Here is a 57,215-nt window from a genome sequence, read left to right as displayed (position 1 = left end):
GGTGCGGTTGGCGTTCTTGTTCCACCAGCGGGATTTGAGGGTCACCCGGCAGTAGCGAAAGTCATCGCTCAGGGTCTCTATCTTGATACCGGCACCCCAGAAAGGGGGCCAGGCGTTGAGTGCGCGGCGCACCCAGGCCGCATTGTCAAAAAGCCAATCCATGGATCTCATCCGACCAGAAATATGAAAGTTACATCTTATCAACATCTGCCATGCCAGCAAGTCGGACGACACGATTGATTATTTCAATCCAACCGGCCCTTTATGGCTAAACCCCTTGAATTGCTGGGTTTATTTTTAGGGAGGCTACGACCTATAATGACAGGCCAAGCGAGTTCAAGGTTGCCATTCCTGCGGCAGTCCATCAGAATAACCCCACCTTCGAGAATGCGAATAAGTAGAATATGGCAGACAACAACCAAGCGTTAAAAAAGGCCGGGCTCAAGATCACCTTGCCCCGGGTCAAAATCCTGGAAATCCTGCAACAGCCGGACTGCCAGCACACCAGCGCCGAAGATCTCTATAAACGACTGATCGACCTGGGTGAAGAGATTGGTCTCGCTACCGTCTATCGCGTTCTCAACCAGTTTGATGATGCCGGTATCGTTACCCGTCACCACTTCGAAGGTGGCAAGTCGGTATTCGAGCTGGCCACTCAGGAGCACCACGACCACCTGGTTTGCCTCGACTGCGGCAAGGTGATCGAGTTCTCCGACGAAGTGATCGAACAGCGTCAGCGCGAGATCGCCAAGAAATTCAATATCCGTCTCACCAACCACAGCCTCTACCTCTACGGTCATTGTGCTACCGGTGAGTGCAAGCACGACGAATAAGTCAGCCGCGACTTACAGATAACGGACAATAAAAAAGCCAGCTGATGCTGGCTTTTTTATTGTCCGGCGCAGGCCGCTGGCAGCACACAGGGCAGGGTTTCCCCTGCCCTACTGAGTTAGCCTTCTACCTTGCCCCAGGAGTCACGCAGGGCAACGGTGCGGTTGAACACCAGATGCTCCGGGCTGGAGAGCTTGTTGTCGGCGCAGAAGTAACCTTCACGCTCGAACTGGTAAGCCTGCTCCGGCTTGGCGTTTTTGAGCGACGCCTCGACACGGGCCCCCTCGATGATCACCAGGGATTCCGGGTTCAACGCGGCTTCGAAGTCATCCTCGGCGCCCGGGTTCGGCACCTTGAACAGACGATCGTAGAGACGTACTTCCGCTGGCAGGGAGTGAGTGGCGCTGACCCAGTGGATCACCCCTTTCACCTTGCGGCCATCGGCCGGATCCTTGCCCAGAGTCTCGGGATCGTATGAGCAGTAGATGCAGGTGACTTTGCCATCCGCATCTTTCTCGATGCGCTCGGCCTTGATCACATAGGCATTGCGCAGACGCACTTCCTTGCCCAGCACCAGACGCTTGAACTGCTTGTTCGCCTCTTCTTTGAAGTCCGCTTCGTCGATGAAGATTTCGCGGGTAAAGTTCAGCTCCCGGGTACCCATCTCGGCATTGCTCGGGTGGGCCGGGGCAGTCAGCACTTCGTCGGCAGCCAGGTTCTCGATGACCACTTTCACCGGATGCAGCACGGCCATGGCGCGCGGTGCATGCTCGTTGAGGTCTTCGCGGATGCAGGCTTCCAGCATGCTCATCTCGACGATATTGTCCTGCTTGGTGACGCCGATGCGCTTGCAGAACTCGCGGATGGAAGCCGGGGTGTAACCACGACGACGCAGACCGGAGACAGTCAGCATGCGCGGGTCATCCCAACCATCGACGTGCTTCTCGGTCACCAGCAGGTTCAGCTTGCGCTTGGACATGACGGTGTATTCGAGGTTCAGACGAGAGAACTCGTACTGACGCGGATGGCAGTCGATGGTGATGTTGTCCAGCACCCAGTCGTACAGACGACGGTTGTCCTGGAACTCCAGGGTGCAGATGGAGTGGGTGATCCCTTCCAGCGCGTCCGAGATGCAGTGGGTGAAGTCGTACATCGGGTAGATGCACCACTTGTCACCGGTCTGGTGGTGGTGGGCAAACTTGATGCGGTAGATAACCGGATCGCGCATCACCATGAAGGGGGATGCCATGTCGATCTTGGCGCGCAGGCAGGCGGTGCCTTCGGCAAACTCGCCGTTCTTCATCTTGGCAAACAGCGCCAGGTTCTCTTCCACACTGCGATCGCGGAACGGGCTGTTCTTGCCAGCTTCAGTCAGGGTGCCACGGTACTCGCGCATCTGCTCGGGCGTCAGCTCGTCCACATAGGCCAGACCCTTTTCAATCAGCTCGATGGCGTAGCCGTGCAGCTTGTCGAAATAGTCGGAGGAGTAGCAGATCTCGCCATTCCACTGGAAGCCGAGCCACTGTACGTCCTGCTTGATGGACTCTACGTACTCGATATCTTCCTTCACCGGGTTGGTGTCATCGAAACGCAGGTTGCACTGGCCCTGATAGTCGCGGGCGATACCGAAGTTCAGGCAGATGGATTTGGCGTGGCCGATATGGAGATAACCGTTCGGCTCGGGCGGAAAGCGGGTATGCACGCTGCTGTGCTTACCGCTGGCCAGATCTTCATCAATGATCTGACGAATAAAGTTAGTTGGGCTGTTCGCCTGACTCATGGCTCACCTCAAAAAAGCGTCACTGGCGGAAGTTGTGCCGGCTGGCACCCTCATCCCCCCGCCGTCAAGCCGGGTATGATCCCTTATTACGGGCGCTGTCTCAACCTGAATTTGGCACTTCTGGGCCATTTCCCAGCCATTGCACCGCTAAAAACGGCGTGGCTTGGCACATTGCACACTAAATGCATAAAAAAGCCCCGCACTAGGCGGGGCTGAAAGTGATGAAAAACACAAAACAGACAATTACACACAACAAAGGCTCACACGCACAGTCAACCTTTCCCAAACCCGATGCGCCATCGCCCTTGGGAAAGGCGGGTCTTGCGACCCACCTCATGTTAACGGTTGACAGCTATCAGTTCAGTTCTGTGACACGGCTGGTGCGCTTGCCATCGAAGCTGGTGGTACGCAGGTAGACCTTGCCATTCACGCTCGGCTTGGCCGCGGCGTCATAGGCACTCCAGTTGGTACCGTCCAGGCTGTACTGGATGGGCAGACCCGGCAGATCCACGTTCGCTTCCAGCACACCGTTCACTACCTTGGCACCCGGTACGGAGAGGCGGTATTCAACACCGGCCTGATCCAGTTTCGGCAGCACGCGCTGACCCAGTACGTTGGCAAACTGGTTCCACTCTTTGTTGAGGGTGGCCTTGTTGACGAACTTGGTCTCGCCGGAGAACTCACGACCCTTCACATAGTTCAGCTCGAAGCCACCTTTGTGCCAGGCACGCTCGGCCACGGAGAAGATACGCGGGTAGACCATGTACTCGTACTGAGCATCGGTACGCACGGTTTCACTCCACTGCTGACCGGAGATCCCCTTGAACTTGACCGGATCCTGGTCACCCTTGGCCACGAAGGCGTTGCCGTCGCGGTCAACCGAGGTCTCGGCGTTCTGTGGCAGGTTTTCCGGGGCGAAGGCAAACACCTTGCGAGTGTCGTTGAAACGGGTAGCCCAGTAGTAGCCACGCTCGGCCGGGTGTACTTCGTTCGGGAAGTCGAAGTAGAGGTAATCCGGGTTGGACAGCACCACTTGGTAACCCTTGTGCGCCCACTTCATCGCTTCGTTGAAGCCACCCCAGTAGAGGGTTTCCCAGAAGTTGACACGGGTGTTGTCGGTTGCGAAGTCCTTGGCACCGCTGGCGTACTTCAGACCATCTTCCCACGCCTGCAGGGTAGAGAAGCCGCGGTCTTTGACCATCTGGCCCACTTCCTTGGCGAAGTAAACCGGCAGCTCGCCCACTTCCTTGATCTTGCCTTCATCGATCATCTTCTGGCACATCGGGGACTTGCCAAACGGTTTGTCCTGCTTGCTGGAGTCGACGTTACCTTTCCAGGCGACCAGCTCTTCTTTCTTGGTGACGGCCGGATCCTGATAGCCACCGCCCTGCATGATGTTCTTCGCCTCATCACCACCGTAGTGCCATGCGGTCAGCGGCTGACCGGCGGCCTGGTGCATCTGGGCAACTTCATCCATTACCTTGGCCACGAAGGTGGCAGCACCCGGCTGGCAAGGGTTGATGAAGGACATCTTGTCGTAGAACTGGACCGAGGTGACGTTGGAGGTGTCAGCCGGATCAGTCAGACGGAACTGGTTGGCTTCCGCTTCTTTGCCTTCCGCCATCAGACGCTTGTAGCGCGCTTCCATGGAGACCACGGCAGCACGGGCGTGAGCCGGCATGTTGATCTCGGGGATCACGGTCACACCGCGGGCCTTGGCATAACGCACCAGATCCACGTAGTCAGACTTGCTGTAGAAACCGGAACCCTGGTTGTCGCTGGTCGGGCCGGAACCCAGTTGCGGCATCAGGCACTTGGTTTCGGACTCGTCGTGGCAACGCTGGCTACCGACCTGGGTCAGCTCCGGCAGACCCGGGATCTCCAGACGCCAGCCTTCATCGTTGGTCAGGCCAAGGTGCAGCACGTTGAGCTTCATGGCAGACATCTGGTCAACCAGCTTCTTCATGGTATCCAGACTGCGGAAGTGGCGGGCCACGTCGGTCTGCATGCCACGGTATTCAAAGCGCGGCGCATCCTCGACGGTCATCGGGCTCACCAGCTTGTCATCAACACCCAGCAGGGAGATCAGGGATTGTGCCCCCCAGAATGCCCCGTCGATGTCGCGACCCTGGATTACGGTGCCCTTCTGACCGATGGTCATGTCATAGCCTTCAGCCTGCTTGAGCTTGCTGCCGAGCTTGATGGTCACCGGGTAGCCGGTGTCGGAGAGGGTAACACCCAGCTTGGTCAGTTGAGCCTTCAGGGCATCGGCGCGATCGCTCGGCAAGTCCAGGGCATTGAGCTTGATGGTAGAGAAGTCGATTTGCGGACCAGCTTTGACTACCTGCTTCATCGGGGTCGGCAGGATCTGGTTGTCAATCTTGCCAGCCGGCAGCAGGGTGCTGGTCTGGTTGGCCGCGAAACGGGTCTCGCTATTCATCAGGATGTTCTTGTCATCCTTGGTGCGCTTCCAGCCATCAGCCGGCATCGGCTTCTCGTAGGTGCTGGCATCATTGATGTTGCTCATGCTGGCCAGTACTTTCGGCTCGGCACCTTCGCTGGCGACATACCAGTTCGGCATGATGTCAGATTCGAACAGTACCCAGTATTCCACCACCAGCGGCACTTCGACCGTGGCATCCTTGGCAAAGCCCTGGAACTTCTCGGTTGGCGTCAAACGATAGAGATCGCCGGTCAGGTGAGTGATGGTGAACTGGTCGTTATCCACACGCTGGATACGACGGATGGAGGAGACGTAGATGCTCCAGTCTTTGGAGGTGACGTCCGCACCGGTATTGGTCAGGTGCAGCTTGGCAACGCCACAGCTCGCCCACTCGGAACCGAGTGCCTGGCAATCGAGGCCGGCACCGGCACCATCGTTGGTGACCACTTCATACTTGACCACCAGGTTGTTGGCGAGGGAGTCGACCACGGCCTGCTTGGCGGCATCGGCTGCCTGGACCTGGCTGACAAAAACGGTAGACATGGCAATGGCTAACAGAGAATGTTTCAAGTTCATAACTGCTGCTCTCATTTGAAGTAAAGGTTGGATTTTCTTGGCTTTTTTATATGGGGCCCCTGAGCGGGGCCCTTAGTTATGTCAACAATGGACTTAGACTTGAGGTGAGCGAGTCGCTCGATTAACGCAGGGCTTTCATCTCACCGGCGATGATTTCGGCCAATGGGCCCAGAATCACCTGCAGGTTCTGCTCACCGAGTTTGACCACACCGGCCGCACCCAGGGCTTTCAGCTTGCGCTCATCGACGATGCTGCGGTCTTTCAGAGTCAGACGCAGACGGGTGATGCAGGCATCGATGGAGACCAGGTTCTCTTGACCACCCAGCACTTCCAGGTATTGCTTGGCCAGCTCGGTACGGTTGGTAGATTGAGCGGCAGCCGGAGCAGTATCTTCGTCATCTTCACAACCCGGGGTTTTCAGGTTCAGCTTGGCAATCACTACGCGGAACACGGTGTAGTAGAGGCCGAAGAAGACCAGACCCTGAGGGATCAGCATGTACCAGTTGGTCGCCAGCGGGTTACGGCTGGAGAGCACCATATCCACCAGACCGGCACTGAAACCGAAACCGGCCATCCACTGCATGGAGGCAGCGATGAACACGGAGATACCGGTCAGTACGGCGTGGATGACATACAGTACCGGCGCCACGAACATGAAGGAGAACTCGAGCGGCTCGGTTACACCGGTGAAGAAGGAAGCAAAGGCAGCTGCGATCATGATAGAGGCAACTTTCTCTTTGTTCTCTTTCTTGGCGGAGTGGTAGATGGCCAGCGCAGCACCCGGCAGACCGAACATCATGATGGGGAAGAAGCCAGCCTGGTACATACCGACCACGCCTTTCACCTGCTCCAGGCTCTTGCCAGCGGCCAGAGCGGCATCGATGGTAGCCTGACCACCCAGGAAGTTCGGGATGTCGTTGATACCGGCCACGTTGAACCAGAACACGGAGTTCAGGGCGTGGTGCAGACCGATCGGGATCAGCAGACGGTTGAAGAAGGCGTAGATACCGGCACCGGTAGAGCCCAGGCTCACGATGGACTCACCGAAGGAGACCAGACCACCGTAGATTGCCGGCCATACGGCCATCAGGATGAAGGATACGACGATCATCACGACGGAGGTTACGATCGGTACCAGACGACGACCGGAGAAGAAGGAGAGTGCCTTGTGCAGCTCGACGCTGCTGAAGCGGTTGTACAGCTCAGCGGCGATAACACCACACAGGATACCCACGAACTGGTTGCTGATCTTGGCAAACGCGGCAGGAACCTGCTCCACCGGGATGCTCTTGATCTGGGCCACAGCGCCCGGGCTCAGCAGGGTGGTAACGACCAGGAAGCCGACCAGACCTGCCAGGGCAGCAGAACCGTCTTTATCCTTGGACATACCGTAAGCGACACCGACTGCGAACAGTACGGACATGTTATCGATAATGGCTGCGCCCGCTTTAATCAGGAAGGCAGCCAGCGCACTGTCACCACCCCAACCATTCGGGTCAATCCAGTAGCCAACCCCCATCAGGATCGCTGCGGCAGGCAATACCGCTACCGGCACCATCAGGGCACGGCCGATCTTTTGCAAATAACCGAGAATGTTCACGGTTCCTCTCCTTAGTTAATGTTTTTCTAGAAATTAAGTGCTTATCACGTTTGACGCATAAGCCATCAAGGCTTGATTGGCAGTCTAGGGCTTTTATTTCGCTGCGCAAATTAATAAACCGATAATCGTGATCGTTATCACCCAAACAAGATAAAGGTGGTGGATAGATGTGGCTTAGTTCGCAATCTTTATTTACGCTATAAAACAACTTGAATCCGTCTTAGCCAATTGCCACCGCCAAACCGGTCGCAACCCGACACAGAGGTATCCCATATGCGCCTGATCCCGTTGAAATCTGCCAGCCAAGTAGGCCTGTGGTCTGCTCGTTACATCGTTGACCGCATCAACGCGTTCAAGCCGACCAGCGATCGCCCTTTCGTACTGGGCCTGCCCACCGGTGGCACCCCGCTCAACACCTACAAGCGCCTGATCGAGTTGCACAAAGCCGGTGAAGTGAGCTTCCAGAACGTGGTCACCTTCAACATGGACGAGTACGTCGGCCTGCCGGAAGATCACCCGGAGAGCTACCACAGCTTCATGCACAACAACTTCTTCAGCCACATCGACATTCGTCCCGAGAACATCAACATCCTCAACGGCAATGCCGAGGATCTGGTGGCCGAGTGCAAGCGCTACGAAGACAAAATCAAGTCCTACGGCAAGATCCACCTGTTCATGGGTGGCGTGGGTAACGACGGCCACATCGCATTCAACGAGCCGGCTTCTTCCCTCTCCTCCCGCACCCGGGTCAAGACCCTGACCGAAGACACCCGCATCGCCAACTCCCGCTTCTTCGGTGGCGACATGGAGCAGGTGCCCAAGCTGGCCCTGACCGTGGGTGTCGGCACCCTGATGGATGCGGAAGAGATCATGATCTTGGTCACCGGTCACGGCAAGGCACTGGCCCTGCAGGCCGCCGTGGAAGGCAGCGTCAACCACATGTGGACCATCTCCACCCTGCAACTGCATCCGAAGGGAATGATGGTGTGCGACGAGCCCTCCACTATGGAGCTCAAGGTCAAGACCGTTCGCTACTTCCAGCAGCTGGAAGCCGCCAACATCGGCCGTCTGTAAGGAGTCGTCATGTACGCATTGACCAACTGCACCCTCTACACCGGCAGCTGCGTGCTGACCGGTTACGGGGTGCTTATCGAGGGCGACAAGATTGTCGCCATCTCTCACCTGGCCGAATTGCCTGCGGGCATCAAGCAGATTGACCTCAAAGGCGCCAACCTGACCGCCGGTTTTATCGATGTGCAGCTCAACGGCTGTGGCGGGGTGATGTTCAACACCGAGATCACGGTCGAGACCCTGGCAACCATGCAGGCGGCCAACCTCAAATCCGGTACCACCAGCTTCCTTCCGACCCTGATCACCAGTCCGGATGCGGACATGAAGCAGGCCGTTGCGGTGACCCGCGATTACATGGCTGCACACCCCAACGAGGTGCTGGGCGTCCATCTGGAAGGGCCTTACACCAACCTCAAGCGCAAGGGGATCCACCCTGCCGCGCAAATTCGCCAGCCAGCGGACGAGATGATCGACTTCTTCTGCGCCAACGCGGATGCCATCACCAAGATCACCCTTGCTCCGGAGCGCAACGAGCCGGCCCATATCCGCCGTCTGGTGGAAGCGGGCATTCTGGTCTCGGCCGGTCACACTGCCGCCAGTTACGATCAGGCCATGGCCGGGTTCGATAACGGTATTCGCTTTGCGACCCACCTCTACAACGCCATGACTCCGACCCTCAACGGTCGCGAGCCGGGCGTCGTGGGCGCCATCTACGATCGCAAGGATGTCTACGCGGGCATCATCGTCGATGGCCACCATGTGCACTGGGCCAACGTGCGTCTGGCTCACAAGGCGCTGGGGGAGCGACTGGTGCTGGTCACCGATGCCACCGCAGCAGCCGGTGCGCCGGAAGGCTTTGAGAAATTTGATTTTTGTGGCACCACCGTCTTTTTACGCGATGGTCAGTGTGTCGACGAGAATGGTACACTCGGCGGTTCCTCCCTCACCATGATTGAGGGGGTGGAAAATCTGGTCAAGCAGGTCGGATTACCGCTCGATGAAGCACTGAGAATGGCCAGCCTCTACCCCGCTCGCGCCATTGGATGGGACTCACGTCTCGGTAGTATCCAGGTCGGTAAAGTAGCCAACCTCACTGTCTTCGATCAGGACTTCACGGTCCGTGGGACCGTGGTTAACGGACACTACACACAACAGTGACATCATGACTGGCGGACAAATAGCAAACGTAGATCTTATCAAGCAGGTCAACAGTGCAGCCGTATATCGGCTCATCGACCTGCAAGGCCCCATCTCCCGGGTCAAGATTGCCGAGTTGAGTCAGCTGGCCCCGGCCAGCGTGACCAAAATAACCCGGCAACTGATCGAGCATGGCCTGATCAAGGAGACCTCTCCGCAAGCCTCAACCGGCGGGCGGCGTGCCATCTCCCTGACCACCATCAAACATCGCTTTCAGTTTGTCTCTGCCAAGCTGGGCCGCGGCTACCTGCAACTGAGTCTCTATGACCTCGATGGCAAGGAGCTCGACCAGCACGTCATTCAGGTGACCGAGATCGACCAGCAACCCGTGGTCGACATGCTGCTGCGAGAGATTGGCGCCTTTATCGATGCCAACCGCGAACGTTGTCGCAACCTCATCAGCATCGCGCTGACCATGCCGGGTCTGGTCAACCCGGAATCCGGCATGGTCATCTACACCCCCAAGTACCAGATCCGTAATCTGGGGTTGGCGAAGCTGCTTGAGAACCACTTCAACCTCCCCTGCTACGTGGGCAACGACACCCGCTCGCTGGCGCTGGCCGAACACTTCTTCGGTGAGTCCCGCGACTGCATGGACTCCATTCTGGTGAGTGTCCACCAGGGGACGGGCTCGGGGATCATCACCAAGGGGCAGGTGTTCCTCGGTCAGAACCGCAACGTCGGCGAGATCGGCCATATCCAGGTCGAGCCACTCGGCAAGCGCTGTCACTGTGGCAACTTCGGCTGCCTCGAGACCATCGCCTCCAACGAAGCGATCATCGACAAGGTGAAGGAGCTCATCAGCCGCGGTCACCAGAGCGCGCTGCAAGAGAAGCACATCACCATTCAGGAAGTGTGCAAGGCGGCGCTGGCGGGCGATGAACTGGCCCGCAGCGTGATCGAGAACGTGGGTGAGCATCTGGGACGAGCGGTAGCGATTACGGTCAACCTGTTCAACCCGCAGAAGGTGCTGATCGCCGGCGAAATCACCGCCGCCGAAGAGATCCTCTTCCCGGCCATCCGTCGCTGTGTCGAGCATCAATCACTTCCGAGCTTCCACCGTGGCCTGCCCATCGTGAAAGCCCGCTTCCAGAACCAGCCGACCTATGGCGGCTTTGCACTGGTCAAGCGCGCCCTGCTGGAGGGAGATCTGCTGCAGATCATCATGGAGCAGAAGTAAGACGCTGATCTTGCGAGATAACAAAACGGCAGCCAGTGGCTGCCGTTTTCTATTGTGTGCTTGCTGGCGGTTTAGCCCGCCCGACATGGCTTGAACAGATCCAGCTTGTTGTCGTAAACACGGGTCTGCACATCCATGATCCCCAGCATGGAGTGAAAGAGGTTGTCATGGGAGAAGCGCTGGCTGCTCGCCTCCGCCGCCAGGCAACCCATATCCAGCTGGCGATCGGCCTGCAACTGAGGCGAGAACCAGGTCAGCAGCGGCACCCGGGTCTGATCATCCGGCGCGAACTTGTATGGCGTACCGTGCAGATAGAGTCCCATGGCCCCCAGGGATTCGCCGTGATCGGAGAGATAGACCAGTCCCACATCGTACTGGCTCTCCAGCGACTTGAGCTTGTCGATCAGCAGCCCCACCACCTTGTCGGTGTAGCGGATGGTGTTGTCATAGGTGTTGACCAGCTCTTCGTTGCTGCAGTTTTCGATGTCGCTACGCGGGCAGTCCGGCATAAAGACGCGCTCGCTGGCAGGGTAACGGCGGAAATAGGTCGGGCCATGGCTGCCCATCAGGTGAAAAGCCACCAGCTTGTTGCCCTTCATGCCGGCAATCTGCTGATCCAGCCCCTCCAGCAGCACCTCGTCATAACAAGACTCCCCCTGACAGAGCGCAGGATAGGATTTGGGAAGGATCTCGATGGTCGGCACATTGCGACACACCCCTTTGCAGCCGCCATCGTTCTCTTTCCACAATACCGAGACTCCGGCATGTTGCAGCACATCGAGCAGGCCGTCACGGGAGCTGGCGAGCTGGTCATCGTAACCACGGCGCGTGAGGTTGGAGAACATGCAGGGCACCGAGACGGCGGTGGCCGTGCCGCAGGAGCGCACATCTTTGAACGACACCACCCCCTGCTCTTTTGCCGTAAAGCTGTTGGTCGCCTTGCCATACCCGTTAAGGGAGTAGTTCTGGCTGCGCGCCGTCTCCCCCACCACCAGGAACATCAAAGTCGGCTTGCTTCCCCGGGCCACCACCCTGGCATCGGTCCCCAACTGCTGGTAAGGGATCGGCGTGGCAAACAGCACATCCCGCCCATATTTGTAGAGGCCGTGCACATAGTTGGCAGGCACAATCTCTTTGGCCAGAGACTTGTTGTTGCGCCCGACCGAGGCGTAATCCTGATAGTAAAGTGCCGCGACGCCCCCGATAAACAGCAGAGAGATAGCCAGTGCACCAGCCCGCAACGCCACCCCCTGATACCAGCGGGCCGGATAGCGGATCCGCAGTGACCAGAGCACCAGAACAGGCAGCAGCCCGGTCAGCAGAAACCAGAGCGCAACCGAGCCATTCAAATAGGCCCCCGCCTCACCACTGTTGGTCTCCACTATGTTCTGGATCATGCCTGCATCAAAGATGACGCCGTATTTGAGCATGGCGTAGCTGACGATGGAGCCAGTCAGAATAAGCACGGTAAAAAAGGGCTTGAGCACAAACCGGAACGTGAAGGGAATAAACACGGCATTGAGCGCCGCGATCAGCACCAGCGGGATCGAGATGGCAAATCCGGCTTTGACATGGGTCAGGGCGCTGAGCACCGTATAGAAATGCAAAAAGACTGGCCAGTTCAGTACCAGGGCGAAAAAGAACACCAGCAACAGATTGGTCTGCAGTACACCGAGAGTTACACGCATAAACAACTCCTACATACCGGCCTGCAGTGCAGCGGGCCGGCCAAGCCAACAAAAACGACGGGGCCAGCGTAGGAAGTAAAACTTAAGCGCGAATTAAGAGGAGAAGCACGGCGCTCGTGCGCCCCATCACAGCACGGGGTACTCCGCAGCCCCGAAATGGATTTTTAGTTGTCTATCCATCGGATTTTGCTAGCTTGTTGAGTAGGCATTCACGAAATGCAGGTTAACCGATGGCACTGATCCAAGCCTCGATAGAGCAATTGAGAGTAGGCCACTATATCCATCTCCCCACGGGATGGACCAACCACCCGTTTATGTTCAATACCTTCAAGATCAAGGACCAGCAGCAACTCGACATTCTCCGTCATCTTGATCTCACCTTGCTGATGGTCGACCCCGACAAGAGCGATCTGCCCATCGAGCCGCTGCTGCGCGGCGATATCCCGGATGCCGGGCCCGACCTTGACGAGCTGGAAGAGCTGATTGCCTCGGGCCCGCCCCCCTTTGACGAGAAAGCCTTTCGCCGCTCCATGCGCGCCGCCGACAAAGCCTTTGGCCAATCCATGAGCGAGCTGCGCGATGCACTCGGGGCGCTGAACCTCAAACCGGATGAGGGACTGGCCAACACAGCCCAGATCGTCCGTAATGCCGCCTTCACCCTCAGTCAGCATGAAGGGCCTCTCGGGCTCCACCTTATTCGCAGCCCCCACACCGATATCCTGCTGCAACACAGCCTCAACGTCGCCTTTATCGCCATGCTGATGGCACGCGAACTCGGCATGAACCCCATCGAGATTGAGGAGACGGGACTTGCGGGACTTATCCACGACATCGGCGAACTGAAAATCCCGAGCCAGATCACCCAAAAACGCGGGGATCTCAACAAGGCCGAGCAGAACTTCCTCAATATGCATCCCCAGTACGGATTTGACATGCTGACCCAGCTCAACGCCTTTGAACCGAAAATCCGTCAGGTCGCCCATCTGCACCACGAGCGGCTAGACGGCAGCGGTTATCCGCTCGGGATCAAGGGCGGGGAGATCCCGCCGCTGGCGCGGTTGATCGGGCTGGTCGACTTCTACGACGAGCTGCTCCATCCCCGCAACAGCGGCAACCCGGCCGCGCCGAGTCAGGCCATCAGCCAGCTCTATAAGTTATCCCAGAAAAAGTTCGACCAGAATCTGGTCAAGTTGCTGGTCAAGGTGCTGGGGGTCTATCCGCCGGGATCACTGGTGAAACTCTCCGACGAGAGCATCGCGCTGGTGCTCTCTACCGAACCCACCATGCCCCTCAAGCCGAAGATCCTGCCCTATATCAAGGCCCAGCGGCCGGAAGCCGTCGCCATGATCGATCTGCGGGAAGATGAACGCACCATCACTGCTTTTATCAAACAGGAAGAGCTGGATGAGGGACAACGGCAGTTCTTCAACCTGACCCGCCGCTTCTGCTACTACTTTGCATTCTGAGTTATCCCCAGAAGCTGGGGATAACTCATTGGACAAACCGGAATAATTGCTCAAACCCCCATCAGAAGGTTGCCAACTGACCATGTATAAAAAACGCCCAGCCAAGGGGCCGGGCGGAGCATGCCACCTCCGTGTGGCGTATCCAGCGGATACATTCATGCTCCATCCATCAATATCAACCCGCTGCCGCTTACACAAATATCAATTTAACATGCTGATTTAATATGGTTTTATCAACTTGTTCTGGCAAACTGGCGGCCCGTTGCGCCCAGTTGGGCCAACAGAACAAGATCCTGATCACACTTATTCACGGGCTGAACATTTTTTCAGCTGGCTTATGAGGAGCGTTTTTTATGCAGTTGGTCCTCTCCTTGCTGCAACAGATGAGCGTCAGCCTGGTGATCGCCTATCTCTTCTCGAAAAGCCCGCTGCTGCGCCCGCTTGCCAACTATTCCGTGAGACTACCTCACAAGATACTGATATACATTATCTTTTCCAGCTTTTGTATCCTCGGCACCTATGTGGGCCTCGATATCGACGATGCCATCGCCAACACCCGGGCGGTCGGCGCCGTCTTGGGGGGATTATTGGGGGGACCGCTGGTGGGCTTTCTGGTGGGGCTGACCGGCGGCCTGCACCGCTATACGCTGGGGGGATTTACCGATCTCGCCTGTGCCATCTCCACCACCTGCGAGGGGTTTCTCGGGGGCATAGTGCACTGGCGCCTGATGCGATCGGGGCGAACAGATGCTCTGTTTGAACCACGCATCGCCTTCTTTACCACCCTCTACGCCGAGATCATGCAGATGGTGATCATCCTGCTGGTGGCGACCCCGTTCGACAAATCCCTGCTGCTGGTGCGCACCATCGCCACCCCGATGATTCTGGCCAACTCCTGCGGCGCGGCGCTCTTTATCAGCATGATCCGCGACCAGCAGCGGATGTATGAGAAGTTCTCCCGGGTCTTCTCCGCCAAGGCGCTCAATATCGCCAACCGCACAGTGGGGATCATGAGTCAGGGCTTTACCCCGGAGGCGAGCAACAAGATTGCCCGCATCATTCAGGAGGAGACCGGCGTGGGGGCTGTCGCCATCACGGACACCGAGCAGATCCTCGCCTTTATCGGCGCCGGCGAAGATCACCATCTGCCGGGTACCCCCATCGCGTCAGCCATCACCATGCAGGCCATCGCCCAGAACAAGGTGCTGTTTGCCGATGGCAACAGCCAGCCCTATCGCTGCAGCCTCTCCCCCGTATGCCAGCTGGGTTCGGTGCTGGTGATCCCGCTGCAGGGGGACAAGGGGGTGATCGGCACCATCAAGCTCTACGAGCCGAAGAAGCGGCTGTTTCTCAAGATCAACCACACCCTGGGGGAAGGGATTGCCAACCTGCTGTCACAGCAGTTGCTGGCCGGTCGGCTGGAGCAACATCAGCGGCTGCTGGTGCAGTCCGAGTTGAAACTTATCCAGGCCCAGATCAACCCCCACTTTCTGTTCAACACCCTCAACACCATCAGTGCCATCACCCGGCGCGATCCGGACAAGGCGCGGGATCTGCTGCTGCACCTGTCGCTGTTCTTTCGCAAGAACCTCAAACGCCAGAGCGGCCTTGCGACCCTGCAGGAGGAGCAGGAGCACTGCCAATCCTATCTGGAGATCGAGCTGGCTCGCTTTGGCGATCGACTGACGGTGATAAACGAGATCCCGCCCCATCTGGCCACACTGCGACTGCCCAGCTTCACGCTGCAACCGCTGATCGAGAATGCCATCAAGCACGGCATCTCGACCCTGCTGGAGCAAGGGCACATTCGCCTCTGGACCGATGAGCATCCCACCAGCGTCACCATCCATGTGGAAGATAATGCAGGCACCTGGCAAGCGCACCCCGCTGGCGACGGTCTGGGCATGACCATTGTCGATCGGCGACTGAAAAGCGCCTTTGGCGAGCGCTATGGCGTGACTATTGCCTGCGAGCCTGAGCAGTGGACCCGGGTGTCGTTCACCATTCCCAAGGAGCAACCATGATCCGCACCCTGATTGTCGATGACGAACACTACGCCCGCGAAGAGCTGAGGCAGCAGCTGGCCTGCGATCCTGCCATCGAGATCGTGGGGGAAGCGGCCAACGCCATCGAGGCGCTGCCGCTTATTCAGCGCCTCAAGCCTGATGTGGTGTTCCTCGATATCCAGATGCCCAAGCTGAGCGGCATGGAGCTGGTCGCCATGCTCGACCCCCTGCCCCGCATCGTCTTTGTCACCGCCTTTGACGAATATGCCATTCAGGCCTTTGAAGAGAACGCCTTCGACTACCTGCTCAAACCGGTGGAGCCCGCCCGGCTCGCCAAGACCCTCGCTCGCCTCAAGCAGGATATCTCCCCGCAGCCCATCGAGCGGCTGGCCCCGACTATCGAACATATTCCGGGCTATCTGCACAATCGGGTCAGGCTGCTGCCCATCGCGCAAGTGGAATATGCCTTCTCCGATCTGGGCGGGGTCCATGTGGCCTGCCAGGGCGAGCTGTTCCACACCCAGCTCACCCTCAAATCGCTGGAGGAGAAGAGCCCGCTGCTGCGCTGCCACCGCCAATATCTGGTCTCCCCCAACGCCATCTTCGAGATCCGGCTGCTGGATAACCAGCTGGCGGAGATCGTCACCCCGAGCGGCGCCCGGGTGCCGGTCAGTCGTCGCTATCTCAAGGAGCTCAAAGATCAGCTGGGGCTGGACTGAGCCGCGGAGTGTGCGCCTGATCACAGCCGCCGACCGCTCGGCGCGCCAAAGCGCCGCTCGGGGAGTTTCACCTGCCAGCCAGGCGCAACCGTTTTAGACTCGCTCTGCACACTAAAAAATAACAATGCAGGAGCGTAGCAATGATCTGGTTCTTCCTCTGTGTCGGCTTACTTGTGGCCGGCTACTTCATATACGGCAAATTCATCGAACGGATATTCAGCCCGAAACCCGAGCTGAAAACCCCCGCCATCACCATGGCTGACGGGGTGGACTATGTCCCGATGTCGGACAAGAAAGTCTATCTGGTTCAACTGCTCAACATCGCAGGCGTCGGCCCCATCTTCGGCCCCATCCTGGGTGCCCTCTACGGCCCGGTCGCCATGCTGTGGATCGTCTTTGGCTGCATCTTCGCCGGTGCGGTACATGACTACTTCTCCGGCATGCTGTCGGTGCGCGCCAAGGGTGCCTCGGTGCCGACCGTGGTCGGTGAGCATCTGGGCACCGCCGCCAAGCACTTCATGAACCTGTTTGCCGTGGTGCTGCTGATGCTGGTGGGCGTGGTATTCGTGCTGAGCCCGGCAGGGCTGCTCGCCAACCTCACCTCCACCGATTTGGTCTACTGGATCGTGGCAATCTTTGCCTACTACATCCTCGCGACCATAGTCCCCATCGACAAGATCATCGGCCGCTTCTACCCCATCTTCGGCGCCCTGCTGGTCTTCATGTCGGTCGGCCTCATCGTTGGCCTGATCGCCTCCGGCAAAGGTTTCTACAACACCGGGATGGACTTCTCCAACCTGCACCCGACCGAACTGCCGCTGTGGCCGCTGCTCTTCATCACCATCGCCTGTGGCGCGGTATCAGGCTTCCACGCCACCCAGTCACCGCTGATGGCGCGCTGCATGCAGAACGAAAAATCCGGCCGCTTCATCTTCTACGGTGCAATGATCGGTGAAGGGATCATCGCCCTTATCTGGTGCACCCTGGGTCTATCCTTCTACGACAGCACCGAAGCGCTCAACGCTACCATGGCCAACGGCGGCCCGGCAGCCGTGGTACACGAAGTCTCCACCAGCCTGCTCGGCACAGTCGGCGGCATTCTGGCCATCCTCGGCGTGGTGATCCTGCCCATCACCTCCGGTGACACCGCGTTTCGCAGTGCTCGCCTGATCGTGGCGGACTTCCTGAAGATGACCCAGAAGCCGCTGGCCAAGCGTCTGCTGATCGCCATCCCCATGTTTATCCTTGGCTTCATCATCTCCAAGGCTGAATTCGGGGTGATCTGGCGCTACTTCGGCTGGGCCAACCAGACCACCGCCGTCATCATGCTGTGGGCTGCGGCTGCCTACCTCATTAAAGAGGGCAAGCTGCACTGGATCTGCACCATTCCCGCCATGTTCATGACCGCTGTGGTGATCACCTATCTGGCCAACGCACCCATCGGGTTCGGGCTGGAGATGGGGACCTCCACCATCATCGGCCTGACTGCAACGGCGGCCATTACCGTGGCCTTCCTGATGAAGTTCCGCCAGCCCTTGGTCAGCAGTACCAGCGAAGGGTAAAAACAGCAAAAAATGCAGCGAAAGCAGCACAAAAAAGGCGCCTGATGGCGCCTTTTTTAATGACAAAAAGACTAATAATGCAACTGTTGAACGGCTTCAGCTTCAATACAGCGAATAGCTTTAAGATTCCGGGCGAACTGACGATAAATGTGTGATTCTTAATTGCTTTAGTGCTTGTTGGAACCAATGATTAAGCTGTGCGTCATGCCAGTGGAGGTTATAAATGGCCCTTGATTATTTTGCACTTGGTCTGCTCGTCTTTGTCGGGCTGGTCATTTTTTATGGAGTCATCGTTATCCACGATATTCCTTACGAGATTGCCAAACATCGGAATCACCCTCATCAAGATGCCATTCACGTGGCAGGTTGGGTCAGCCTGTTTACCCTGCATGTGCTGTGGCCCTTCCTCTGGATCTGGGCAACCATCTATCGCCCCGATCGCGGCTGGGGCTTTAGCCAGCGGCTGCAAAAAGATGAAGAGGAGCTGGCGGCCCTCAAGCAGGAGTTGGCGGATCTGAAGAGCCGTATCAACACTATCGAACAGAGTGAGCAACAGGGATAAACCATGGACCTGCTACTGATCCTGACCTACACGGCGCTGTGTGTCGCCATATTCAAAATCTTCCGCATCCCGCTCAACAAGTGGACCGTCCCCACCGCAGCACTGGGCGGCGTGCTGCTCATCGGCACCCTGATCATGCTGATGAACTACAACCACCCCTACTCCGAGATGGCGCGCAACTACTACGTCTCCACCCCCATAGTGCCGCTGGTCAAGGGTCGGGTCGTTGAGGTTCCGGTGCAGGCCAACCAGCCGGTGAAAAAAGGCGACGTGCTGTTTCGCCTCGATGATGAACCGTTCCGCCTGAAAGTGGAGAGCCTCACCGCACGGGTCGAATCCAACCGCGAGCACCTCAAGTCCATTGAGGCAAGACTGCGCTCCGCCAGGCTGGACAGAGATCGCGCCAGCGACCTGATGCGCCGTGGCGTGGGCAAGCAGCGCGACCTCGACGTCACCCAGACCAACGTGGATGACATCGTGGCCCAGATTGACCAGCAGAAAGCCACCCTGAACGATCTGCAAGCCCAGCTGATGGAAGCCAAGTACCAGCAGTCCCAAACCGTGGTCTATGCCCCAAGCGATGGCCATGTAGTGCAGCTGGCCCTGCGCCCCGGCATGATCGCCACCCCCTTCATGTATCGTCCGGTGATGACCTTCATCCACAAGGATGACACCGCCTACGTCGGCTGGTTCTGGCAAAACAGCATGCAGCGACTGGCGGTGGGCGATGAGGCCGAAGTGGTGATCGATGGCGTACCCGGCAAGATCTTCAAAGGCAAGGTGACAGCCGTGGTTCCGGCCATTGCCGCCGGTAACGTGCAGGCCAACGCCGGTCTGCTGGATCAGACCACTGCGGTGCGCCCGGGTCGTCTGCCGGTGGTTATCTCCATCACCGACCCAGAGTGGGCCAAGTATCAGGTAATTGCAGGCTCCAGCGGGCAGGCTGCCATCTATACCCACTACTTCCACCATGTATCTGTGATGCGCAAAGTGCTGCTGCGCATGGCAAGCTGGATGAACTACATCTTCCCGTTCCATTGATCAGCAACCAAGCACCCTGCGGGCCGGCATCATGCCGGCCCGCTGTTTTTGTGACGGCAAGCACCCTATAATGGCGCCACCCTGCGCCGCACCATGCCCAAACGCCACGCCCTCATGTTCGTTCTCAGACCCTATCAGACCGACGCCGTCAACGCCGTGATCAACCACTTTCGCAAACACCCGGATCCCGCCGTGGTGGTGCTGCCCACCGGGGCCGGCAAGAGTCTGGTGATCGCCGAACTGGCCCGCAAAGCGCGCGGTCGGGTGCTAGTGCTGGCCCACGTCAAGGAGCTGGTGGAGCAAAACCACGCCAAGTACGAGGCGTGGGGACTCAAGGCCGATATCTTCGCTGCCGGTCTGGATCGCAAGGAGGCGAGCGCCCAGGTGGTGTTCGGCTCGGTGCAGTCGGTCGCCCGCAATCTGGCGGCCTTCGACGGTGCGTTTTCGCTGCTTATCATCGACGAGTGCCATCGGGTCTCACTCGATGATGACAGCCAGTACCATCAGGTGTTAGGCCACCTCAAAGCCGCCAATCCGGCCCTCAAGATCCTCGGTCTCACCGCCACCCCTTATCGGCTCGGGCTGGGCTGGATCTACCGGCGCCACTATCACGGCATGGTCAAGAGCCACGGCGAGCGGCTGTTTGGCGACTGCGTGTTCGAGCTGCCCTTGCGTTTTATGGTCAAAAACGGCTACCTGACCCCACCGCGCATGGTGGATGCTCCCATAGTCCACTACGACTTCAGCAAGCTGGTGCCGCGGGAGAACGGCCTCTTCAGCGAGGCAGATCTCAACGGCGAGCTCAAGCGCCAGCAGCGGGTCACCCCCCATATCCTGAGTCAGGTGCTGGAGTATGCTGCCGACCGGCAGGGGGTGATGATCTTTGCCGCCACCGTCGAGCACGCCCGCGAAATTCACGGCCTGCTTGGCGCCCGAGGCCAGCAGGCAGCTCTTATCACCGGCGAGACGCCGGGGCCGGAGCGCGATGCCCTCATCAGCGCCTTCAAGGCGCGGGAGCTCAAGTTTCTGGTCAACGTGGCGGTGCTCACCACCGGCTTCGATGCCCCCCATGTCGATCTTATCGTGATGCTCAGGCCCACCGAGTCGGTCTCCCTCTATCAGCAGATTGTGGGGCGGGGCCTGCGTCTCTCGCCGGGAAAGGAGGATTGTCTGGTGCTCGACTATGCGGGCAACAACTTCAACCTGTTCGCACCCGAAGTGGGGGAGCCCCGCCCCCACGCCGGTACCGAGCCGGTACAGGTGCCCTGCCCCGCCTGCGGTTTTGCCAACACCTTCTGGGGCAAAACCGACGAGGATGGCAAGGTGATCGAGCACTACGGCCGCCGCTGTCAGGGGCTGTTTGAAGATGACGAGGGCAACCGCGAAGAGTGTGACTACCGCTTTCGCGCCAAGATCTGCCCCGGCTGCGGTGCGGAGAACGACATCGCCGCCCGCCGCTGCCAGAGCTGCGATCAGCTGCTGGTGGACCCTGACGACAAGCTCAAAGAGGCGCTCAATCTCAAGGATTGCATGGTGATCCGCTGTGCGGGGCTCACCTTTACCGCAGGGCGCGGCAAACAGGGGGAGCGGCTGGAGGTGACCTACCACGATGAGGATGGCCTGACCCTCAGTGAATACTTCGGATTTCACTCCCCGGGCGCACGGCGCTTGTTTCAACAGCACTTTGTGCGTCATCATTGGCCCGCCCCGGGGCTGGAGCCCGAATTTGCCACCCTGGCGAGCGTGCTGGCCGCGCAAAGCCAGTTCCGTCATCCCGATTTTGTCATCGCCCGCAAATCGGGTCGCTTCTGGCAGATAAAAGAGAAAATTTTTGATTATGAGGGTCGCTATCGTACCGCCAACTCGCTGGCATGATGGCGACCGGCATACATGGCATGAATTGCGTTATCCCGTCGATCCCGCATCGGCGGGTTGAATTATCAGGGTCGGCACCACTGCCGGGCCCTTCGTCACGTTAGAGGATGTTATGCAGCGGCTGTTGATTGGTTTTTGTGCTCTCTTTTCTTCTCTCGCGGCTCATGCCGCCCCGCTGACGCCCCCTCAGGGTGGCCAGTACGCCATCATGGTGCAGGGCAATAACGGCGTCGAGTTCGCCCGCCACGCCGATCAGATGATCGCCCCCGCCTCCACCATGAAGGTGCTCACCGCGCTGGCAGCCCGCCTTGAGCTGGGTGCCGACTTCCGCTTCGCCACTGACATTCAGGCCCAACCCGGTGCCAAACAGGGTGACACCATCAACGGCGATATCTGGATCAACTTCGTCGGCGACCCCACCCTCTCCCGGATGGATCTGCTGGCCCTGTTCAAACAGCTCGGCGTCACCAGCATCAAGGGGAATGTCTACGTCAACACCGGCGCCTACAACGGCTACGAGCGCGGCAACGGCTGGTCGTGGGGGGATCAGACCCTCTGCTTCGCCGCTCCCGTCTCCTCGGTCATCATCGACAAGAACTGCGCCTACGGCACCATCACTGCCACCCAGATTGGCAAACCGGCGGTCGGCAACGTGGCCACCGGCGTCCCCATCGGCATCGGTGCCGACAACGTGGAGGTGATGAGCTATGGCGACATGGCGCGCCAGTTCTGCGCACTGGAAGTGGACATGGCCAAGGGCAACTTCTACGAGCTCAAGGGCTGTATCACCCCGAACAAGGAGCCGCAGGGTCTGCGTTTCGCCATTCACGACGTGGAAGCCTGGGGCTGGGACAACATCCGCTGGGCGATGAACCGTGCCGGTATCAAGCATGATGGCCTGCTGCGGGTCACCCACAAGGCCCCTGAAGGGGCTGAGACCCTCGGTACCCACTACTCGGTCTCCCTGCCGGTGATGCTCGCCAAGATGCTGAAGAAATCGGACAACCTCTATGCCGATACCTTCCTCAAAACCGTGGGCCGTCACTACTACAACAAGCCGGGCAGCTATCGCAGCGGCACCATGGCGGTGCGCGCCATCCTGACCAAGAACGGCATCGATCTGGGCAACGCCACTCTGGCTGACGGCTCCGGTCTCTCCGCTCACAATCTCATCAGCGCCCGTCAGATGATGTCGGTGCTGGACTTCATCCAGAAAAATGATGCCGAACTTGGCCTGATCAAGCTGCTGCCAAGCTCTCAGGTGGATGGCACCCTGGCGTGGCGGCGCAGCGTCACCGCTCCCATGATGAAGAACAAGGTGCACGCCAAGACTGGCACCATCACCGGCACCTCCAATCTGGTGGGCTTTATCGACACTGCGGGCGGCCAGCGCAAGGCGTTCGTGATGTTCCAGCGCGGCCTGTCGCAAGATCCGGCCACCCATGAGCGCTACCGTGCCAGCAAGGCACCGTGGCCCTGGACCGTATTCGAGAAGGGGGTGCTGGAGAGCATCTATCAGCAGCAGCCGATCCAGATCGCCGATGAGAGCTGAGCCAATAGGCCCACTCGAATCACGGTATCGATAATTTCGGCTTCAAGTCGCCACGAGGCAGGGCTATGCTGTTGCCTGCCTCATATCAACGGCCATACATAAACGGCTTAAAAAACGGAGAGAAAATATGTTTGCAGTGATTTTTGGTCGCCCGGGTTGCCCCTACTGTGTCCGTGCCGTACAGATCGCCGAGCAGCTGACCGAACAGCGCGATGACTTCAAATTCCGCTACGTGGATATCCATGCCGAAGGGATCACCAAAGAAGATCTGGCCAAGAGCGCCGGCAAGCCGGTCAATACCGTGCCGCAGATCTTCCTGGATGAGCAGCACATCGGTGGCTGCACCGATTTCGAAGCCTACGCCAAAGCGAATCTGGGTCTCTACCAGTAATTCCTGCGGGTCATCCCAACCGGGTTGACCGCCAGAGCGTATAAAAAAAATCCGGCGCCATCAGGCGCCGGATTTTTTTATGAGCGGAACTCGCACCATCCCTTGTCAGGAAGTCACAGACTGGGGTCAGGGAGTCACAGACTGGGCGGCAAAGCGCGCAATGATGGGGTTGTGATCCGAGCTGTCGGTCGCCGGTGAACTCACCTCGACCAGATCCAGATTGCGGTAGTAGAGGTGATCCAGCGGACGACCGAAGGCGGTGCGGCGCAGGTCAGGCACCGGCACGGCCTCTTGCAGACCCAGCTCGTCCACCAATTTGCTTAACCAGAACTGACGCTTGTCGCTCCAGGTGTTGAAATCACCGGCCAGGATCACCGGCCCCTGATGACGACGCACCAAGGCAGTCAGATCGTTGAGCTGCTCGCGGAATGTGGCCATCCCCAGCTCGAAATTGACCGCATGGATATTGATGACCATGACGCCGTCAGGATCGCCCTGCAGCGGATAGAGGCTCACCAGCCCGGATTTGGGGATGCGCAGCAAGGGCTCGGGGGAGCGCACGCCACAGACGAACGCCTGCGGGGTCTTGGCCACCGTCATCACCCCGAACGACACGCCGCCCTGGGTGAAGGCTTGCAGCTGTTGCCACTGGAAATCACCGGCGCGCAGCCAGTCGAGCATATCGGGACGGGTGGCCGACTCTTGCAGCAGCACCAGATCCTGCCCCTTGGCATAACTGTCCATCCCTTCGCGCCAGTTTTTGCGCTGGCCCTTGTAGAGATTCCACACCGTCACCCCGAATTCACGAGGCAGCGCCGTGGTCGCCAACGCTACCAGCGGCGGACGCTGGCAGTCGAGTCCCGGCACAATCCCTTGAGCAGTGACCAGATGGTTCTGATCCGGCACCTCAAAACAGCCTACCAACCCCAGGGTCAGCAGGGAGGTGCCAAGAATGCGATAACTATTTTTCATTGGCTAACAACCGCCCGCCTTTGCTTTTTGTTGCGACCATCACAAACGTCATCCACGCCGACTAAGCTGATAGTCCCTGTTCCACCCAACCAGAAGGACGCTGTCTCATGGCGAAAGAACTTCGGTACCACGTGACGTTTTATGATCAACAAGGAAATTGTCATCAAGTGGAGCTGGCCACCGTCTATCAGATAAGACGGGACCCTCAATGCGATCTCTGCCTGTTTGACACCCTGCAATATGTGGGCTCGGAAGAGATGCTGGAACGCATGATACGGCAAAAAACCGGGCTTGAGCAGGAAATATCCATCATCAATGCCCGGCTGATTTAATCAGGCACTCACCGGAACCGGGCGGGATTTGCCCTGTTCGTCGATGGCGACATAGGTGAAGATCCCCTCGGTCACACAGTAACGCTGGGCATCGTTCTCCCGCAGTACCGGCTTGACCCACACCTCCAGCTTGAGCTTCATGGAGCTGCGCCCGATCTTCATGCAGCGGCCGTAGCAGCAGACCACATCGCCCACCTTGACCGGACTGTGGAAGGTCATGCCTTCGACGGATACGGTACAAATACGTCCTTTTGCCAGCTCCTTGGCCATAATGCCCCCACCTATATCCATCTGGGACATGATCCAGCCACCAAAGATGTCACCATTGGGGTTGGTATCGGCTGGCATTGCCAGGGTTCTCAGCAACAACTCCCCATCGGGGTGACGTTTTGTATCTACCATCATTACCGCCTCTCTCTCATGGATGGCGGCATGATAGGGGGCGATCACCCCCTTGGCAAACCTCAATTGCCCGAGGCGGCAAGCTCGGCAAACCAGTGGGCCGGATCGGGCCAGCGATAGTTGAATCCCATCTGCTGGCAAATCAGCTGGCCGTCGATGGGCTGAAATTCACCGGCAGGCTCGATAAAGACCGGCACAGGCAGCCCCTGCTGACGCGCCGCAAAGGGGTAGAACTGCTCGCGGCGCGGGTGCACCGGCGCGCTCAGGTTGAAGACATCCCCGTCCTTGCCCCGCTCCAGCAGCAGCATGCAAGCCGCCACCACATCGTCCAGATGGACCAGATTGACCGACTGGGCGCCGCCATCCAGGGTCTTGCCCGCGAGGAAACGGCCGGGATGGCGATCCGGGCCATAAAGGCCGGAGGGGCGCACTATCATCACCGACTCGAAACCGGCCGCCAGCACCGCCCGCTCCGCTGCCAGCATCCGCTCGCCACGGGCATGGCGGGGTTGGGGTTCTTCCCCCTCCTGCTGCCCTGCGCCCCATACCGAGGTGGCGCTGACAAACAGCACTCGCCGGGTGCCGCTCGCTTTGGCAAGCTGACAGGCCTTTGCTACCGCCTGCGGATAGTCATCGGTCTTGCTAGGCGGTACGCAGATAACCAGCGATTCGCAGGGGATGGGCCACGCATCCGACATATGGGCAGAAATCGTCAGCGGATGGGCAGCGATCCCCTCCCCCCGCAGACGTACCGCCTTCTCGGCGCTGCTGACCGTCACCGCGACCTGCTTGCCTGCCGCCAGCAGAGCCCGCGCCAGCGGCAACCCGAGCCACCCCGCCCCCAGAATGCCGATCGTCCCGGCTATATATTGTTCTGTCATCGTCCCTTCTCCTGCTTGACGCTATTTGCCCCGCAGCTTACCTGCCTTGGTAGGAAAAGGAAGCCTTAAACCTACTGATAATCAAATACCGCCAAGATAGCGGTATTTGATACCTATACGAAAATCATTAAATCAATCAATTTACTAATTGCAATTGTTTTTTATTAACTCAAATTCCAGTGCGTATTTTGTTTTTGATTTTACAGCTTGGAATAATTTAACATGCCTCCACTCGGAACCAGAAATAAACTTCTGCAATGTTTGTTTGTCACGTTCAGCCATCCTCAGACCGAAAGAGATTGAATTAATTGCTTGTGGGTCAAACTTTATAGCTTGAGACCTCCTCGAAATAAGCCTTCGCTCTCTCTCATAGCGCCAACTAGTATATTTAGTCCCTAATACCGAATAAAATATGTCACCAGCAATGCCATCAGCATTATTTACACCTGCATATTTTTCATAAAAATGAAATCGTTCTATTATCTCTTTGAATGGATACTCATCTTGGTAGGTCACATCAATAGGGTAAATGTTGGAACCTTTAGGGCGAATTAAACCCTCTTTGAAACCGATACATATACCTTTATGTTCATCAGCATAATGTGCCCACATCAATTGATTTTTCCTAGCTTTACTGAATGAACAGATCCCAACACTTTCAAGCTGCTTCTCGATTTTACTATGATAAATATCTCTATCAATTATGGGAAATGGATAACGTTCCCAAACAGCATCTAACACTTCTGAAAACGAAGATTCACCTTCAAAAGGATCGTTCAACGATGCTGGTGTAGCAAACCAGAGCTCGCGATTAACTAAAAGCTCGAGACAACCTTTATCAAACTTGCGGTACTTAAACAGAATGCGTGGACGCAACAAAGTATACTCCTTTGATATTCGCTCCTCTAAAGAGGATTATTTAGACTACGTACGAACTACCTATATCCTGCGTTTATTATACTTTCTTCTCAATAGAATTAATTTCAAGTTTTACCAACTCTACAAACCGAGCTCGAATTATAGGTAAAGTTTCAATATTCTTTGCATCTTTTGAATGAGCATTAACTATATACTCTAAAATCCTCCTAGCTTGTTTATGGATATCCTTGCTTCCAACCAGCTCAATCTCAGCAAGCAAGCGGGATATATCTAGAAGAAATGTAGGGGATGAACTTTTGTTCTCTATTGAAATCAATGCTAACTTATTGGCCTCAGCCAGAAAATCACTATACAGTTTCCTACGATTTTCAAGCTCATACCTAATCATTGATTGCCTGAACTCTACCTGCTTTACCTTGGTGTTAGTGAAATAACTTACGCCTCCTCCAAGAATTACTCCGAGCACTGTAAAAATGGGGGCAACATATTCATTAATCATCTAGAAATACTCCTGACAATTTTTATGCGCAAAAAATTTACCATGCAACAAGCCATTGTTGTATATCCATCCTGCCGAGACAAATCAATTTAATCAACAAATCATTACTTACTGCCAAGAATTTATGACAGGGTCAATCTCATTACATTTCCCATCTATTGATAAAAAGCGGGCCACTGGCCCGCTTGGTTATATTTCACTCACCTATTCTCACACCGGCGGATGGAAATGGCTGGCCTCACGGGTGGCCATCTCCTCGTAGGTGGCCCACTTCTGCCACGCCACTTGTTGCGCTACCTGCATCAGCCGCTCGGCCTCCTCCGGATGACTTTGGGCCAGCACCCGATAACGGGTCTCCTCCTGCCGATATTCAGCAAGGGGGATGGAGGGGCGCAGGCTGTCGAGGCTGAAGGGGTTCTGCCCCGCACTGCGCAGTACCGGGTTGTAGCGCATCAGCGGCCAGTGACCGGAGGCCACGGCTCGTTTTTGCTGGGTCAGGCCAAACTCCATATCGATGCCGTGGGCGATACAGTGGCTGTAGGCAATGATCAGCGACGGGCCCGGATAGGCCTCAGCCTCACGCAAGGCTTGCAGCGCCTGCTGCGGGTTGGCACCAAAGGCGATGCGGGCAACATAGACGTTGCCGTAGGAGATGGCCTGCAACGCTACATCCTTCTTGGCCAGCGTCTTGCCTCCCGCCGCGAACTTGGCGACGGCGCCGAGCGGCGTCGATTTCGACATCTGGCCGCCGGTGTTGGAGTAGACCTCGGTATCCATCACCAGCACGTTCACATCGCGGCCGGAGGCGAGCACGTGATCGAGCCCCGCCGAGCCGATGTCATAGGCCCAGCCATCGCCGCCGATGATCCAGACCGAACGGCGCACCAGCTGATCGATAAGCGACAGCAGCTCGCGGGCCTTGCCGGATTTCACCTCTTCCAGCCGCTCGCGCACTTGTGCGACCCGGGTGCGCTGGGCGCGGATCTCCGACTCCAGCCGCTGCGGAGCGTTGATAAGCGACTCGACCAGCGCCTCCCCCAGCTCCCCCTTCATCGCTTCGAGGGCCGCCACCGCCTGACCGTGATGCTGATCGGCGGTGAGACGAAAACCAAAGCCAAACTCGGCGTTGTCCTCGAACAGGGAGTTCGACCAGGCCGGCCCCTTCCCTTCGCCATTCTTGGCCCACGGCGTAGTCGGCAAGTTGCCGCCGTAGATAGAGGAGCAACCGGTGGCGTTGGCTACCAGCATGCGATCGCCAAACAGCTGGGTCAGCAGCTTGAGATAGGGGGTCTCGCCACAGCCGGCGCAGGCGCCGGAGAACTCGAACAGGGGTTCGAGGAACTGGGTGCCGCGCACCGTGGAGAAGTCCACCCGCTCGCGGGCAGGCCACGGCAGGCTTTCGAACCAGCGCAGCGCCTGCTTCTGGCCAGCCAGATGCGGGGCCTTGTCCATCATGGTGATGGCGCGCTCGCCCTCGTGTTCCTCATCGGCCTCAGCCCGCACCGGACAAGCCTGCACACACTGACCGCAGCCGGTGCAATCTTCCGGATAGAGCTGCAAGGTGTAGCGGCTGTCGGGGAAGCCCTTGGCGGTGACGGGCACCGACTGAGCGGCCTCGGGGGCGGTCGCCAGCCAGTCCTGATGGTAGAACTTGGCCCGCAGCGCCGCGTGGGGGCAGACAAAGACGCAGTTGCCACACTGGATGCAGATATCCGAGTGCCAGACTGGGATCTCCCGGGCGATATCCCGCTTCTCGAAGCGGCTGGTGGCGGTGGGGTAAGTGCCATCCACCGGCAGCATGGAGACGGGGATCAGATCGCCGCGCCCCGCCAGCATCTCGCCAGTGACCCGCTGGACAAACTCGCTGCCGCCGGGAGCCAATGGCAACGGATAGTCGCTGATCTGCTCCTCACCGGCCGGGATGGCCACCCGGTGCAGATGAGCCAGGGTGTCATCCACCGCCGCGAAGTTGCGCTCGACCACCTCGGGCCCCTTGCGGGCATAGCTCTTCTCGATGCTCTCCTTGATCAGCGCAATCGCCTCATCCCGCGGCAAGATGCCAGCCAACGCGAAGAAGCAGGTCTGCATAATGGTGTTGATGCGATTGCCCATGCCGTTGCGCTCGGCCACCCGATCGCCGTCGATGCAGTAGAGGCGAATATCGAGAGCGCGAATACGGGCACGCAGCCGCTCGGGCAGCTGGTCCCACACCTTGTCCGCCTCATGGGGGGCATTAAGCAGCAGGGTCGCCCCTTCCGCGGCATGTTCCAGCAGATCCACCGACTCGACAAAGCCCCACTGGTGGCAACCGATAAAGCTCGCCTGCTCGATAAGCCAGGGGGCGTCGATGGGCTCGGGGCCAAAGCGCAAGTGAGAGACAGTGCGCGAGCCCGATTTCTTGGAGTCATAGACGAAGTAGCCCTGGGCGTGGAACCCCTCCAGCTCGCCGATGATCTTGATACTGTTCTTGTTGGCGCCGACCGTGCCGTCGGCACCAAGGCCAAAGAAGAGCGCCCGCACCCGGCTGGCAGGCTCCAGATCGCCGATGGGGTGCCAGGCCAGACTGAGCCCCGACACATCATCCACAATCCCCACGGTAAAGCGCGGACGCGGCGCATCCGATGCCAGCTCCTCAAACACCGCCGCGCACATGGCGGGGGTGAACTCTTTGGAGGAGAGGCCATAGCGACCGCCACTGAGCCAGGGCAGCCGCTTGATAAGACCGCGCTGCAAACCGTCGATCAGCGCGCTCTGCACATCCAGCAGCAGCGGCTCGCCGCCCGCCCCAGGCTCCTTGGTGCGATCCAGCACGGCGATGCGCCGCACGCTCTGCGGCAGCGCGTCGAGCAGCGCCTGTACCGGGAAGGGGCGATAGAGGCGAATGACCAGCACCCCGGTCTTGCGATCCTGCCGGTTGAGCCAATCCACAGTGGTGCGGGCGGTCGCCGCCCCCGAGCCCATCAGCACGATGACGTCGGTGGCATCAGGCGCGCCGTGGTACTCCACCAGCCGATAGTGGCGGCCGGTCAGCTCGCCCAGGTTGTCCATGCACTGCTGCACCCGGGCCGGTACCGCTTCGTAGAAGGGGTTGACGCTCTCGCGGGACTGGAAGTAGGTATCCGGGTTCTGGGCGGTGCCACGCATCACCGGATGATCCGGGTTGAGCGCCCGCGCACGGTGGGCGCGTACCCAGTCGTTATCGATAAGGGCGCGAATCTCATCCCGATGCAGGGCGGTGATCTTGTTCACCTCGTGGGAGGTGCGAAAGCCGTCGAAGAAGTGGATAAAGGGCACCCGGCACTGCAGGGTGACGCTGTGGGCAACCAAGGCCAGGTCCTGCGCCTCCTGCACCGAGCCGGAGGCAAGCATGGCAAAACCGGTGCTGCGCGCCGCCATCACATCCTGATGGTCGCCAAAAATCGACAGCCCCTGCGCTGCCAGCGAGCGGGCCGCCACATGGAACACCGCCGAGGTCAATTCACCGGCGATCTTGTACATGTTGGGCAGCATCAGCATCAACCCCTGACTGGCGGTGAAAGTGGTGGCGAGCGCCCCCGCCTGCAGGGCGCCGTGTACCGTGCCGGCCGCCCCTCCTTCGCTCTGCATCTCCACCACTGTAGGAATGTTGCCCCACAGGTTGGTCTGCCCCTCCGCCGCCCAGGCATCGGCCAGTTCGGCCATGGTCGAGCTCGGGGTGATGGGGTAGATGGCACACACTTCGCTCAGCTGGTACGCCACCCGGGCCGCGGCTTCGTTGCCATCGACCATGATCAGTTCATGTTTCATTGGGACTCCTCCGGTTGGCGCAGCTCGATGGCGTGACAAGGGCACTGATCATGACAGGCACCGCAGCCGGTGCAGCGCTCGGCATCCACCTGATACCCCTTGCCCGGCCCCAGCTTGGCGATGGCCTGCTCGGGGCAGCTACCATAGCAGCCGTCACACTCGAAGCAGTTGCCGCAGGAGTAACAGCGCGCCGCCTCGTAACGGGCGGCCACCTCATCCAGCCCGCCGATGATCTCGCCAAAGTCATCTCGCGCCCACGCCGGTTTGACCGGCTGACTGCTGGCCGGGGCGTGGGTCTGGAACCAGAGTTGCAACTGCTCCGGCCCCACCAGCGGGTAGGAGAGCGGTTTGTGATAGTGGCGACCGCGCAGCCAGGCATCCATGTGGCGTGCCGCCTTCTTGCCGTGACCGGTGGCGATGGTGACGGTGCGCTCGGAGGGTACCATGTCGCCGCCGGCAAACAGCCCCGGCACATCCGTCATCAGGTTCTCGCCAACCTGCACCACCCCCTCCTTGTTGACCCGCACGCCGGGGATGCTCTCCAGCACCGAAAGGTCTACCTCCTGACCCAGAGCCAGAATAAGGGAGTCCGCTTCGAGGGTTTCAAACTTGCCGGTGGGCACCGGCTTGCCTTCGGCATCCAGCGCCATCACCTCCACTTCGATGCTGGTGCTATCGAGCTGGCGGATGGTGCGCAGCCAGTTGATCTTGATCCCCTCCTCTTCGGCCTCGTCGGCTTCAAAGGCGTGGGCCGGCATATGGTCGCGGTCGCGGCGGTAGATGATCATCGCCTCTTCAACGCCCAAACGGCGGGCGGTGCGAGCCGCATCCATGGCGGTATTGCCACCCCCATAAATCGCTACCCGCCGTCCCAGTTTGGGTGGTGGCAAGCCTTTCTCTTCGGCCAGGCTCGCCTGCTCGAGGAAACTCACTGCATCGAGGATCTTGCCCGCTTCCCGGGCCGGAATATCGACCCGCTTGGCCAGATGGGCGCCGATGGCCATAAAGACGGCATCAAAGCCCCCCTCGTCGCGCTCGCGCAGCACATCCTCCACCTTGTGGTTGAGAGTCAACGTCACCCCGGCCGCCACGATACGGGCCACCTCCCGATCCAGCACGTCACGGGGCAAGCGGTAAGCGGGAATGCCAAAGCGCAGCATGCCGCCCGCCAGTGGCCCCGCTTCGCGGATCTCCACCTGATGGCCGAGCCGATTGAGGTGCCAGGCGCAGGAGAGGCCGGAGGGACCGGCGCCAATGACCAGCACCTTCTTGCCGCTGGCAGGGGCAGGTGGTGCAGGCTGCCAGCCACGGGCCAGCGCCTCGTCGCCGAGGAAACGCTCGATGGCGTGGATGGAGACGGATTCATCCACCTGACCGCGGTTGCAGGCGCTCTCGCAGGGGTGATAGCAGACCCGGCCATGAATGGCGGGCAAGGGGTTCTCTTCGATCAGGGTCTGCCAGGCCGCCTCAAAACGGCCAGCCTGCGCCAAAGAGAGCCAGGCCTGGATATTTTCTCCGGCCGGGCAGGCATGATTGCAGGGTGGCAGGGCCGGCCGCCAGACGGGTAGCCGGGTACGCACCGGGCCTGTTCCCGTTTTCAGGGAGAGATCCGGCAATGGGGTCATGTCCAGTTGTTTGCTCATACATTGCTTTCTTCTTTTTGTGTGACAGGCCCCACCCGATGGCGCTTGATACCGTGTAGCCGAAGCGGACGGTGGCCGGATGGGGAAGAAGCGAAAGCGTTAGAAACTGGGAACTGAGTCGATAATGGCCGCTTTTTTGTACTGATTAGCGAATCAGGATCAAAAAATGTTGCACTTTATGGTTCATAGAGACCAGAACGTGACTCAAGTAACATCTTCTCCAGCTGACCGCTGGCTTTCAGTTTGGCGAGCCCCCGATTGAAGGTTTTGACCAGCTCGTCAGCGTTGGCGCGCTTGCGGCTGATCAGCAGGTGACCTTCAACCTTCATCACGGGTTTTGAATGGGTTGCAAAGAGATCGACCGTGCTGGCCGGGTAGAACTGACGCAGGGAGTAGTAGCCAACATCTATGTTCTCCAGGGTCAGGTCGGCGCGGCCGGAGAGCAGCAGATCGAAACTCTGGCGCAGCCGGGTGACGAACTGCACCTGCAGCGGCACCTGCGCGATGGCTGCAAAAAAATCTGCATTGTAGGTATAGCCACTGACCGCAGCCAGCTTGCGATCCGCCAGATCCTGATAGCCGTGCCATTCCAGCGGATCTGATTTGAGATAGAACCAGACGTAGGTTTCGCTCAGGATGGGATCGCTGTAGAGATGGGTTTTGCGCCGCTCGCTCGACTCATACCAGTGGACTGTGCCATCCACCACTCCCTCCTCCGACAAGCGAAAGGCCCGCTTCCAGGGAAGAAACTGGAACTTGACGCTCACCCCTTCACTCTTGAATGCCTCGCTCACTACATGAGGAATAAGCCCCTGATATTTCAGCGTCTCGGAGCAGTAAGGGGGATACTCTCCCGTGGTCAGGGTCAGCTCCTGCGCCCAGAGCCCGTGGCAAAAAAGGCTCCCCGCCAGCAACCAGCTTATTTTCATCCCGATGCCCTCTTGTTCTGTTTTCCCAACTATAGACCGCCCCCTTGAAAGGATTGCCGGATCGCCGGGGAACCGTTATGTTCCCCTTTTTCCAGGCGATCACGCCGCGTCACAAGGATATGAAGATGCCCAGGCTAGACAGCATTCACCTCTACCCCATCAAATCGACTGCAGGTATGCCGCTGGCTCGCGCCTGGGTGACCGAAGAGGGACTGGCAGGGGATCGCCGCTACATGGTGGTCAAACCGGACGGCACCTTTATCACCGCCCGAACCCATCCCCAACTGCAACAGGTCGTGGCCACCCCCATCGAAGGGGGCTTGCAACTGCGCTATCCGGGCTTTGAACCGCTCACCCTGCAAGAGGCCGACTTCAGCCGTGCCCCGCAAGCTACCGGAGTCTGGAGCGACCGTTTCACCGCCCTGCAGACCGACCCCAAAGCCGATGGCTGGCTAAGCCGGGTGGCAGGGGAGACGGTGCAACTGCTCTGGCTGGGTGAAACCTCTGATCGCTTTCGTGAAAAGACCGGCACCCGGGTCAGCTTTGCCGACGGTTATCCGCTGCTGCTGATAAGCCAGGCTTCCCTTGAGGATCTCAATCTGCGCTCCGATGCCCTGCACCAGATGAGCCAGTTCCGCACCAATCTGGTGGCAAGCAATACCCAGCCCTTCGAGGAGGACAGCTGGGTACGTATCCGCATCGGCGAGGTGGAATTCAAGGTGGTCAAGCCCTGCAGCCGCTGCATCATGACCACGGTGGAAGCGGGCACAGATCGTTTCAACGCCCTGAAAGAGCCGCTGGCGACCCTCACCCGCTACCGCCGTGGCGAGGATGGCGAGGTCTACTTCGGCCAGAATCTGGTGGCGCTGAACGAGGGGTGGATTGAAGCAGGCAGCGAGATCGAGGTACTGGAGCGTACCCGTCCGGTGGTCTATCCCGCCGCCGCACCGAAGAAGCGGGAGCTGGTCTGCGTGGCCCGCGAACCGCTGGCGCGGGATCTGGAGACCTTCTGGTTCGACGCCGCCGATGGCGAGCCCCTGCCCGACTACCTGCCGGGCCAGCATCTGCCCATCAGCCTCGATATCAAAAACGAGCGGATCCAGCGGCGCTATACCCTGAGCTCCACGCCGGATCACCCGGAGCGTTACAGCATCAGCGTCAAGAAGGTGGAGGGTGGCCGCATCTCCCACTGGCTGCACAAGCAACTGCAGGTGGGCGACCGGCTGCTGGCCGCCAACCCCGCTGGTGAGTTTCACTTAGGGTCCGAGCGCAACCTCCTGTTGCTCTCCGCAGGCTCCGGCGTCACCCCCATGCTGGCGATAGCCCGCACCCTGGCGCTACGCGGGGAGCTGGAAGAGGTTCACTTTATGCACCTGTGCCGTAGCGAAGCGGACATTCCCGCCGCCAGCGAACTGCATGCCATGGCACAGCAGGGGATGACCCTCACCATTATCCTGAGCCAGCCGGACAATCACTGGCAGGGGCTGCAAGGGCGACTCAATGATGAGCATCTGCAATTGATCAAAGGGCTGGCCGAAAAAGAGGTCTTTATCTGTGGCCCCCACGGCTTTATGGCCGATGCTGCCGCCAAAGTTGCGGCCCTCGGCGTTCCGGCCGCACGGATCAGACAGGAGAGTTTTGGCGGCGCCATTCTCTCGGTGGCCCGCCCCCATCAGGCGGTGCAACTGCGTATCGGCACCCAAGCCTTTACCGGCAACAATCAGGGCACAGTGCTGGATCAGGCCAACAAGCAAGGTGTAGAGCTGCCATGGAGCTGCCGCGCCGGCATCTGCGGCAGTTGCAAACAGACGCTGATCTCGGGCGAGGTGGATCACCCAGACGCCCCCGCCATCAGTGCCGCCGAACGGGCCGAGGGCAAGATCCTCACCTGCTGCGCCGTGCCGCTCACTGACCTTGAAATCCTATGATCGGGTGATCGGGCCGCATTAACTCAGGCCACTCCAGATGACCGGGGAATGGTCTTACATGCCATCAATCAGGATTACGCCTGATTGCACTTCGACTTAGAACAGCATTTCTGTCAGCCGAGATGCACAAATAAAAATCCGAAGCCATTTCAACCGGCTTCGGATTTTTTCACATTGAGGAATTAGAGCATGACCACTGCACGGTTAGGCGCTCGACGAGTTCTTCCCTCTATTGGCTCGGCAAACGGACACCTCTCCACGGATAGTGATGGCTCCCCGTCACGCTCAGATCAATCCCCAAGCGGCAATCTGGTAGATCCATACCATCGCCAGCAGGGTGCCGACCAGCCCCATGATGACGCCGATGCGCACCATCTGGTGACTCTCCACCAGACCAGTGGCGTGGGCCAGCGCATTGGGCGGGGTACTGATGGGCAGAGACATTCCAAGCGAAACCGAAATGGTGACCGCCAGGATCAGGGTGTGACTGCCGCCCCACTCTGCCAGCTCCGGCATGCTGACTGCCAGTGCCGCCACCAGTGGCAGCAGCAGATTGGCGGTTGCGGTATTGGACATGAAGTTGGCCATCACCACTGCCAGCAGACAGGCGCCGATCAGCACCGCCAGCGTGGAGTATTCGTGGAACGGAATATGGGTGATGAGCCGCTCGGCCAACCCGGAGTCCTCCAGCGCCAGCCCCAGCGCGATACCGCCCGATACCAGCCAGAGCACGTCGAGGGAGATCTTGTGCAGATCGTCCTTGGTGATGATGCCGGTGGTCAGGAACACCGCTACCGGGATCATGGCGACCACGTAGGAGCTCATGCCATGCAGATCCCCTAGTAGCCAGAGTACTATGGTGGTGATAAAGGTGAGGTAGACCACCCAGGCGCGAGGGGTCTGCATAAAGCGCCCCTCAATCTTGAGATCCATCCGCTTGAGGGTGCTCGGGAAGAAGCGCCCCAGCAGAAACCAGCCAAGCAGCAACAGCAATACCACAAAGGGCACCGCAAATCCCATCCACTGACCGAACGAGATGGCATGCTCGCCGGTCAGGTATTTGAGGGCCACCGCGTTGGGCGGAGTGCCGATGGGAGTGCCGATCCCGCCGAGGTTGGCCGCCAGCGGAATGGCCAGTACAAAGCCGATTTTGGCCGGGTCCTTGTCGGGAAACGCCGCCAGCACCGGGGTGAGAATGGCCAGCATCATGGCGGTGGTGGCGGTATTACTCATAAACATGGAGAAGGTGGCGGTGATCAACATCAGCCCCAGCATGACGATCCGGGGATCCTGACCGAACGGGCGCAGCAGCACCCGCGCCAGATTGACGTCCAGATGGTACTTGGTCGCCGCAATGGCGAGGAAAAAACCACCGAGAAACAGCATGATAACCGGCGAGGCAAAGGTCGCCATCACCTCGGTGGACTTGAGCAGCTCACCAAAGCCCGGCTCTGCCTTGTCGGCAGTCATGAACCAGAGCCCCTTGTCGGAGAGCAGCAGCAGCTCCAGCACGATGATCAGCACCGAGGTAGCAAAGATAGGGATGGGCTCCAGGATCCAGCAGAGGGCGGCCAGCACGAAAATGGCCACGACCCGCTGCTCGATGACGGTGATCCCCTCCAGCGGGATCCAGTGGGTCGGGATCAGCAGGATGGTGAGGCTCAGCAGCAGTGGCAGAATAATCTTGTTATTGATGGGCACTATTGTCTCCAGGATCGGGAGTAAGAAGTCAATAGTGGCATAACATGCTATCGCCTCACGCGGCCAACTCGCCAAAATGAGAGCTGGCTAACTGCACGGCGCACCGTTTTGTGAGTCATATCAAGCTGGGGTCGGCGCGCTATGGCTGACGCCTCACCCCTTGCAGCAAACAGGCAAAAAACGGGCCGCTGTTCGTTGCACACGACAGCGGGCCCGTTTCACCATTCATGCCGATGAGGGGGCTCAGAAGTAGATGCGGGTCACCGACTCGATGACGCAACCCGGGCGGCGGATCCCTTCGATCTCAACCTTGATCTCTTTGAGCAACTCCAGCCCGCCCTTGATGGGGGTGACCCGGGCCAGCTTGGTGCGGGCACGGATGTTGCTATCAACCTTGATGGGGTACGGGAAACGTACCTGATCCAGCCCGAAGTTCACCACCATGCGGGCGGTCGGGAACTCGGGGGTGGCCTCATCGACCGAGCCGGTCAACTGTGGCAGCAGCGCCAGGGTCAGGAAGCCGTGGGCGATGGTGGTCTTGAAAGGCGACTCGGCGGCCGCACGCTCCGGATCGGTGTGGATCCACTGATGATCCCCGGTCACGGCAGCAAACTGATCGATCATCTGCTGGCTGACGTGCAGCCACTCGCCGACATGGGTCTCTTCACCAATGCGGGCCTGCAGGGCGGCATAGAGCTCGGCCGCCTCGGCCCCCAGCTCAACAGCGGGTTCCTGAGCGACGGCAGGCTGACCGTTGGCTACTTGTGCCACGATTGCTGCATCCTGTTGCTGCTCGCTCTGGGGCTCGGCTTGCAAGTCCAGTACACGCCCCAGCAAAGGGTGAAGATGTGCCTTTTGCTGAAACTCACGCCAGTAGTCGCGGATCGCCGGAGAGAGCCAATCCTTGAGCTCAAAGGGGTGCTGCGCCAGAATTTCGCGCTTGCGCTTCAGAAAATCGACAACTTTCATCTACCGATCCCTATTTGATTCAATGCCTGTAAAGAGGTCTAACCAGTCCTATTTTATTAAAGTTTCAGCTGTAAGTGCAAAAAAATCTCGGCGTACACCTGTACCAAGGCGGAAGTAACTACTTAGACCATGTAAACCAGCACGATCTGCCAATGAGGAAATCGATTGCCAAAGATGCCGCCAGCAGGGGAAATTCATCGGGGTCGTTATGAAAAAAGGCCCTCGTCGGGCCTTGTGGTGGGGAGTCAGCGCGCGCTCGACCAGCCGCGACGCAATCCCTCCTCATCCAGAAAGGACCAGGCGAGGATCCGGCTCACCTTGTTGCCCTGTGCCATGTCGATCACCCGTACCTGACGCGCCCCCACCCGGCTCAACGCCTTTTTCGCCCCCGGCAGGTTCTCTTTTTTCGACACCAGCGAGCTGAACCAGAGGCACTGAGTGGCAAACTCCTTGCTCTGGGCAATCATGTTGGCCAGAAACGCCGCCTCGCCCCCTTCGCACCAGAGCTCGGCCTTCTGGCCGCCGAAGTTGAGCACAGGAGCGCCTGTCACCTCCTTGCCCAGATTGCGCAGCTTGCGCTCCGTCCCCTTGCTCGCCTCTTCCAGCGACGCATGGAACGGCGGATTGCACAGCGTCAGAGCGAAACGCTCCTTCGGCCCTATGATGCCGCGAAACACATGGTTGGGGTTACCCTGCAAACGACACTCAATCTGGTTGCCGAGTCCGTTGCTCTTGGCTAGCAGGGTGGCCGCCTTGACCGAGACCGGATCGATATCCGATCCGACAAAACGCCAGCCATATTCGCGGGCACCCAGCAACGGATAGATGCAGTTTGCCCCCACCCCGATATCCAGCACCCTCACCCCCTTGCCGGTAGGGAGCTGGCCTGCGCTCTCGGCCAGCAGGTCGGCCGCCCAGTGCAGGTAGTCCACCCGTCCCGGGATAGGCGGGCAGAGGTAACCGGCAGGCAAGCCCCAGTGGGCAATCCCGTAGTGATGGGCCAGCAGGGCGCGATTGAGAGTCTTCACTGCATCGGGATCGGCAAAATCGATGGTGCGGGTACCGTAGTCATTGATAAAGACATGAGCGGCCAATTCGGGAGTTCGCAGGCAGAGCGCCTCAAAGTCGTAACCCGCCTGATGGCGATTACGGGAGTGAAGTCCGGATTTGCGGTCGCCCGACTTGGGGCCACCGGCTGATGGGATGCGGGGTTTCATGCTGAGCCTGCCGAAGAAAACGGGCCCACACTATAGTGATTTGACTCGGGAAAGTCTAAACGAGGGCAATAAAAAACCGGGCTATCGAGCCCGGTTCAAGTGAGGTTGGAAAAACAGTCCGTACTGCGAGCCGTTTGTCCAGCCTGACTCAGATATCGATCCGGCGAGCTTGCCAGAACTTGTTGCGCCAATATTGGCTATCCAGCTTGGAGCGCGTCACACCGGCTCGGGTCGAGGCATGGATGAATTCACCATTGCCGACATAGATACCAACGTGGTTGAGACGACGATTGATTTTGAAGAAGACCAGGTCACCCTCGACCAGATCCTGCTTGGAAACGCGCGTCCCTTCATGGACTTGGGAGCGGGTATCGCGGGGTAATTCGATACCGACGGCATTGCGGAACACTTCACGGGCAAAGGCGGAACAGTCGATACCGCGCTGGCTGCTGCCACCCATCCGGTACGGAACACCACGCCACTCTTTATATACAGTCAGGATTTCATTCACATCGGGTGTCTGGGAAGCTTCCGGTTCGATGACAGGTTCAACCATGGAAACTTCGATCTTGCTCGCGACCTCGGGTTGGGGTGCCGAGGCACAACCCACCATTCCGAGCGCGACCAGCAGTAGCATCAGGTGGCGCAATCCTTTATCCCCGCTAAATAGTAAATCTTGTTAAAATACGGCCCCAAAGGGCAATTTATAAGGCAACAGCACCCGACTATATCCAAGAATTCTATCGAGGCAAGTGAAAATCCCTATCAAGCTCACATTTTTGCAAGGAAATGCACGATTTTTCATAATTAATGTGATCATGCCCAAACAATATACAATCGCAAAAAGAGCCTTGGGCCTCATAGATAACTGGCTTTTATCCCTGCTTCAGCACCTTTTTAAAGTGAAAAATCATGATCGAAACCGATCTTTTTTTGTTAAAACCGGCCAGGGTATGCCAGGAACTGCTTGCTCAATTGCCTGAATGGCTGTCAACCGATGAGCAGCATATCTGGCAAGCCATGACCCATCCTGAACGGCGTCAGGAATATCTGGTGAGCCGCGCCCTGCTGCGCCAGCTATTGGCCGAGCGGCTGCAACAACCCGCCGCCAGTCTGCAATTTTGCAACGGCCCCCAGGGCAAGCCCCGACTGCATGATGATGCTTGGCAGTTCAATCTGAGCCACAGTGGCAGCTGGCTGGTGTTGGCGCTCTGCCCGCATGGGCCGCTTGGGGTGGATATCGAACTGGGCAAACGGCGGCATCATCCCCTCCCCCTGGCCCGCCGGTTTTATGCACAGAGTGAATATGAGTGGCTCTGCGCACTGCCTGCCCAAGAGCAGGAGAGTGCCTTCTACCGGCTCTGGTCACGCAAGGAGGCGGTACTGAAAGCCCACGGTGGCGGCATAGCGGCGGGGCTGGAGAAGGTGCGGTTTCTCCCGGAGGAAGGATGGCGACTCGACAACCGGCTCGATGACACCCCTTATCAGGTACAGGATTGGCCCTTTGCCAGCGGCTGGCTCAGTCTCGCGGCGACGGCAACCCCCGTGGCTTTTTACCGGCTGGATAAGCGCTTGAATTGCCACTCGCTTAACCCCATGTTACTCAACACCCTTTCTGAAGAGTCCAACTCATGATCGTCGACATTACTCCCCAGAATTTTCACGCTGAACTTATCGATGCGTCCATGAAGAAGCCGGTCGTCATCTATTTCCATGCTCCGCAGATGCCGGAGTGTCAGGGGATGACACCGCTGATCGAATCACTGGTTGGGCCCGCCAATGAGCAGGTCACCCTGGCCAAGGTGGATATGAACGCTCCCCAACTGCAGCCGCTGGCCAGTCAGCTCGGCCTGCGCGCTCTACCGGCGCTGGTGCTGTTCCATCAGGGTCGCCCTGACGAACAGGGGATCATCGAAGGGCCGCAGGATGAAGCCACCCTGCGCCAGTATTTCTCCGCCTTCGCCCCCAAAGAAGAGGAAGAGTTGCTGGCCAAGGGACAACAGGCGCTGGCTGACGAGCAGCCCAGCATCGCCTATGCCCATCTGACCAAGGCACACCAGCTGGCTTCTGATCGTCACGACATCAGCCTGTGGCTCATTCAAGCTGCGCTCGACCTCAACCTGCTGGATGAAGCGCAGGAGCGCCTCGGCACCATCCCGATGGCGGCGCAGGATGGCCACTTCCATACCCTGAACTCACGACTGACGCTGGCCCTGCAAGCGGCAGACAGCCCGGAGCTGCGCGCGCTGGAAGCCCGCCATGCAGAACAGCCTGATGATTTTGCCCTGGCTCAGGAGCTGGCGGTACAATACAACCAGGCTGGTCGTCAGGAAGAGGCGTTGGGACTGCTGCTGGAGATCCTCAAGCGGGATTTGGCATTCGGCGATGCTAGAAAGACCTATCTCGATATTCTGGCGACCATGGGCAGCACACCGGCGGCACAGAGCTACCGTCGCAAACTCTATAGTCTGCTCTACTGAGCGGAATCGAACTGGCTGGTAATGATGGGGGAGTGCCGGGAGACCGGCATGACCTCATGGGTCAAGTACGAAGAAGGTATTGTGGAAATAAGGTGCTGTGGGAATAGTGGAGATACGGTGAATTTCAGGCAAAAAAAAATGGCGCAAAACTGCGCCATTTTTTTCGCATGGATTACTTCTTGTAGGAAGTAGCCATGTTGTCGATGCGCTGGTTAGCACGCATAGCTTCTTGCTTGGCTTCGGCAACATCAGCAGCGATTTTGGACTGATCAGCACGAACTGCGCTAACATCTTGAGCCAGTTGGTCAACTTTGTTAGACAGATTCTGAACGGAAGTTTCCAGTTCGCTGGTGTTTGCACAACCGCCCAGCAGAGCGGACAGACCAACAACACCTACCAACAACAATTTTTTCATTTTTAAAGCTCCCTTGAACTCGCCAGACGTTTAGCAAGCGGCGTGATTATGGCACAAAAAAATCCTACTTTGCATAGTCCCCACCACAGATAAATGCATTAAAACCCTCATTTTTTTTTGAATGAACAGTTTTTGTCCTGATTCGTCTAAAAAATGAGTGCCGTGTGGTGGGGGCACGGACAAAGGTTAACCAAATTTTTGCCTTATTACAATTTCGTATGAGGCTCAGGCTGTACGTTCTGACAACAATTGACGATATTGCACCAGATCCTCGATGGTCAGCACTGGCATCTGGTGCTTGCGACCGAACGCAACCAGGTCTGGCAGACGCGCCATCGAGCCATCTTCTTTGGTCAATTCACACAACACACCAAACGGTTTGAGGCCAGCCAGATGCATCAGATCGACCGTCGCTTCGGTATGACCACGACGGGTAAGCACCCCACCGGCTCGCGCCCGCAGCGGGAAAACATGACCCGGGCGATGCAGATCACCCGGTTTGGCGCCGTCTGCGATGGCTGCACGGATGGTGGTGATGCGATCAGCCGCCGAGACACCGGTCGTGACCCCCTGCGCCGCTTCGATGGTCACAGTAAAGGCGGTCTGGTAGTGGCTGGAGTTGGCCTCCACCATCATCGGTAGTTCCAGCTGGCGAACACGCTCGTCGGGCAGGCAGAGGCAGACGATGCCGGAGCACTCGCGGATCATCAGCGCCATCTGTTCATTGGTCATGGATTCGGCGGCGAAAATGAGGTCGCCCTCGTTCTCCCGATCTTCATCGTCGGCCACCAGCACGCCGCCTCCGGCACGCAAGGCAGACAGGGCCGCTTCGACACGGGCTACGGGATCACCGAATTCACTGAGTAGAGACTGATTCATGGTAAAACTCCTAAACAAGACAAGGACCAGAATCAGGGCATGGAAAGGCAGACAGAGACGGGCATGCAGCGGCCAGCCCACAAGGGCCAACGCGGCAAGGTCTGTCTTATCCTCTTTCATCCGGACTATGACCGTCGGCTCCGGCATCTCACCGGATCTGCTGACCCCGACCCGGCAATCAGCCAAGTCGGGCGCTCGCGGGCTCCCCGAGTCAATCGGGATACCGCCGGTGGGGAATTGCACCCCGCCCTGAGAATAAGCGCAGACAGCCTAAAGAAAAACGGTTGCAGATACCAGCCAAAATCTCCCGCAGGCTGAAAAGCGTTTAAACATTGCGCCCGGGATCCCGCTCTGCGGCCTGCTCGCCAGCATGCGAGGCTATGACTGGCGAATTTCTTTATGGCGCGGATCGGTTTATGGCATAGTTCCCGAAATAAAAAACAGGGCCCGAAAAGAGAGCCTGAACAACGCTGCCGGCGCAGACAGCAGCGCCAACACCACAAACGGAAAATGACAGAGATGGAAAAGAAAATACTGCTCACGGATTGCCCGGATGCCAAAGGGCTCATCGCCAAGATCACCAACATCTGCTACAAGCACCAGCTCAACATCATCAAGAACGATGAGTTTGTGGATCACGAGAATGGCCGCTTCTTCATGCGTACCGAGCTGGAGGGGCGCTTCAACGACGAGACCCTGCTGGCCGACCTCGATGATGCTCTGCCCACCGGTGCCCAACGCCGTCTGGTCAAGGCAGGCAAGAAGCGCATCGTCATTCTGGTGACCAAGGAGACCCACTGCCTCGGCGATATTCTGATGAAGAACTACGCGGGCGCGCTGGATATGGATATCGTCGCGGTGATCGGCAACTACGACACCCTGGCCGAGCTCACCGGCAAGTTCGATATCCCGTTCCACACCGTCAGTCACGAGGATCTGAGCCGGACCGAACATGAAGAGCAGGTTCGCACCATCATCGACAGCTATGAGCCTGACTATGTGATCCTGGCCAAGTACATGCGGGTGCTGACCCCGAGCTTCGTCGAGGCCTACCCGCGCAAGATCCTCAACATCCACCACTCCTTCCTGCCCGCCTTCATCGGTGCCCGCCCCTACCGGCAGGCGTTCGACCGTGGCGTCAAGCTGATCGGCGCCACCGCCCACTTCGTGACCGACGATCTGGATGAAGGCCCCATCGTCGAACAGGACGTGATCCACGTCGGTCATGCCTTCAGTGCGGACGACATGGCCAAGGCGGGCCGGGATGTAGAGAAATCGGTGCTGAGCCGCGCGCTGGAGCTGGTACTGAACGAGCGGGTGTTCGTCTACGGCAACAAGACGGTGGTCTTCAAGTAATTCGCCCACACGGCCCGTATGCAAACGCCAGAAACAACAACGGCTCCCGCGGGAGCCGTTGTTGTTTCTGCGCCGAGTGTCAGAGCGGCAGATCGTTTACCGTCACCGCGCCCTTCTCCAGCTTCAGCTCGGAGGTCAGCGCTTGCTTGTCGGCCTTCAGATAACCCATCAGGGTCAGCTGATCGAGCATGGGGGCCAGTTGCGGCACCGCCTTGCCCAGCTTGCCGCTGAGGCTGGCATGCAGCACGCCGGAGAGGGCCTGCATTCCCGCGTCGCTGTTGAACAGCTGCTCCAGCGAGGTGGAGGCCAGCTTCACGTCCCCCTTCATGGTCACCGCCTCACCGTTGAGCTTGGCGCTGAGATCGGCCAGTTCAAGGGTCGCGCCACGTTTGAGCATCTTGTCCAGCGCCTGCTGGATGGCGGCATCTTCAACTCCCTTGCCACCGGCAGCCTGCAGCCCCTGATACCCTTCCAAATCCAGACCGTTGAGGTTGAGCGCCAACTTGCTGTCGGTCACCGCCAGGGTGTCGGTCTCGTTCTCCAGATCCAGCTTGGCAATTTTCATCTGATAACTGCTGGAGAGGGTCTGGGCATCATCACCGGTCAACTGAGTCTCGGTGGTCATCCCCTGCAGAGCGACCTTGACGCTGTCAGGCAGTTGTACCGTGAGGGCCGAGAGGGTCATCTCGCTCTGGGGCGAGAGGAGCACACCGCTGATCTCGGCAATGTCGGCACTCCCTTTCAGATCGGCCAGCACCAAGTCCATCTTGCTCTGCTCTTCATGGACCGTCATCCCCTGCCAGGTCATAGTGAGGTGACCATTCCCCTCCAGATTGCCGTGGAACTCGCCGCTCAGGGGCAGGAAGCTGAACTCGTCCAGCCCCTGTTTGATCTTGAATTCATTGGCCCAGAAACGGCTGCTGTTACCCTGGGTCCAGAGACTGGTGACCGACTCCAGACCGAGTTCCCACTGCTCCATGCCCAGTGCGGTAAAGACCGGAGCCAAAGTGCCGTTATGGGTATCGAGCAGGAAGTGGCTCTTGATATAGAGCGGCAGGAGCTGGCTCTTGACCACAAGTTGCAACTCGATGGGCTGACTGCCCTCCAGCTCGCTGTCGATGGCAGCCAGCTCCTCCGGCGTCACCACGACCTTCAGGATCCCGTCACGGGTGAAGAGGTTGCTGCTACCCGGCAGCCACTGCATGTCGAGCCCGCTCTCTTTCTCCACCTTGGCGATCTGCTCCGCCATGATGTTGTCGAAGCTGTTGCCCGTGTACCAGCACGCAGCCAGACCACCACCTACCAGTGCCGCACCCACGGCGAGGGCCACTATCTTTTTCATATATCCATGTGTCTCCAGGGAGTTGTCACTGCACTCTACGGGGCGGACTCGGGGCTAGGCAAGTCCAATCAGATGGCGAGTCCACTTTCTTGCGGCTCGCCACAACATCACAGCAAGGGGCTGAAGAGATAGAAGATGTTCTCCATCGCCTTCTTGTACCAGGGACGGGCCTGCCATTGGGCCAGAGTCATCGGGGTGGCTTCCGCCATATAGCCCTGTACCAGCCGAGTCATCTGGGCCACGAACGAGGGGTTATCCACCAACAGGGTCACCTCGAAGTTGAGCCAGAGGCTGCGCCGATCCAGATTGACCGTCCCCACCAGAGCGAAGTCATCATCCACCAGCACGCTCTTGGTATGGAGCAGACCGGCATCGTAGCGGTAGATCTCCACCCCGGCCGCCAGCAGCTCCTCCATAAAGGCGTTGCAGGCGTAATTGGCCATGATGGAGTCGTTGCGTGCCGGCAACACCAGCTGCACCTGCACTCCGCGCGCCGCTGCCGAACTGAGTGCGGCCGCCAGTGGATCGTCGGGTACAAAGTAAGGGGTCGTCAGCACCAGATGGCTGCGTGCCTGATAGATGGCCAGCAGCAGGCTCTGCTGGATGCAGTCGCCGCCGACGAAGGGGCCGGACGGGATCAGCTGGGCGCGGTAGTTGGTCTGGGGCCAGGCCTCCGGCTCATGCTGCAGACTGTCGAGCAGCCGCTCGCCGGTCTCCATCTCCCAGTCCCAGACAAAGATCGACCACATCAGCGGCACCATGGGCCCCTGTACCCGGATCATGATGTCGACCCACTGGCCGACCCCTGCATCCTGCTTGAAGAAACGGGGATCCACCATGTTCATGGAGCCGGTGTAACCCACCCTGTCATCGATCACCACCAGCTTGCGGTGCATCCGCAGATCCTGACGCTGGAACAGAATGCGCCAGGCGCCGACCGGCAGCACCTCCACCAGCTTGACCCCCGCCTTGCGCAGCTTTTTGGGCCAGTGGGAGCGGAAGAACTGCTTGCTGCCCACCGAATCGAGCAGCAAGCGACAATCCACGCCGCGTTGCGCCACTTCAATCAGCGCATCGCACACCTCGTCGGCATCGCCGCCCGGATGCCAGATATAGAACTCCAGATAACAGGAGAGCGTCGAGCGACGGATATCCTGGGCAATCTCGCGCAAGATCCAGTCCGGCTTGTTGAGCAAGGTCATGCGGTTGCCGGAGAGCATCGGCATGGCGAGCCGTCCCTGGATGAGATCGTGCAGCGGCTGTGCCTTGGCGCCCACTTCGCAGCAGTGCTGCGGGAACAGACGGGCCAGTTGGCGGATCCAGATGGCATAAGGGCGATACATGGCCTGGGCGCGCTCGGCACGGCGGCGCCCCAGCTTTATTTCACCAAACAGCACATAGAAGCCCACCCCGGCAAACGGAATGGCATAGATCAGCGCCAGCCAGGCCAGCGACACCCCGATGGGACGGCGTTTCATCACCACCCGAAACGACACACCGGTGACAATCACGGTATGAAAAAGCAGTAGCAGCCAACCCAGAAAACGGGAAAACAGCAGTTGAAGATCGTGTTCCAGACCGTTAAACAACGGGGACTCCTTCTAATCGACAAACAGCGCGGTGGGCAGACCCCAACCGGCCGGGATGGTATGCTGTAAGGCAAATCCATTCTATCAGGTCGCACGCATGATCCTGCAATCTATGCTGCTCAGCCTGGCCATGCTAGGCCAAGGCTCATATGACATCAATGAGCAACAGATAAACCAGTACCTGCAATCTCAGGTGCAAGTCGACAAACAGCTGGAGCTGCTGGGCATCATCAAGGCCCATGTGACGCTTGAGCAGAGCGACGTCCAGATCGGTCGCCAACGCCCCGATACCGCCCGGGTCTATGGCAAGGGCAAGCTCAAAATCGCCCTGCCAGACAATACCGAATATGACGCCCGCCTGCAGATGACCTATGAGGCGAGACCCCGCTATGACAAGAGCCAGAGCGCGCTGTTTCTCGATAACATGAAGCTGGTGGAGTACAAGCTGGAGCCGGAGGCGGCCGAGAAGAAGTTCGGGCTGATGCTCAACATGCTACTGCAGAGCATGGAGAAGCGGCTCGAGACCAAACCGGTCTACAAACTCAATGACAAGGACCCGGATCAGGCCTGGCTGAAGGAGAATCTGCTGGGGCTGGAGCTGTCACCGGGCAAGATCCACCTGCTGACCAAACCTCGCTAAATCGCTCAATTCAGGAGGGGCTGGGTGGTATCCCGTACCAACAGCTCCACCTGATACCCCTGCTGCTGTTGCCGCTCGTAGAGGGAGAAAAGCGACCCGCTCAATTGATTGAGGGGCATATCGGCAAACCCGGCCTTGAGATAGAAAGGCTTCTCGAAGGGCTGCGCCTGACAGACCACAGGTTTGTCCAACAGACCGTGACAGGCGTGCTGCAGCAGCCGTGACCCCAATCCCAGCGACTGGTAGTGGGGCAACAGGCGAAAGCCGCACAGATGGTAAAACTCCTCCTCGTCCCGCAACCGAACCGCCCCCACCAGCCAGTGAGCATCACGTACGACAAAGATCCGCTCGGCCAGATCCGGCACATAGTGGGAAAACGTCGTCTCGTAATAGTCCCTGATAAGGGAGAGGTCGGCGTCGCAGTACTCTTCGAAAGTGAGTTCCATCGCCAGCTTGCTTGTCACAGACAAATCCTTTGATAATCAGTTATTAGTGCCAGATACGGTGCGCTAATCCGACCACATGACGCCAGCACGATAGCATGCCTTTCGTCAACAAAAAAGCGGACGTCGTGGGCAGCTTGCTTACCCGGTGGAAGAGGCCATTACCCACCGCCTGACGGCCAAAACCGTGCTTTATGATGACAATCCTTTATTGCGGCGGATACTTTGATCCCGGTCACCGAATCGGATCATTTGCCCCCTGTTGGCCGCTTGTTCTGCCCTCGTCATGATGCTTTACTCAACATGGTCATCACAAGAAGGAGTATTAGGGTTGAAAGCATGGATGCTGGCAGGCCATATGTTGTTGATCCCCCTGAGCGGATGGAGCCAGACTCCCCCCCCCGCGGAGGTGATCTTCCTGACCGCAGCTCCCTCCCCCTTGCGTCCGGTCAAAGATGCCACTCCCGTCCCACAACCCGACACAGCTCAAACAGCGGCAGTCGCCACCAACGGCAAGAAGCAGATCCAGGTCTATAAATCGGTGCAACAAAACGGGGTGGTTCGCTACTCCGATATGGCACCCGAACAGGGCCATTACGAGCTGTTGCTGTTCAACGACTGCTTCGCCTGCGATCCCAAATCCAGCGTCAACTGGCAAACTACAGGGCTGTTTCTCTATGACTATGCCAGCACCATCAAGGCGGCCGCCAAAACCTATCAGGTTGAGCCTGCGCTGATCCGGGCGCTGATCCATGCGGAATCGGCTTTCAATCCGCTGGCGGTCTCCCGCAAGGGGGCGATGGGGCTGACCCAGCTGATGCCCGCCACGGCGCGGGAGTTGGGGGTCGGCAATGCCTTGCTGGCGGAGCAGAATATCTTCGGCGGGGTGAAATACCTGGCGGGACTGCTCAAGCAGTATGATGGCAACGTGGCGCTGGCGACCGCGGCCTACAATGCCGGTGCGGGCGCCGTACAAAAACATGGCGGTATCCCGCCCTATGCGGAAACCCGTGCCTATGTGGAGCGTGTCCAGCTCCTTCACCTGCGCTACAAAGAGATGCTGCAGGCCAAAGGGCTCTGAGGTTAGCCTCGGTTAATGCTCTTTTCTCGCCCCTCCAGAAACAAAAAACACGCCCGCAGGCGTGTCGATACCACACTTTGTTTCGCAAATGATTACTTCTGCTCAGTCGCCACCAGGCGATAAGCCAGCGCACCCAGAATGGCACCGACAATCGGGGCAACCCAGAACAGCCACAGCTGGCTGATGGCCCAGTCACCGACAAACAGCGCAACACCGGTACTGCGGGCCGGATTGACCGAGGTATTGGTCACCGGAATGCTGACGAGGTGGATCAGGGTCAGGCACAGACCGATGGCGATCGGCGCGAAACCGGCAGGCGCACGGCTATCGGTGGCGCCCATGATGACGAACAGGAAGAAACCGGTCATCACCACTTCACACACCAGTGCGGCAGTCAGACTGTAACCACCCGGAGAGTGCTCACCGTAGCCGTTGGAAGCAAAACCGGCAGAGAGATCAAACCCGGCCTGACCGCTGGCAATTACGTAAAGCACGGCAGCAGCGGCAATGCCACCCAACACTTGCGCCACGATATAAGGCAGTACACCGGATGCCGGAAAACGACCTCCCGCCCACAGACCGACGGTCACTGCCGGATTGAGGTGGCAACCGGAGATATGGCCGATGGCAAACGCCATGGTCAGCACAGTCAGACCGAAAGCCAGCGAGACCCCCAGCAGACCAATCCCGACGTGAGGGAAGGCTGCAGCCAGCACGGCACTGCCGCACCCGCCCAATACCAGCCAGAAAGTGCCCATAAACTCAGCAGCAACAGGTTTCACATTATTTCTCCCATTTGAGATAACACCGAACAAGACCCGAGAAGGGCCCATGCTTGAACAAGCGCTGCATTATGGGAGTGTGAGTCCAGATTGCGAACCCGGCAGGCAGGGCTCACTCAATGTGACATTCGTCACAATTAGTTGATTAGATAAGGGATTTATCATTAAGACAGCTGGCTGCACGTCTCATGCTCAAGGGCGTCATGCGACAACTTGTGACACCGTTTAACTCGGTTGCTCATCCCTTGAGCGATAAAAACGGAGGCGTGGTCAGTCTCCTGCAGGGGCAAAACGGCTGACAACCTGCCCCTGATGCTCAATCCACTCCATAAACATGGCGACGGGACGGGCATAGACCTGACCATCCTGCTCGGATTGATAAATGACCAGCTGCTCCTGGGTTTCGGTATACAAAGCCAGGGCAAGCACTTGATAGTAACCCCCCTTGAAGTGGCGATAGCGGCCTGGAACGGGTGCTTGCATGGGAAAACCTCGCAGAAGTGAACGCCGATGAGCGAACCACATAAAGATGACACCATGGGTGCCATTCAACTCATCGAAAAGGGGGACGAAGACGATTTTTTACACAAGCCAATCGTGCCACATGATCCGGATATTGCAACACAGTCAGGCAGCATTGTTAATTCGTTCCCCATGTTTCACTAGTTAACCTTGGCTAGCACCAAAGATCGTGCTGAATTTAACGTTCTAGCAACCCTGTTTTAGGGCTAAAAATCAGGGAACTCTTCTAAAAAGAGGATTGTTCTAGCATTCAATTCTGTGAAGAATAGGGGAAAAGAAATTTGATACTAAAAATCGCCTTTTTCGCCAACGCGTCCCTGTGGGGAAGGAATCACACTCACCATGTTCACAATCGACAAGTCGCACAAGCTCGACGATGTCTGCTATGACATCCGCGGCCCGGTGCATAAAGAGGCTCGCCGTCTCGAAGACGAAGGCCACCGCATTCTCAAGCTCAACATCGGCAACCCGGCCCCGTTCGGCTTTGATGCGCCGGAAGAGATCATCAAGGATGTGATCCTCAACATGCCGCTGAGCCAGGGCTACTGCGACTCCAAGGGGCTCTTCTCTGCCCGTAAAGCGGTGATGCAGTACTACCAGCAAAAAGGGATACGCAAGGTCGATATCGACGACATCTACATTGGCAATGGCGCCAGCGAGCTGATCGTGATGGCGATGCAGGCGTTGCTCAACAATGGCGACGAGATGCTGGTGCCCTCCCCCGACTACCCGCTCTGGACCGCCGCCGTCACTCTCTCCGGTGGCCATGCGGTGCACTATCGCTGCGACGAAGGGGCTGACTGGTACCCGGATCTCGACGATATCCGCGCCCGCATCACCCCGCGCACCCGCGGCCTGGTGCTGATCAACCCCAACAACCCGACCGGTGCCGTCTACGGCAGCGAGTTCCTGCTGGAAGTGATCGAGATCGCCCGCCAGCACAACCTCATCATTTTCGCCGACGAGATCTACGACAAGATCCTCTACGACGATATCTCCCACACCAGCGTCTGCACCCTGTGTGACGATGTGATGGTGGTGACCTTCAACGGCCTCTCCAAGGCCTACCGCGCCTGCGGCTTTCGTCAGGGCTGGATGGTCATCACCGGCCCCAAAGGCCGTGCCCGCGGTTACATTGAAGGGCTGGAGATGCTGGCCTCCATGCGGCTGTGTGCCAACGTGCCGATGCAGCACGCCATCCAGACTGCGCTTGGCGGCTACCAGAGCATCAACGAGCTGATCCTGCCGGGCGGCCGCCTGCGCAAGCAGCGGGACAAGGCGTGGGAGCTCTTGAACGAGATCCCCGGAGTCTCCTGCGTCAAACCCAAGGGAGCGCTCTACATGTTCCCGCGTCTCGACCCCAAGGTGTATGACATACGCGACGATCAGAAGATGGTGTTCGACCTGCTGCAGCAAGAGAAGCTGCTGCTGGTGCAGGGCACTGGCTTCAACTGGCCGGCACCGGATCACTTCCGGCTGGTGTTCCTGCCCCGCGAAGAGGAGCTGGAGGATGCCATCGGCCGCCTCGCCCGCTTCCTTAAGGGCTACAAGCAGTAAGCAAGGCTCAATTTCTGGCCCTGAAACAGGGCCAGAAATTCTCCGCGTTCTTCTTGCAATCCCCACGAGACAGCACATCGGAGAGATTCTCTCTTAATGACTACAAGTGTGTCTGTTTTCCAAACCCTACTCCTACTCGTGATGCTCTGTCGTCAACCCTTTCCGCATTAGACGAAAGTGCCATTTCTCAATAGTCACTGAACTTGCAGGCAATCTAGATTTGACCTAGCACCGACGTACACAGAATCGTTCTCGTTTGTGTGGCAATGGCTTTGTCTCTGTTTTAAACGCCATTTTTTGGCCATTGGTGCCATAAGGGGCTGGGCTGCCCTGTCAAATATCGGTATGGTAGAGGCACGTTACTCCCCCTCACGTGAGCACACCATGAGCCTGAGATTCAAGAAACCCGCTTTTATCGCACTGGGGCTCATCGCCCTCATTTCCGCCGCCTGGCTCGACTACTACCTGCCGGAGCACACCATCGCTACCATCACCGGGGTCGAGGTGAAGCGCACCGACAAGGATGGCCCCATCAGCCAGAAAAACCCGGCTGACGGCCCCACCACCGACGTCTATTACATCTACACCGAGCGCCCCAGCGAGAAGATCCGGGTGTTTCGCAATGAAGATACCGAGTGGGGCTGGCCCTTCTACTTCAAGTTCAACGCCGCCGACGTCCAGGCCAAGGCCAAGTCGATGGAGTTCGAGAAACGCCTGGCCATCATCACCTCCTACGGCTGGCGCGTGAACATGTTCTCCATGTTCCCCAACGTCACCAAGATCGAGAGCACAGAGCCTGACGCCTCCACCTGGAGCTTCTTCCGCTGGTTCTGGTTCGGCCTCTGGGCCCTAGTGATGGGCAAGGCAGCCATCGCAACCTGGCGCTACTTCGATCGTCTTGAGGACGAGCTATGAGTGAGCCGAGCAAGACCCGCACCAGCTTTTACCGGCGGATCTACGTGGCTTGGCTGATCAGCCAGGGCACAGATACGGTGCCTGCCATCATGGAGGCGACCGGCATGCCGCGCCGCACCGCGCAAGATACCCTGACGGCGCTGGCCGAACTCGATATCAGCTGCGCCTTCGAGCAGACCGAGGGGGCTCGCCACCTGCAGGGGCACTACCGCATCAGCGACTGGGGGCCCATCAATCCGGCGTGGATCAAGGCCCAGCTGCCGCTTATCAAGGAGACGCTGAGCTATCCCTGATCCGAGAACCGCTCTGCAATCACACTCTGCTTTAAATTAAAGAGGGGCCAGCCGGCAAGGCTGGCCCCTCTTTTTTCAGGCCGATGGCATGACAGGCGCCCTACTCGGGCATGGCCGAATCCTCAAGCTCCCCGTCAGACTCGCCGCGGGTGCAGTCGATGATGGAGCGCTTGGGGTTGTTGGGATCGCGCAAAAGCAGAGGGGCTGAGCCCTCGTCATGCTTCTGCTCGTCGCCAAACTCGCTGCCGTAGGCGTTGTGGGTCAACCGGCGGGCATTGGCGATGGGAGTATCGACAAAGAGAGCATGCACTTCGAAGCTGGAAGCGGGCACGATAAAGCCGACCACCGGCAAGCCGTGCAGCTCCTCGTGCACCTTGTACCAGGCAAAGCCATCACTCACCTTGTAGGGGGTGTAGTTGGCCAGTTGTAGATTGGCGGGCCTGCCCGTCTCATCCACATAGAGATCGGTAAATTCACAGGTCGCCAGCCCCTGCCACATCCGCTCGAATGGCGTCGCACAGCCTGTCAGTTGCAACCCGGCCAGCAGCACCAAGCCTCTCTTCCACATTCCCCGCCCCTTCTTGCAAAAATGAACCGGCGCTCAGTCAAACGCCCGCAGCCGCGTCACCAGCAGATCAATAAAGCCTGCCCGATCCAGCCCCAACAATACCAGCGCATTGGCTGGCTTGCCGGTCAGACCATAACGATCCACCACCGTCATCCCCACGGTATGCTCCCCTCTGGTCTCGATATCGACCCGGCACTCAACCCCGTGGAACAGCTCGGGAGCCAGCAACCAGGCAATGGTACAGGGGTCGTGGAGCGGTGCACCAGCAAATCCCCACTTGGGATCCCGATGGTAGATCATGAAAAAGTCGAGCAGCCCGGCCACGCACTGGGCCACCGGATTGGTGATGGCGCGCACTCGCTCGATATCCTCATCCATCACCTGCGCCTCATGGGTCACATCGAGGCCACACATGATGATGGGGATGCCCGACTTGAACACCATATCGGCCGCTTCCGGATCGACATAAATATTGAATTCCGCCGCCGGCGTCCAGTTGCCAGCCCCTGCGGCGCCCCCCATCAATACGATGCGGGCAATCTTGGGTTTGAGCTCGGGGTGTGCTGCCAGCAGCAGGGCGATATTGGTCAGCGGGCCGGTCGGCACCAGAGTCACGGGCTCCGGGCTCTCGCGCAGACATTTGGCCATCAGCTCGATCCCCGTCATCCTCTGCGGTGCAAAGGCGGGATCCGGCAACTTGGGGCCATCGAGGCCCGATTCGCCATGGACGTTGTCGGCGATAATCAACTCGCGGGCCAGCGGTTTCGGTGCCCCCGCCGCCACCGGAATATCGTCACGTCCCAGCAGGGTGAGAATGCGCAGGGTATTGTTGAGGGTCTTGTCCGGCGTCTGGTTGCCCGCGCTGGTGGTGACCGCCAGCACGTCAAGTTCAGGGCTGGCCAGCGCCAGAATGAGGGCGATGGCGTCGTCGTGGCCGGGATCACAATCGAGAATAACGGGCAGTGCCATGGGATGAGTCCTTACAACATAACAGGGAGCCATACCTTAACAAGCAAGCCTCGGATGAACTCGGGAGGGGGTCACAAAACGGGGCCTTGTTGCTGACCTGGGCGGTTTGCACGGCACACCGCCCCGCTCAACGCGGCTCACTATCAAAAGTTTGTATGGCGTCATCCCATTCATTTTCCGAGGCTGCGCACCGCCCATTCGCCCGGCCGCGCCGGTTCGGGTATGATCGCACCCCGTTTCCAGCCTGTGCCACCTATGTCCGTTATCGTCGACACCTTTATCGCCCCGCCCTGCAAGGCCGCCATCGAGATCCTGTTCGAAGATGAGCACCTGCTGCTCATCAACAAGCCGAGCGGCCTGCTGAGTCTGTCGGGCAAGAACCCGCAGAACCTCGACTCGGTTCACTATCGACTGGTGCAGGATTTCCCCGGCTGCACCCTGGTGCATCGCCTAGATTTTGGCACCTCAGGCATCATGGTGGTCGCCAGAAACAAGGCCATCAATGCCCTGCTCTGCCAGCAGTTCAGTCAGCGGGCGGTGAGCAAAGCCTACAGCGCCCTGCTCTGCGGTCATCTGGCCAGTGATGAAGGAGTTATCGACGCCCCCATCGCCAAGGATCCGTCTATTTTCCCGCTGATGAAGATCTGCGCCGTCAGTGGCAAACCCGCCCGCTCCCGCTATCAGGTGATTGAGCGGCTGGAGCAGCAGCTGCAGGGGCAGACCGTGCCTCTGACCCGGGTACGACTGGTGCCGGAGACCGGCCGCACCCATCAGCTGCGCATCCACAGTCAGCTGCTGGGCCACCCCATCCTCGGCTGCGATCTCTATGGCGGCCTGCTGCAACCCGGCTGCGAACAGGCGCCGCGGCTGATGCTGCATGCCAGCGAGCTGGATTTTGTTCATCCGGTCAGCGGCGAACCGATGCAGATCCGCTGTGAGGCGCCCTTTGCGCTGGCGCTGGCGACCATGACGGGGCAACCGGGGTAACCTGGAGCAGGGAAACAAGGGGCAGGCAAGCAGAAGAGGGGCAAAGCGGTAAACGGCGAATAAAGATAGGGGCCGCGCTTTCGCAACGGCCCCCACCCCCCACTCTTTGCGGTGCTATCAGATCAGCTTGCGGGCAGCGCCCAGTACGATCTTGATGGCATCAGATTCGGTCTTCGCCATGGTCTCGGCGTTCGGGATCTCTTGCTGGGTACGGTTGACGATAACGCCAGCCACCATACCGGCACGCAGGCCCTGGCTGGAGCACATGGTCAGCAAGGTTGCAGACTCCATCTCATAGTTCAGCACGCCCATGGCTTGCCACTCTTTCATGGAACCCTGGAAACGGCTCACTACGCGGCCGGATACGGTGTCGTAACGCTCCTGACCCGGGTAGAAGGTGTCAGAGGAGGCAGTCACACCGATGTGCAGCTTGGAGCCCATCTCTTTGGCGGTGTTCACCAGCGCGGTGGTGCAGTCGAAGTCGGCAACAGCCGGGAACTCCATCGGTGCAAAGTGCAGGCTGGCACCGTCGAGGCGCACGGAACCGGTGGTCACGATCACGTCACCCACGTTCAGGTGCGGCTGGATGGCGCCAGTGGTACCGATACGCAGGAAGGTGCGGATACCCAGCTGGGCCAGCTCTTCTACCGCGATGGAGGTGGACGGGCCACCGATACCGGTAGAGCAGATGATCACGGCCTTGCCGTCCATCTCGCCGC

Annotated in this window: 51 protein-coding genes and 1 riboswitch (2 of these 52 cut by a window edge); of the genes, 24 read left to right on the top strand and 27 right to left on the bottom strand. The window is 58.7% G+C overall.

What is annotated here, in order from left to right; genetic code table 11:
- Positions 1–162, bottom strand: partial view of a DUF4442 domain-containing protein gene (locus tag AB5Y86_RS03305; protein WP_005334300.1) — the 5' end (the start) only. It extends 312 nt beyond the left edge of the window; the window shows 162 of its 474 coding nt (coding positions 1–162); it begins with the start codon at positions 160–162; the stop codon falls past the left edge of the window.
- A 242-nt stretch (positions 163–404) separates the two neighbouring features.
- Here AB5Y86_RS03305 and fur point away from each other — a divergent pair, with 242 nt between their 5' ends.
- Complete coding sequence (fur, locus tag AB5Y86_RS03300; protein ID WP_005334301.1) at positions 405–833, top strand: ferric iron uptake transcriptional regulator; 429 nt, start codon at positions 405–407, stop codon at positions 831–833.
- Positions 834–949: 116 nt separating this feature from the next.
- Here fur and glnS read toward each other — a convergent pair whose 3' ends face one another.
- From glnS to nagE, 3 genes are all read right to left on the bottom strand, one after another.
- A complete protein-coding gene (gene glnS / locus AB5Y86_RS03295; RefSeq protein ID WP_005334302.1) occupies positions 950–2,611 on the bottom strand; it encodes a glutamine--tRNA ligase in 1,662 nt (553 codons plus the stop codon).
- 355 nt (positions 2,612–2,966) lie between these two features.
- A complete protein-coding gene (locus AB5Y86_RS03290) occupies positions 2,967–5,630 on the bottom strand; it encodes a beta-N-acetylhexosaminidase (RefSeq protein WP_201903730.1) in 2,664 nt (887 codons plus the stop codon).
- 121 nt (positions 5,631–5,751) lie between these two features.
- On the bottom strand, positions 5,752–7,230 hold the full coding sequence (gene nagE / locus AB5Y86_RS03285) for an N-acetylglucosamine-specific PTS transporter subunit IIBC (RefSeq protein ID WP_368192131.1): 1,479 nt from the start codon (positions 7,228–7,230) through the stop codon (positions 5,752–5,754).
- A 273-nt stretch (positions 7,231–7,503) separates the two neighbouring features.
- Here nagE and nagB point away from each other — a divergent pair, with 273 nt between their 5' ends.
- The 3 genes from nagB to AB5Y86_RS03270 are packed head-to-tail and all read left to right on the top strand — an operon-like array spanning position 7,504 to position 10,678.
- Entirely contained in the window at positions 7,504–8,304 is an 801-nt protein-coding gene (nagB, locus tag AB5Y86_RS03280; protein WP_005334308.1) for a glucosamine-6-phosphate deaminase, read from the top strand.
- 9 nt (positions 8,305–8,313) lie between these two features.
- Positions 8,314–9,459 (top strand): N-acetylglucosamine-6-phosphate deacetylase, encoded by a 1,146-nt coding sequence (gene nagA / locus AB5Y86_RS03275; protein WP_216977396.1) that lies wholly within the window; start codon positions 8,314–8,316, stop codon positions 9,457–9,459.
- A 4-nt stretch (positions 9,460–9,463) separates the two neighbouring features.
- Entirely contained in the window at positions 9,464–10,678 is a 1,215-nt protein-coding gene (locus tag AB5Y86_RS03270) for an ROK family protein (RefSeq protein WP_005334312.1), read from the top strand.
- 71 nt (positions 10,679–10,749) lie between these two features.
- On the opposite strand, the gene AB5Y86_RS03265 is transcribed toward AB5Y86_RS03270, so the two are convergent.
- On the bottom strand, positions 10,750–12,366 hold the full coding sequence (locus AB5Y86_RS03265; RefSeq protein ID WP_368192130.1) for a phosphoethanolamine transferase: 1,617 nt from the start codon (positions 12,364–12,366) through the stop codon (positions 10,750–10,752).
- Positions 12,367–12,596: 230 nt separating this feature from the next.
- Between AB5Y86_RS03265 and AB5Y86_RS03260 the strand changes: the two genes are divergently transcribed.
- From AB5Y86_RS03260 to AB5Y86_RS03220, 9 genes are all read left to right on the top strand, one after another.
- A complete protein-coding gene (locus AB5Y86_RS03260) occupies positions 12,597–13,832 on the top strand; it encodes an HD-GYP domain-containing protein (protein ID WP_042080247.1) in 1,236 nt (411 codons plus the stop codon).
- Positions 13,833–14,185: 353 nt separating this feature from the next.
- Positions 14,186–15,856: a sensor histidine kinase gene (locus tag AB5Y86_RS03255; protein WP_323895283.1), complete on the top strand. Its 1,671-nt coding sequence runs from the start codon at positions 14,186–14,188 to the stop codon at positions 15,854–15,856.
- Positions 15,853–16,557: a two-component system response regulator BtsR gene (gene btsR, locus AB5Y86_RS03250; RefSeq protein ID WP_005350523.1), complete on the top strand. Its 705-nt coding sequence runs from the start codon at positions 15,853–15,855 to the stop codon at positions 16,555–16,557. The genes AB5Y86_RS03255 and btsR overlap by 4 nt, the downstream gene beginning before the upstream one ends.
- A gap of 140 nt (positions 16,558–16,697) precedes the next feature.
- Positions 16,698–18,119: a carbon starvation protein A gene (locus AB5Y86_RS03245; RefSeq protein ID WP_005350521.1), complete on the top strand. Its 1,422-nt coding sequence runs from the start codon at positions 16,698–16,700 to the stop codon at positions 18,117–18,119.
- 223 nt (positions 18,120–18,342) lie between these two features.
- Positions 18,343–18,681 carry a DUF3302 domain-containing protein gene (locus tag AB5Y86_RS03240; RefSeq protein WP_005337862.1) on the top strand — a complete coding sequence of 113 codons (339 nt, stop codon included), beginning with the start codon at positions 18,343–18,345 and terminating at the stop codon, positions 18,679–18,681.
- Between the two features lie 3 nt (positions 18,682–18,684).
- The gene (locus AB5Y86_RS03235; protein WP_368192129.1) at positions 18,685–19,722 is read left to right on the top strand and encodes an HlyD family secretion protein; all 1,038 of its coding nucleotides are present in this window, start codon (positions 18,685–18,687) and stop codon (positions 19,720–19,722) included.
- Between the two features lie 114 nt (positions 19,723–19,836).
- Positions 19,837–21,597, top strand: a complete 1,761-nt coding sequence (locus tag AB5Y86_RS03230; protein ID WP_368192128.1) for a DEAD/DEAH box helicase — start codon at positions 19,837–19,839, stop codon at positions 21,595–21,597.
- Between the two features lie 112 nt (positions 21,598–21,709).
- A complete protein-coding gene (gene dacB / locus AB5Y86_RS03225; RefSeq protein ID WP_265773326.1) occupies positions 21,710–23,149 on the top strand; it encodes a D-alanyl-D-alanine carboxypeptidase/D-alanyl-D-alanine-endopeptidase in 1,440 nt (479 codons plus the stop codon).
- A 94-nt stretch (positions 23,150–23,243) separates the two neighbouring features.
- Positions 23,244–23,540 (top strand): GrxA family glutaredoxin, encoded by a 297-nt coding sequence (locus AB5Y86_RS03220; protein ID WP_223849348.1) that lies wholly within the window; start codon positions 23,244–23,246, stop codon positions 23,538–23,540.
- Between the two features lie 126 nt (positions 23,541–23,666).
- Here AB5Y86_RS03220 and AB5Y86_RS03215 read toward each other — a convergent pair whose 3' ends face one another.
- Positions 23,667–24,512: an endonuclease/exonuclease/phosphatase family protein gene (locus AB5Y86_RS03215; protein WP_005350508.1), complete on the bottom strand. Its 846-nt coding sequence runs from the start codon at positions 24,510–24,512 to the stop codon at positions 23,667–23,669.
- A 107-nt stretch (positions 24,513–24,619) separates the two neighbouring features.
- Here AB5Y86_RS03215 and AB5Y86_RS03210 point away from each other — a divergent pair, with 107 nt between their 5' ends.
- A complete protein-coding gene (locus tag AB5Y86_RS03210; protein ID WP_368192127.1) occupies positions 24,620–24,844 on the top strand; it encodes a hypothetical protein in 225 nt (74 codons plus the stop codon).
- Here the strand turns inward: AB5Y86_RS03210 and yciA are convergent, their stop codons facing one another.
- The 7 genes from yciA to AB5Y86_RS03175 all read right to left on the bottom strand — a co-directional run bounded on the left by yciA (position 24,845) and on the right by AB5Y86_RS03175 (position 33,863).
- Positions 24,845–25,249, bottom strand: a complete 405-nt coding sequence (gene yciA, locus AB5Y86_RS03205; protein ID WP_005337875.1) for an acyl-CoA thioester hydrolase YciA — start codon at positions 25,247–25,249, stop codon at positions 24,845–24,847.
- A 59-nt stretch (positions 25,250–25,308) separates the two neighbouring features.
- Positions 25,309–26,127 carry an NAD-dependent epimerase/dehydratase family protein gene (locus AB5Y86_RS03200; RefSeq protein WP_368192126.1) on the bottom strand — a complete coding sequence of 273 codons (819 nt, stop codon included), beginning with the start codon at positions 26,125–26,127 and terminating at the stop codon, positions 25,309–25,311.
- A gap of 144 nt (positions 26,128–26,271) precedes the next feature.
- A complete protein-coding gene (locus tag AB5Y86_RS03195) occupies positions 26,272–27,006 on the bottom strand; it encodes a DUF2971 domain-containing protein (protein ID WP_368192125.1) in 735 nt (244 codons plus the stop codon).
- 76 nt (positions 27,007–27,082) lie between these two features.
- Positions 27,083–27,505, bottom strand: a complete 423-nt coding sequence (locus AB5Y86_RS03190) for a hypothetical protein (RefSeq protein WP_368192124.1) — start codon at positions 27,503–27,505, stop codon at positions 27,083–27,085.
- A gap of 210 nt (positions 27,506–27,715) precedes the next feature.
- Positions 27,716–31,291 (bottom strand): pyruvate:ferredoxin (flavodoxin) oxidoreductase, encoded by a 3,576-nt coding sequence (gene nifJ, locus AB5Y86_RS03185; RefSeq protein ID WP_368192123.1) that lies wholly within the window; start codon positions 31,289–31,291, stop codon positions 27,716–27,718.
- On the bottom strand, positions 31,288–32,934 hold the full coding sequence (locus AB5Y86_RS03180; RefSeq protein WP_368192122.1) for an NAD(P)-binding protein: 1,647 nt from the start codon (positions 32,932–32,934) through the stop codon (positions 31,288–31,290). The genes nifJ and AB5Y86_RS03180 overlap by 4 nt, the downstream gene beginning before the upstream one ends.
- A 176-nt stretch (positions 32,935–33,110) precedes the next feature.
- The gene (locus AB5Y86_RS03175; protein ID WP_368192121.1) at positions 33,111–33,863 is read right to left on the bottom strand and encodes a substrate-binding periplasmic protein; all 753 of its coding nucleotides are present in this window, start codon (positions 33,861–33,863) and stop codon (positions 33,111–33,113) included.
- Positions 33,864–33,940: 77 nt separating this feature from the next.
- Between AB5Y86_RS03175 and AB5Y86_RS03170 the strand changes: the two genes are divergently transcribed.
- A complete protein-coding gene (locus AB5Y86_RS03170) occupies positions 33,941–35,791 on the top strand; it encodes an MOSC N-terminal beta barrel domain-containing protein (RefSeq protein ID WP_368192120.1) in 1,851 nt (616 codons plus the stop codon).
- Positions 35,792–36,076: 285 nt separating this feature from the next.
- Here the strand turns inward: AB5Y86_RS03170 and AB5Y86_RS03165 are convergent, their stop codons facing one another.
- The 4 genes from AB5Y86_RS03165 to AB5Y86_RS03150 form a co-directional block, all read right to left on the bottom strand.
- Positions 36,077–37,492, bottom strand: a complete 1,416-nt coding sequence (locus AB5Y86_RS03165; RefSeq protein WP_005334328.1) for a DASS family sodium-coupled anion symporter — start codon at positions 37,490–37,492, stop codon at positions 36,077–36,079.
- Between the two features lie 243 nt (positions 37,493–37,735).
- Complete coding sequence (locus tag AB5Y86_RS03160; RefSeq protein ID WP_368192119.1) at positions 37,736–38,461, bottom strand: MaoC family dehydratase; 726 nt, start codon at positions 38,459–38,461, stop codon at positions 37,736–37,738.
- 245 nt (positions 38,462–38,706) lie between these two features.
- Complete coding sequence (rlmF, locus tag AB5Y86_RS03155) at positions 38,707–39,678, bottom strand: 23S rRNA (adenine(1618)-N(6))-methyltransferase RlmF (RefSeq protein ID WP_368192118.1); 972 nt, start codon at positions 39,676–39,678, stop codon at positions 38,707–38,709.
- A gap of 148 nt (positions 39,679–39,826) precedes the next feature.
- Positions 39,827–40,315, bottom strand: a complete 489-nt coding sequence (locus tag AB5Y86_RS03150; protein ID WP_005334331.1) for a C40 family peptidase — start codon at positions 40,313–40,315, stop codon at positions 39,827–39,829.
- Positions 40,316–40,590: 275 nt separating this feature from the next.
- Here AB5Y86_RS03150 and AB5Y86_RS03145 point away from each other — a divergent pair, with 275 nt between their 5' ends.
- Both AB5Y86_RS03145 and AB5Y86_RS03140 read left to right on the top strand, forming a co-directional pair.
- Positions 40,591–41,313 (top strand): 4'-phosphopantetheinyl transferase superfamily protein, encoded by a 723-nt coding sequence (locus AB5Y86_RS03145; protein ID WP_368192117.1) that lies wholly within the window; start codon positions 40,591–40,593, stop codon positions 41,311–41,313.
- A complete protein-coding gene (locus AB5Y86_RS03140) occupies positions 41,310–42,158 on the top strand; it encodes a tetratricopeptide repeat protein (RefSeq protein ID WP_368192116.1) in 849 nt (282 codons plus the stop codon). The genes AB5Y86_RS03145 and AB5Y86_RS03140 overlap by 4 nt, the downstream gene beginning before the upstream one ends.
- A gap of 172 nt (positions 42,159–42,330) precedes the next feature.
- On the opposite strand, the gene AB5Y86_RS03135 is transcribed toward AB5Y86_RS03140, so the two are convergent.
- Both AB5Y86_RS03135 and ribB read right to left on the bottom strand, forming a co-directional pair.
- Positions 42,331–42,573: an Lpp/OprI family alanine-zipper lipoprotein gene (locus tag AB5Y86_RS03135; RefSeq protein WP_005334342.1), complete on the bottom strand. Its 243-nt coding sequence runs from the start codon at positions 42,571–42,573 to the stop codon at positions 42,331–42,333.
- 225 nt (positions 42,574–42,798) lie between these two features.
- The gene (gene ribB, locus AB5Y86_RS03130; protein WP_368192115.1) at positions 42,799–43,452 is read right to left on the bottom strand and encodes a 3,4-dihydroxy-2-butanone-4-phosphate synthase; all 654 of its coding nucleotides are present in this window, start codon (positions 43,450–43,452) and stop codon (positions 42,799–42,801) included.
- A gap of 104 nt (positions 43,453–43,556) precedes the next feature.
- Positions 43,557–43,713: riboswitch (FMN riboswitch) on the bottom strand.
- A 258-nt stretch (positions 43,714–43,971) separates the two neighbouring features.
- On the opposite strand from ribB, the gene purU reads away from it, so the two are divergent.
- On the top strand, positions 43,972–44,808 hold the full coding sequence (gene purU / locus AB5Y86_RS03125) for a formyltetrahydrofolate deformylase (RefSeq protein WP_042084048.1): 837 nt from the start codon (positions 43,972–43,974) through the stop codon (positions 44,806–44,808).
- 79 nt (positions 44,809–44,887) lie between these two features.
- On the opposite strand, the gene AB5Y86_RS03120 is transcribed toward purU, so the two are convergent.
- Both AB5Y86_RS03120 and cls read right to left on the bottom strand, forming a co-directional pair.
- Positions 44,888–46,150, bottom strand: coding sequence for a DUF945 family protein (locus AB5Y86_RS03120; RefSeq protein WP_368192113.1), 1,263 nt, complete (start codon positions 46,148–46,150; stop codon positions 44,888–44,890).
- 107 nt (positions 46,151–46,257) lie between these two features.
- Positions 46,258–47,739, bottom strand: coding sequence for a cardiolipin synthase (cls, locus tag AB5Y86_RS03115; RefSeq protein WP_236316189.1), 1,482 nt, complete (start codon positions 47,737–47,739; stop codon positions 46,258–46,260).
- A 97-nt stretch (positions 47,740–47,836) separates the two neighbouring features.
- Between cls and AB5Y86_RS03110 the strand changes: the two genes are divergently transcribed.
- Complete coding sequence (locus AB5Y86_RS03110) at positions 47,837–48,379, top strand: DUF1439 domain-containing protein (protein WP_368192112.1); 543 nt, start codon at positions 47,837–47,839, stop codon at positions 48,377–48,379.
- Between the two features lie 5 nt (positions 48,380–48,384).
- On the opposite strand, the gene AB5Y86_RS03105 is transcribed toward AB5Y86_RS03110, so the two are convergent.
- Positions 48,385–48,825, bottom strand: a complete 441-nt coding sequence (locus AB5Y86_RS03105; protein WP_368192145.1) for a GNAT family N-acetyltransferase — start codon at positions 48,823–48,825, stop codon at positions 48,385–48,387.
- A 340-nt stretch (positions 48,826–49,165) separates the two neighbouring features.
- On the opposite strand from AB5Y86_RS03105, the gene AB5Y86_RS03100 reads away from it, so the two are divergent.
- On the top strand, positions 49,166–49,903 hold the full coding sequence (locus tag AB5Y86_RS03100; RefSeq protein ID WP_058059920.1) for a lytic transglycosylase domain-containing protein: 738 nt from the start codon (positions 49,166–49,168) through the stop codon (positions 49,901–49,903).
- 92 nt (positions 49,904–49,995) lie between these two features.
- Here AB5Y86_RS03100 and aqpZ read toward each other — a convergent pair whose 3' ends face one another.
- Both aqpZ and AB5Y86_RS03090 read right to left on the bottom strand, forming a co-directional pair.
- Positions 49,996–50,685: an aquaporin Z gene (aqpZ, locus tag AB5Y86_RS03095; protein WP_005361747.1), complete on the bottom strand. Its 690-nt coding sequence runs from the start codon at positions 50,683–50,685 to the stop codon at positions 49,996–49,998.
- Positions 50,686–50,955: 270 nt separating this feature from the next.
- On the bottom strand, positions 50,956–51,168 hold the full coding sequence (locus AB5Y86_RS03090; protein WP_368192110.1) for a DUF1653 domain-containing protein: 213 nt from the start codon (positions 51,166–51,168) through the stop codon (positions 50,956–50,958).
- A gap of 381 nt (positions 51,169–51,549) precedes the next feature.
- Here AB5Y86_RS03090 and AB5Y86_RS03085 point away from each other — a divergent pair, with 381 nt between their 5' ends.
- The 3 genes from AB5Y86_RS03085 to AB5Y86_RS03075 all read left to right on the top strand — a co-directional run bounded on the left by AB5Y86_RS03085 (position 51,550) and on the right by AB5Y86_RS03075 (position 53,972).
- On the top strand, positions 51,550–52,764 hold the full coding sequence (locus AB5Y86_RS03085) for a pyridoxal phosphate-dependent aminotransferase (protein WP_368192108.1): 1,215 nt from the start codon (positions 51,550–51,552) through the stop codon (positions 52,762–52,764).
- Positions 52,765–53,148: 384 nt separating this feature from the next.
- Complete coding sequence (locus AB5Y86_RS03080) at positions 53,149–53,679, top strand: DUF1523 family protein (protein ID WP_368192106.1); 531 nt, start codon at positions 53,149–53,151, stop codon at positions 53,677–53,679.
- Positions 53,676–53,972, top strand: coding sequence for a helix-turn-helix domain-containing protein (locus AB5Y86_RS03075; protein WP_368192104.1), 297 nt, complete (start codon positions 53,676–53,678; stop codon positions 53,970–53,972). The genes AB5Y86_RS03080 and AB5Y86_RS03075 overlap by 4 nt, the downstream gene beginning before the upstream one ends.
- 100 nt (positions 53,973–54,072) lie before the next feature.
- On the opposite strand, the gene AB5Y86_RS03070 is transcribed toward AB5Y86_RS03075, so the two are convergent.
- Complete coding sequence (locus tag AB5Y86_RS03070) at positions 54,073–54,540, bottom strand: hypothetical protein (RefSeq protein WP_005350434.1); 468 nt, start codon at positions 54,538–54,540, stop codon at positions 54,073–54,075.
- A 33-nt stretch (positions 54,541–54,573) separates the two neighbouring features.
- Complete coding sequence (gene rihA, locus AB5Y86_RS03065; RefSeq protein ID WP_368192102.1) at positions 54,574–55,509, bottom strand: pyrimidine-specific ribonucleoside hydrolase RihA; 936 nt, start codon at positions 55,507–55,509, stop codon at positions 54,574–54,576.
- A gap of 222 nt (positions 55,510–55,731) precedes the next feature.
- On the opposite strand from rihA, the gene AB5Y86_RS03060 reads away from it, so the two are divergent.
- Positions 55,732–56,496, top strand: a complete 765-nt coding sequence (locus tag AB5Y86_RS03060) for an RluA family pseudouridine synthase (RefSeq protein WP_323930402.1) — start codon at positions 55,732–55,734, stop codon at positions 56,494–56,496.
- A 117-nt stretch (positions 56,497–56,613) separates the two neighbouring features.
- Here the strand turns inward: AB5Y86_RS03060 and udp are convergent, their stop codons facing one another.
- Positions 56,614–57,215: the 3' portion of a uridine phosphorylase gene (gene udp, locus AB5Y86_RS03055; RefSeq protein WP_005337975.1), read on the bottom strand. Its footprint extends 154 nt past the window's final position; the window shows 602 of its 756 coding nt (coding positions 155–756); its start codon lies beyond the right edge, outside the window — the gene reads right to left on this strand; it ends in the stop codon at positions 56,614–56,616.

Origin of the sequence: Aeromonas sp. s8, assembly GCF_040907785.1 — a bacterium.
GTDB classification, from domain to species: domain Bacteria; phylum Pseudomonadota; class Gammaproteobacteria; order Enterobacterales; family Aeromonadaceae; genus Aeromonas; species Aeromonas veronii.
Note: the sequence above shows the minus strand (reverse complement) of the source record. Positions and strands in the feature narration are given on the sequence as shown.

Excerpts from the sequence above, each read along its gene's own strand:
- fur (WP_005334301.1), top strand. The coding sequence starts at position 405 with ATGGCAGACAACAACCAAGCGTTAAAAAAGGCCGGGCTCAAGATCACC.
- nifJ (WP_368192123.1), bottom strand. The coding sequence starts at position 31,291 with ATGAAACATGAACTGATCATGGTCGATGGCAACGAAGCCGCGGCCCGG.
- ribB (WP_368192115.1), bottom strand. The coding sequence starts at position 43,452 with ATGAATCAGTCTCTACTCAGTGAATTCGGTGATCCCGTAGCCCGTGTC.
- AB5Y86_RS03265 (WP_368192130.1), bottom strand. The coding sequence starts at position 12,366 with ATGCGTGTAACTCTCGGTGTACTGCAGACCAATCTGTTGCTGGTGTTC.
- AB5Y86_RS03235 (WP_368192129.1), top strand. The coding sequence starts at position 18,685 with ATGGACCTGCTACTGATCCTGACCTACACGGCGCTGTGTGTCGCCATA.
- AB5Y86_RS03145 (WP_368192117.1), top strand. The coding sequence starts at position 40,591 with ATGATCGAAACCGATCTTTTTTTGTTAAAACCGGCCAGGGTATGCCAG.
- AB5Y86_RS03100 (WP_058059920.1), top strand. The coding sequence starts at position 49,166 with ATGCTGGCAGGCCATATGTTGTTGATCCCCCTGAGCGGATGGAGCCAG.
- AB5Y86_RS03230 (WP_368192128.1), top strand. The coding sequence starts at position 19,837 with ATGTTCGTTCTCAGACCCTATCAGACCGACGCCGTCAACGCCGTGATC.
- dacB (WP_265773326.1), top strand. The coding sequence starts at position 21,710 with ATGCAGCGGCTGTTGATTGGTTTTTGTGCTCTCTTTTCTTCTCTCGCG.
- AB5Y86_RS03070 (WP_005350434.1), bottom strand. The coding sequence starts at position 54,540 with ATGTGGAAGAGAGGCTTGGTGCTGCTGGCCGGGTTGCAACTGACAGGC.
- nagA (WP_216977396.1), top strand. The coding sequence starts at position 8,314 with ATGTACGCATTGACCAACTGCACCCTCTACACCGGCAGCTGCGTGCTG.
- AB5Y86_RS03180 (WP_368192122.1), bottom strand. The coding sequence starts at position 32,934 with ATGAGCAAACAACTGGACATGACCCCATTGCCGGATCTCTCCCTGAAA.
- AB5Y86_RS03245 (WP_005350521.1), top strand. The coding sequence starts at position 16,698 with ATGATCTGGTTCTTCCTCTGTGTCGGCTTACTTGTGGCCGGCTACTTC.
- AB5Y86_RS03140 (WP_368192116.1), top strand. The coding sequence starts at position 41,310 with ATGATCGTCGACATTACTCCCCAGAATTTTCACGCTGAACTTATCGAT.
- AB5Y86_RS03260 (WP_042080247.1), top strand. The coding sequence starts at position 12,597 with ATGGCACTGATCCAAGCCTCGATAGAGCAATTGAGAGTAGGCCACTAT.
- AB5Y86_RS03270 (WP_005334312.1), top strand. The coding sequence starts at position 9,464 with ATGACTGGCGGACAAATAGCAAACGTAGATCTTATCAAGCAGGTCAAC.
- AB5Y86_RS03240 (WP_005337862.1), top strand. The coding sequence starts at position 18,343 with ATGGCCCTTGATTATTTTGCACTTGGTCTGCTCGTCTTTGTCGGGCTG.
- AB5Y86_RS03075 (WP_368192104.1), top strand. The coding sequence starts at position 53,676 with ATGAGTGAGCCGAGCAAGACCCGCACCAGCTTTTACCGGCGGATCTAC.
- AB5Y86_RS03110 (WP_368192112.1), top strand. The coding sequence starts at position 47,837 with ATGATCCTGCAATCTATGCTGCTCAGCCTGGCCATGCTAGGCCAAGGC.
- AB5Y86_RS03255 (WP_323895283.1), top strand. The coding sequence starts at position 14,186 with ATGCAGTTGGTCCTCTCCTTGCTGCAACAGATGAGCGTCAGCCTGGTG.
- AB5Y86_RS03290 (WP_201903730.1), bottom strand. The coding sequence starts at position 5,630 with ATGAACTTGAAACATTCTCTGTTAGCCATTGCCATGTCTACCGTTTTT.
- yciA (WP_005337875.1), bottom strand. The coding sequence starts at position 25,249 with ATGATGGTAGATACAAAACGTCACCCCGATGGGGAGTTGTTGCTGAGA.
- AB5Y86_RS03060 (WP_323930402.1), top strand. The coding sequence starts at position 55,732 with ATGATCGCACCCCGTTTCCAGCCTGTGCCACCTATGTCCGTTATCGTC.
- AB5Y86_RS03160 (WP_368192119.1), bottom strand. The coding sequence starts at position 38,461 with ATGAAAGTTGTCGATTTTCTGAAGCGCAAGCGCGAAATTCTGGCGCAG.
- btsR (WP_005350523.1), top strand. The coding sequence starts at position 15,853 with ATGATCCGCACCCTGATTGTCGATGACGAACACTACGCCCGCGAAGAG.
- AB5Y86_RS03150 (WP_005334331.1), bottom strand. The coding sequence starts at position 40,315 with ATGCTACTGCTGGTCGCGCTCGGAATGGTGGGTTGTGCCTCGGCACCC.
- nagB (WP_005334308.1), top strand. The coding sequence starts at position 7,504 with ATGCGCCTGATCCCGTTGAAATCTGCCAGCCAAGTAGGCCTGTGGTCT.
- AB5Y86_RS03175 (WP_368192121.1), bottom strand. The coding sequence starts at position 33,863 with ATGAAAATAAGCTGGTTGCTGGCGGGGAGCCTTTTTTGCCACGGGCTC.
- AB5Y86_RS03080 (WP_368192106.1), top strand. The coding sequence starts at position 53,149 with ATGAGCCTGAGATTCAAGAAACCCGCTTTTATCGCACTGGGGCTCATC.
- AB5Y86_RS03090 (WP_368192110.1), bottom strand. The coding sequence starts at position 51,168 with ATGCAAGCACCCGTTCCAGGCCGCTATCGCCACTTCAAGGGGGGTTAC.
- purU (WP_042084048.1), top strand. The coding sequence starts at position 43,972 with ATGGAAAAGAAAATACTGCTCACGGATTGCCCGGATGCCAAAGGGCTC.
- AB5Y86_RS03215 (WP_005350508.1), bottom strand. The coding sequence starts at position 24,512 with ATGAAAAATAGTTATCGCATTCTTGGCACCTCCCTGCTGACCCTGGGG.
- rihA (WP_368192102.1), bottom strand. The coding sequence starts at position 55,509 with ATGGCACTGCCCGTTATTCTCGATTGTGATCCCGGCCACGACGACGCC.
- glnS (WP_005334302.1), bottom strand. The coding sequence starts at position 2,611 with ATGAGTCAGGCGAACAGCCCAACTAACTTTATTCGTCAGATCATTGAT.
- AB5Y86_RS03120 (WP_368192113.1), bottom strand. The coding sequence starts at position 46,150 with ATGAAAAAGATAGTGGCCCTCGCCGTGGGTGCGGCACTGGTAGGTGGT.
- AB5Y86_RS03170 (WP_368192120.1), top strand. The coding sequence starts at position 33,941 with ATGTTCCCCTTTTTCCAGGCGATCACGCCGCGTCACAAGGATATGAAG.
- AB5Y86_RS03190 (WP_368192124.1), bottom strand. The coding sequence starts at position 27,505 with ATGATTAATGAATATGTTGCCCCCATTTTTACAGTGCTCGGAGTAATT.
- AB5Y86_RS03105 (WP_368192145.1), bottom strand. The coding sequence starts at position 48,825 with ATGGAACTCACTTTCGAAGAGTACTGCGACGCCGACCTCTCCCTTATC.
- rlmF (WP_368192118.1), bottom strand. The coding sequence starts at position 39,678 with ATGAAACCCCGCATCCCATCAGCCGGTGGCCCCAAGTCGGGCGACCGC.
- AB5Y86_RS03135 (WP_005334342.1), bottom strand. The coding sequence starts at position 42,573 with ATGAAAAAATTGTTGTTGGTAGGTGTTGTTGGTCTGTCCGCTCTGCTG.
- AB5Y86_RS03210 (WP_368192127.1), top strand. The coding sequence starts at position 24,620 with ATGGCGAAAGAACTTCGGTACCACGTGACGTTTTATGATCAACAAGGA.
- AB5Y86_RS03200 (WP_368192126.1), bottom strand. The coding sequence starts at position 26,127 with ATGACAGAACAATATATAGCCGGGACGATCGGCATTCTGGGGGCGGGG.
- AB5Y86_RS03085 (WP_368192108.1), top strand. The coding sequence starts at position 51,550 with ATGTTCACAATCGACAAGTCGCACAAGCTCGACGATGTCTGCTATGAC.